The organism is Priestia sp. SB1 (assembly GCF_038898415.1).
On sequence record NZ_JBBJSS010000003.1, the window covers coordinates 154858 to 212528 of the forward strand.

Consider the following 57671-nt stretch of genomic DNA (forward strand, 5'->3'; position numbering starts at 1 on the left):
AACCTACAGATGCAAGCTCAGGCTCAGAGAATACAACTGCTGGAATTCCTAAGTAGTCAATTTCAGCAGGTTCGCCAGCGATTACTTCAGCTGCGATTTTACCTTCGTAAGAAGCTTTGTGTGCAAGTGGTGGTCCAGTTACGATATCACCAATTGCAAAGATGTTGCTTACAGATGTACGAGTTTGGTTATCGATTTCGATAAGACCACGGTCAGTCATTTTAACGCCAACTTGCTCAAGACCAAGCTCATCAGTGTTAGGACGGCGACCTACAGTAACTAATACGTAGTCAGCATCGATTACTTTTGACTCTCCGCCTACTTCAAACGTAACTTGTACGCCGTCAGCAGTTTCTTCAACACCTTTAGCCATTGCTTTTGTATAGATTTCAACGTTTCCTTTTTTCTTAAGGTTACGTTTAACAAGAGAGCTCATTTGTTTTTCAAAACCAGCTAGAATTTCATCAGCAGCTTCTACAAATGTAACTTCTGTACCGAAGTTAGCAAAAGCAGTACCAAGCTCAGTACCGATGTAACCTCCGCCGATTACAACTAATTTTTTAGGAACTTCTTTAAGCGCTAATGCACCTGTAGAGTTGATTACGCGCTCAGAGAATTTGAATCCAGGGATCTCGATTGGACGAGAACCAGTTGCAAGGATTGCATTTTTGAATTTGTACGTTTGTGCTGAATTTTCATCCATTACACGTACAGTTTCGCTGTCAACGAAGTAAGCTTCACCTTTTACGATGTCAACTTTGTTACCTTTAAGAAGGCCTTCAACACCGCCAGTAAGTTTGTTTACAACGCCGTTTTTGAATTCTTGAACTTTAGAGAAATCAACTGTTACGTTCTCAGCGATAATCCCCATGTCTTCAGAATGTTTAGCATGTTCGAAACGGTGACCTGCAGCGATTAATGCTTTTGAAGGAATACAACCAACGTTTAAGCATACGCCTCCAAGATTACCTTTTTCTACGATTGTAACTTTTTGACCTAATTGAGCTGCACGAATTGCTGCAACGTAGCCACCAGGGCCAGCACCAATGACAAGAGTATCAGTTTCGATTGGGAAATCTCCTACTACCATTTATTACGCCTCCATTAATAATAATTCTGGATCATTTAATAAACGCTTGATTTGGTTAAGAGCGTTTTGAGCTGTTGCGCCATCGATAATACGGTGGTCAAAGCTTAGTGATAATGCTAATACTGGAGCAATTACAATTTCACCGTCGCGTACAACTGGTTTTTCAGCGATACGTCCGATACCTAGAATTGCAACTTCTGGGTGGTTGATAACTGGAGTAAACCATTGTCCACCAGCAGAACCGATGTTTGTAATTGTACAAGAAGCGCCTTTCATTTCAGCAGGAGCTAATTTACCATCACGTGCTTTTCCAGCAAGGTCGTTAATTTGATCCGAAATTTCGAATACAGATTTACGATCAGCATTTTTCACAACTGGTACTAAAAGACCTTTTTCAGTGTCAGCAGCGATACCGATGTTGTAGTAATGTTTTTGAATTACTTCATCTGTAGAATCATCAATTGAAGTGTTAAGAGCTGGGAACTTCTTAAGTGCTGAAGTTAACGCTTTTACCACGTAAGGTAAGAATGTTAATTTAATACCTTGATCTGCTGCAACTGTTTTGAATTTTTTACGATGAGCAACAAGAGCTGTTACATCGATTTCATCCATTAATGTTACGTGTGGAGCAGTGTGTTTAGAGTTAACCATAGCTTTTGCGATTGCACGACGGATACCACTCATTTTCTCGCGAGTTTCTGGTAGATCGCCTTCAGGAATAGCTTGTGCTGCTGCTGCTTTTGGTTCAGCTGAAGCAGTTTCCTCTTTAGCTGGAGCTTCAGCAGTTGCTGTAGCTGTAGAGCCACCAGATAAGAAGCTATCGATGTCATCTTTAACAATACGTCCGTTTTTACCTGAACCAGGAACAGCTTTAATGTCTATACCTTTTTCACGAGCATATTTGCGCACTGAAGGCATAGCAATTACTTTACGGTTAGGATCAACATCAGCTTGTGCTGCAGGAGCTGTTGCTTCTTCAGTCACTTCTTCAGTTGAAGCTTCTTCTTTAGCTTCTTCTGCTGGTGCATCATCATGATCGTCACCTTTGAATTTTAAGTCTTCGTATCCAGGAGCATCAAAAGTAACGATAACTTGTCCTACAGTAGCTACTGTACCTTCGTCAACTTTTACTTCTAATACTTTACCTTTTACAGGAGATGGGATTTCAACAACAGCTTTGTCATTTTGTACTTCTGCTAGTACATCATCCTCATCAATTTCATCTCCAGCTTTTACGAACCATTTTACAATTTCACCTTCGTGGATACCTTCACCGATATCCGGCAGTTTAAATTCAAATGCCACGTGTCTTCACCCTCCTAGTTAGTTGCGTTCAATTTGTTAGTGTTTATTTTATCTAAGACAGAAATCAGCACAAAGCTGATTTCTATCACAGTAAAATGCTAATTAAAATTCAAGTACTTTCTTAGCTGTTTCAACGATGTCTTTGTGGTCTGGTAACCATACGCCCTCAGCTTGAGAGAATGGGAACACAGTATCCGGTGCTGTTACACGTAATACTGGTGCTTCTAAGCTTAAGATTGCACGATCGTTAATTTCAGCTACAACGTTAGCTGCGATACCAGCTTGTTTTTGAGCTTCTTGAACTACTACTACGCGACCAGTTTTTTCAACTGATGCAAGAATTGTATCGATATCTAAAGGTTGAACTGTACGTAAGTCCACTACTTCAGCAGAGATACCTTCTTTTTCTAGTTCTTCAGCTGCTTTTAACGATGAGTGTACCATTGCACCGTAAGCGATAAGCGTTACGTCTGTACCTTCACGTTTCACATCAGCTGTACCTAAGTCAATAGTGTATGATTCTTCAGGTACTTCTTGACGGAATGAACGGTAAAGCTTCATGTGCTCTAAGTATACAACCGGATCGTTATCACGGATTGATGAAATTAAAAGACCTTTTGCATCGTATGGAGTTGAAGGAATTACAACTTTTAGACCAGGTTGAGATGCTACGATACCTTCTAAGCTATCAGCGTGAAGTTCTGGTGTATGAACGCCTCCACCAAATGGTGAACGGAATGTGATTGGTGCATTCCAGCGACCGCCAGAACGGTAGCGCATACGTGCAGCTTGACCTGATACAGAATCAAGTACTTCGTATACGAAACCAAAGAATTGAATTTCAGGAACCGGACGGAAACCTTGAGTCGATAGACCCACAGCAAGACCACCGATACCAGATTCAGCTAATGGCGTATCGAATACGCGATCTTCGCCGAATTCTTGTTGAAGACCTTCAGTCGCACGGAATACTCCACCGTTTACGCCAACGTCTTCACCAAAAACTAATACGTTTTCGTCGTTTTTCATTTCTGTGCGTAACGCATCAGTAATCGCTTGAATCATTGTCATTTGCGCCATGGCTTACTTCGACTCCTTCTCTTTGTAGATTTCATATTGCTCTTGTAAGTTTGAAGGCATAGTTTCGTACATAATTTCCATTAAATCTGTAACTTTTTGTTTTGGATAATCGTCAGCCTTCTTAATAGCTTGTTTGATATCTTCTTTAGCTTGCTCGATTACTTTGTTTTCTTCTTCTTCATTCCAGATGCCTTTAGCTTCTAAGAATTTACGGAAGCGAACAAGTGGATCTTTCTTTTCCCACTCAGTGTCAAGCTCAGCTGTACGATAACGAGTTGGATCGTCACCAGCCATTGTATGTGGACCATAACGGTAAGTTAATGTTTCAATTAAAGTTGGACCTTCACCGTTTACTGCACGCTCACGAGCTTCGCTTACTGCAACGTATACTGCTAGTGCATCCATACCGTCTACTTGAACGCCTGGGATACCAACAGCCGCTGCTTTTTGAGCGATTGTACGTGCTGCAGATTGCTTTTCAACTGGTGTTGAAATTGCAAAGCGGTTGTTTTGTACAACAAAGATTGCTGGAGCTTTGAATGCACCTGCGAAGTTCATACCTTCGTAGAAGTCACCTTGTGAAGCTCCACCGTCACCTGTATAAGTGATCGCTACTGCTTTTTTACCGCGCTTTTTAAGACCTAGTGCCACACCAGCAGTTTGCACGATTTGTGCACCGATGATGATTTGTGGAGAAAGTACATCTACACCTTCTGGCGCTTGGTTACCGTGGAAATGACCACGAGAGAATAAGAACGCTTGATATAGTGGAAGACCATGCCAAATTAACTGAGGCACATCACGGTACCCAGGTAAAATGAAGTCTTCTTTTTCTAATGCGAAATGTGAAGCGATTTGAGAAGCTTCTTGCCCAGCAGTTGGTGCATAGAAACCTAAACGACCTTGACGGTTCAATGAAATTGAACGTTGATCAAGAATACGAGTGTATACCATGCGAGTCATTAACTCTTTTAATTTTTCGTCAGATAAATCTGGCAACGCTGATTTATTTACTACTTCGCCCTCTTCATTAAGAATTTGGAACGTTTGGTACTGCTCAGCGATTTTATCAAGTTGCTTTGATACATCAATAATAGCCTTTTTAGTTTTAGCAGCCATCTAAGTCACCTCTTCCTTTCATTTAAGCCGTATAAATTCATTTTACTAATCAAACAAACATACACGCTTTTAGAATGTCCCAAATGGACAAGTAAAAGTCATATTTTGTCGAGTAGCTTTTTGAATTCGCTAATCCTTAACATTTCTATGTATTCCCCAGCGAATTCTGTGCAAACATTTACGTAAAAGGAAAGTTTAAGCGAAACGAGCGTTTCGTTAAACTGTATTAATTATTTTGCAAAAATGATTAATACAACACTTACTACGCTACCTAGTTTACAATACACTAAAACAGTTCGTCAATGCATTTACATCAAGAAATTACGCTTTTTTAGTTTGTGAAATAAAACACATAAAAAAGACATGCTGTACTATTACACAGATACAAACTGTATTATATGTTTTATAATAACCTTCTCTTTTTTTACGTCTGCACATCTCCTATCTTGCCACAAATAAACGATTTTTTAAAACAATAACCTTTTGTAATTTTTACTTGAATCGTGTCGAAACTCTTTCTTTATTTCAGAAAACCTTCCTTTTCAGCCAAAAAAAAAGACCTGTAAACTTCACAGGCCTTCTTATTTATCCTCGCTATTTTTCACCTTTAACTTCGTTTTGTTATAAAAATCTTCTTTGGCTTTGTTATAGTCAGCTGTTAGTGTGTTAAACGTTTCTTTTTTCTTTTCAACTTCTTTATAAGTAGCATTGATCGAAGCGATTTGTGTTTCAAGATTCTCTAATTTCACATTGTCTTTTTCAAAGAGCGTATATAGCTGACGATCTAATTCAATGGAATGAAGATAGGCATCATGTAAGGAATGGTAGGCCTTATAACGCTTCTTCATTAACGAAGATAGTTCAAGCGCCTCTTCTTTTGCTTTGCCGTCCTCTAGCTTTTGGATCTTTGGCTCTGTCGCTTCAAACTGTTTTTGCGAAGCGCTGATGCTTTTTTCTTCTTTTTGTAATTTATTTTCACGCTCATCTAATAACTGCTGCGCTTTTTGTGCTTTATTTTTTATTTTCTTTTTATCTTTAATCCCTAGCTCAATAATTTGGTCGTATATCGCATTTTCTTGCTGTTCTAAATCAGCTAACGGTTTTTGCTGATCAGCAAATTGCTTTTCTTGTGCTACCACTTTTTCTAATCCATTATATACCTCAAGTTCAGGCGATGAGCCCTCTGCACAGCCTGCTAGTGACATAGCAGCAATGCCAATAACTATATATCTTCCGACGCATTTCATATTTGGTAAATCCTCCCTTATTCATGGGTCATTATACAATTTTTGTAGGAAATTAGCAATTTATCTACACCCTTTTTCCACCTTTTAATATATTATACTAACCCAATCGTGAAAAAAAGGGAGTTTATTACTTTTTACCTTGGGATTGATAACTACGGGAGGTTACATTATGTTGGGTTATGGTGGATATGGCTGCGGCGGTTCTAATAAAGGTTTCGTGTTATTAATCGTACTGTTCATTTTATTAGTTATTATCGGCTGCAGCTGTGGCGGCTGGTAATTATACAATAAAAGCGGCTAACTGCCGCTTTTATTTTTTCTTATGCATGTTTTTCCAAATGTTTGATACATATAATTAGTAGAAACATTTATGTGGTCAAGGTCGAGGTAATGACTTTTTTATACGGATTTGGTACACTTTATACCTATAAAATAGCCTAGGGAGATGTGAAAGTTGATTACAATGAACGATATTATCCAAGACGGACACCCAACGCTGCGAGAAGTAGCAAAAGAAGTACCGTTACCTGCTTCTGAAGAAGACAAAAAGATTTTACATAGCTTATTAGAATATGTGAAAAACAGCCAAGACCCTGAAATTGCTGCTAAATATGGACTGCGATCTGGTATCGGACTTGCCGCTCCTCAAATTAATGTATCAAAACGAATGATTGGGGTACACGTTACGGATGAAAAAGGTAAGCTATACAGCTATGCATTATTTAACCCTAAGATCATTAGCCACTCCGTTGAAAAGACATATCTTACAGGCGGCGAAGGCTGCTTGTCTGTCGATCAAGATATCCCAGGATTTGTTCCTCGATATGCACGCATCACAGTAAAAGGCACAACGCTTGAAGGCGAAGAAGTAAAAATTCGTTTGAAAGGCCTTCCTGCTGTCGTATTTCAGCACGAAATTGATCATTTAGACGGAATTATGTTTTATGATTACATTAATAAAGAACATCCATTTCAAGAACCTGAAAATGCTTTTCCATACGAACGCTAAAAAACGCGAGCTAGAGCTCGCGTTTTTTCTTATTTTAATAATCCCACTAGCTCTAATCCGTGGAGAATGCCATCTTCTGCTACATCTTTTGTAACAAGATCAGCCACTTCTTTCACGACTTCTTCCGCATTTCCCATCGCTACGCCATTTCCGACAAATTCAAGCATTTCGATATCGTTTAAGCCGTCTCCGAATGCATATACATCTTTTTTGTCAAAGCCAAGTTTTTCGATCATGGTCTCAATCCCTCGCGCTTTTGATCCACCTTTTGGCAGAATATCAGTTGAAAATTCATGCCAGCGAATAAAATCAAATTTCTTAAATGTTTCTTCATAAGGAGCTTCTTCTCCCGCTGTGCAGAATAAGAGGGATTGATAAATTTCACGCCCTTTGAAATAAGCAGGATCATGGTGAGGGTGGGTAAATCCAATTTTCAGCGTGCTGATGCTGGATTCGATGTAGTCATGAAATTCAATGTTTGATTTCATATCTTCATGATCCATGTATACGACAGGGTGATCATGCTCAACAGCAAAAGCTGTTAAATCCTGAAGCTCTTCTTTATTTAACGGGTTTTTGTAAAGAACTTCTCCATTTAAAACAATGTACTGACCATTAAAGCTAATATATGTTTGAATATCCAACTCTTCACGCAGATCTTTAAACATAAAAGGAGCCCTTCCAGTTGCAATTGCCACTTCATGCCCCTGCTCTTTTAACAGCTGGACAGCTTTTTTTGTAGAAGCAGGCAGTTTTTTATCATGATCCAACAACGTTCCATCAATATCAAAAAAAATAATCTTTCGTTCCACGTTTATCACCTTATTTTTTATAATTTTTTATCTCTTTGTTAAGCCTTTCCAATTATATCAAACAAGTACTGATTTCTCTATAAATGGACGCCCCTATTTACAATTTTTCCATATTTAACCACGAGAAACCTCTCCCTTTTCATCATATAATAAAAGTATAGAGAGAGACAGGCAGGTATTGCAAAAAACAAAGGAGCTGAAAAATCATGTTAAAAGATTTTCGAAAAAGGCTGCTAAAACGCTGGAATGAATTATTGCGTAAAAAAACGATGGCATAATCGATTTTTTTAGGGCTTTCTGTTGTAAAATTTGCAGAGTGTGTGTCTGCATCGTACAATGGAATAGCCCTTATTTTTTATACGCCCGGAAAATATAGTCTTGTATCCGTTTCCTATTAATATTATTCTATAATTAATTGACTTGTTATATTTAGATGACTAAAATGTAGTGAAAGCAAGTTTCTTTAGAAAATACATGAAATACATACACATTTTATAATATAATAAAATAAGTTATTTGAATTTCGGAATTAAGGAGAGATTTTTGTTATGATTTTTAAAGTTTATTTTCAAGAAAAAATGAGTGAAGTAGCTGTACGTGAAAATACAAAAACAGTGTATGTGAACGCAGATTCTGAGCGTGACGTTCGTAAAAAGTTAAAAGCGCGTTCAATTAATATTGAGTTTGTTCAAGCAGTGACTGGAGACTATCTAGAATATGAACAACAGCATGAAGATTTTAAAGTATTGGAGATATGATGAAAATGAAATTTGTAAAAAATAATCAAACGGCAGTTTTCGCCCTGGGTGGACTAGGCGAAATCGGTAAAAATACGTATGCCGTACAGTTTCAAGATGAAATTATTCTTATTGATGCAGGAATTAAATTCCCTGAAGATGAGCTTTTAGGAATTGACTACGTTATTCCTGACTACAGTTATTTGGTAAAAAATGCAGATAAAATCCGTGGCCTTTTCGTTACACATGGTCATGAAGATCACATCGGCGGAATTCCTTACTTATTAAGAGAATTAAACATTCCTATTTATGCAGGGAAATTAGCCCTTGGACTTCTTCGCAACAAATTAGACGAGCACGGGTTGCTTCGTACAGCTCAGCTTCATGAAATTACTGAAGATGACGTAATTAAATTCCGTAAAACATCGGTAACGTTCTTCCGTACAACTCACAGTATTCCTGATTCTTACGGAATTGTGGTAAAAACACCAAACGGACAAATCGTACATACAGGAGATTTCAAGTTTGATTTTACACCAGTGGGCGAACCGGCTAACTTAACAAAAATGGCTGAAATCGGTAAAGAAGGCGTTCTATGCTTGCTTTCAGACAGTACAAACAGTGAAATTCCTAACTTTACGATGTCTGAGCGCCGCGTAGGTGACAGCATTCATGACATTTTCCGTAAAGTAGACGGCCGTATTATTTTTGCAACGTTTGCTTCAAATATTCACCGCTTACAGCAAGTAGTGGAAGCAGCCGTATTGCATAACCGCAAAGTTGCTGTATTCGGACGCAGTATGGAAGCAGCTATTGAGATTGGCCAACAGCTTGGATATATTTCATGTCCAAAAGATACGTTCATTGAGCCTTCTCAAATTAACCGAATTCCAGCTAACCGCGTGACTATTTTATGTACAGGCAGCCAAGGTGAACCGATGGCAGCGCTATCTAGAATTGCAAACGGTACTCACCGCCAAATTCAAATTATCCCTGGAGATACGGTTGTGTTCTCATCTTCACCTATTCCAGGAAATACAGTAAGTGTTAGCAAAACAATTGATATGCTATTCCGTGCAGGAGCAGAGGTTATTCACGGTGCTCTAAACGATATCCATACTTCTGGACACGGCGGACAGGAAGAGCAAAAATTAATGCTTCGTTTGATGAAACCAAAATACTTTATGCCAATTCACGGTGAGTATCGCATGCAGAAGATGCACATCAAACTTGCAACAGACTGTGGAGTTCCTGAAGAAAACTGCTTCATTATGGATAATGGAGAGGTGCTAGCTTTAAGCGACAGTGAAGCTTCAGTAGCTGGAAAAATCCCTTCAGGCTCTGTATATATTGACGGAAGCGGAATTGGTGACATTGGAAATATCGTACTTCGTGACCGCCGCATTTTATCTGAAGAAGGACTTGTTATTGTCGTTGTAAGCATCAATATGAAAGACTTCAAGATCGCTGCTGGTCCAGACATTATCTCTCGTGGTTTTGTTTATATGCGCGAATCTGGCGACTTAATTAATGATGCACAGTCCCTCATTACAAAACACTTGAACAAAGTGATGGAACGTCGTACGTCACAATGGTCTGAGATTAAAAATGAAATCACAGACACATTGGCTCCATTCCTTTACGAAAAAACAAAGCGCCGTCCAATGATTTTACCAATCATTATGGAGGTTTAATAAAAGAAAAAGAGCAGATGCAATTGCATCTGCTCTTTTTTATTAGGAACTGGCAAATTTATTTTCGAAGCGGTTGATATCTGCGTCTGCTCCAATAACAATTAACACGTCTCCTTCTTGTATCGTTTCGGACGCCTGAGGAGAAACGATGATATCTCGATCACGCTTAATGGCTACAATGTTAATACCATATTTCGCACGAATGTCTAACTCAATCAGCGTATTGCCAGCCATTCTTTTGCTTGCTACTAATTCGACAATGCTGTGTTCTTCAGATAGCTCCAAATAATCCAGCACGCTGTTTGAAATCATGTTATTGGCAATTCTTCGTCCCATATCTCGTTCGGGATGCACGATAAAATTGGCGCCAATTTTTGATAATACTTTGGCATGATAATCATTTTGCGCTTTTACCGTTATTTTTTCAACGCCCAGCTCTTTTAGTATAAGGGTCGTCAAAATACTTGCCTGAATATTGTCGCCAATAGCTACGATAACGTGATCAAAATTACGAATTCCTAAACTTTTTAGAACCCCTTCATCCATTGAATCGCCTACTACTGCATGCGAAGCAACGTTAGCATACTCATTTACCTTTTCTTCATCAATGTCAATCGCCAGAACTTCCATTCCTTGATCGCTTAATGTTTTACAAATACTTCCACCAAATCTACCTAATCCGATGACTGCAAATTCTTTTTTCATTTGAATTCCTCCATTATGTACAGGAAAAAATCTGAACTACCGTTATTTTACCACAATTCTTTTGTATCAACCTCATTTTCCCGTTAACAACGCTTATATGTCTTTACTATTTCTCATAGAAAAACAGAAGGATCAGCTCCTTCTGTTTTTTAAGCTGTAGCATGGGTTTGAACAAGGTAATAATATACGCCTTTTTGCTGCATAAGTTCCCCGTGATTGCCTGTTTCAATAATGCTTCCGTGGTCTAACACAATGATGTTATCTGCTTCTCGTATAGTCGATAGCCGATGAGCAATCATGATGGCCGTTCTGTTATTTAACAGCGTTTTAAGCGCTTGTTGAATCTTCACTTCTGTTTCTGTATCGATGCTTGCTGTCGCTTCATCTAAAATGATAATACGAGGATCAGCCAACAGCGTTCGAGCAAATGAAATCAATTGACGCTCTCCCACCGATAAAACGTTTCCTCGCTCTTCTACTTCCGTATCATAGCCTTTTTTCAGACGCTTTATAAAATCTGCAGCCCCTACCGCTTCTGCGGCCTTAATCACTTCATCATCGGTAGCATCCGGTTTTCCAAACCGAATATTCTCCGTGATGGTTCCTGAAAAAATAAAGGTTTCTTGCAGCACAATACTAATTTGTGCTCGTAAACTCGCTAACGTAATATCTTGAATAGGCATATTATCAATTAAAATCTGCCCTTTGTTCACATCATAAAAACGTGTGATTAAATTAGCAATGGACGTTTTTCCAGATCCAGTATGCCCCACTAAAGCAACCGTCTGTCCTTCTTTTATTTCAATTGATACGTTGTTTAGAGCTTTACGCTTCCCATCATAAGAAAATGAGACGTGCTTGAACTCAACTTTCCCCTTCATATTCTCTAAAGACGTAGCGGTTTCCAAATCTGCGACGAGAGGTTTTTCATCTAGAAATTCAAAAATGCGCTCGGATGAAGCCATTCCCATTAATAATTGATTGTACACTTGCCCTAAACGAGAAATCGGTTCCCAAAACATCCCGAGATAAAAAGCAAATGATACAAAAATACCAATTGTTAGCCGCTCATCTTGAATAAGTGCAGCACCGAACCAAATTAAAATGGCCGTTCCGACAGCATTTGTGAGTTCTACAAACGGTCGAAACATGGCATTTTTTCGAGTAGCTTGCCTCCAGCTCTCGTAATTTTCACTGTTTATGCGATCAAAAAACAGCATATTTTCTTGTTCTTGAGCAAATGATTGAGTAACGCGAATGCCTTGAATACTCTCATTTAAATGTGAATTTAATACTGACTGCTTCATACGAACAACTTGCCATGACCGGCGGATTCTTCTTCTCAGCTTTGTAGAAATCAAAAACATAATCGGTAAAATGACTAAAACAGCACATGTCAAAGCAGGACTGAGAGAAAATAATATAACCACAATTCCCACTAACAATAAGAGGTCCATAAATAGGTTAACTACCCCGTTGGTAAATAAATCTTGAAGAGAGTTAATATCATTCATAATCCTTACAAGAATAGAGCCTCCTGAACGCGTATCAAAAAACCGGTGCGACAGCCCTTGAACATGCGTAAATAAATGTTTTCTTAAATCATATATCACGTGCTGCCCGAGTTGATTCATCCATTTAATCCGAAAGACATTCGCAATATAAGATAGGATATACAAGCTAAAAATGATGAAAACTAACTGCATGAGCAGCGTGCTATTCTTATCTTTTACAGCATGATCAAGCGTATAGACACCTATCAAAATAGGAATAGCGAGTCTAATGACCGTCGTGATAATGACCATAAGAAACGAGAAAGGAAGCAAGTTTTTTCGATATGGATGAAGATAACGAAACAAGCGGGCCATTTGCTTCCAGTTAAACGTCTTATCAATGATTTGATCTGTTTGATAATAAAAGCGCTCTCGCACAACTTTATTTTTTTCGCCTGCCATTCTATTCCTCCCTTGTTATACGTTCATCACCGACGTACTGCTTTCATATTGAATGTCGTAAATGTTTTTATAAATCCCTTGCTTTTGAATGAGCGTTTCGTGGCTTCCTCTCTCTTTTATACGACCTTCATGTAAGACCAAGATTTCATCGGCATGTCGCAAAGAAGAAAGGCGGTGCGCGATAATAAACGTCGTACGATTTTTCATCACTTCTTTTAAAGCCAATTGAATTTCTCTTTCTGTTTTCATATCAACGGCACTGGTGGCATCATCTAATACTAGAATACTAGGATTTAAGATAAGCGCTCGTGCAATCGCAATACGCTGCTTTTGCCCGCCTGATAACCCCAGTCCTCTCTCTCCCAGCATCGTATCATATCCATCTGGAAGCTCCATAATAAAATCATGCGCCTGCGCTCGTTTTGCAGCATCAATAATGTCTTCTCTAGAAATACCCGGCACGCCATAAGAGATGTTGGTTCCTATGCTGCTTGAGAACAAAAACGTTTCTTGAAGTACAAAGCTAATTTCTTTCCGAAGAACAGAGAGCGGATACTCTTTAATCGGACGATGGTTAACTAAGATCTGTCCTGAAGTCGGTTCATAAAACCTCGTGAGCAGCTGTGTTAAGCTTGTTTTGCCGGCTCCAGTTGCACCGATTAAACCTACTACTTTCCCTTTAGAAGCAGAAAACGATATGTTCTCAAGCGATTTTTTATCCTCGTTTGGATAGGATAAGCTAACATGCTGAAACTCGACCGTTCCATTAATAGAGAAACTTCCGGCATGCTCATGGACTTTTTCTTCTTCTTCTAAAATTTCTAGCAGCCTTTCACCTGAAGCTTTAGACTGTGAAAACATATTGATAACAAACCCTAGATTCATAATCGGCCACATTAAATAAGAGGTTAAGCTAAAGAAAGCAACAAGCTCTCCAGGACGTACGCTTCCGTTCATAACAAGCGCTCCTCCGTAAGCAAGGAGACCAACAATAGATAAATTCCCTATAAACTCCATTAAGGGGAAATAAGTTGCCCACACATTCGCTGTTTCAATGTTTCGATTTTTATAAACTCCGTTGGAATCGTTAAATTTAGAGGTTTGAAATTTTTCTCTTGATAATGATTTGACCGTCTGTATGCCGCTTATATTTTCTTGAACATTTGTATTAAGTTCTCCAAACGATTGGCGAATTAAGCGAAACGCTGGATGAACGCGTTTATCAAAACGATAAACAGCTACCCCCAAAAAAGGCAGCAGGAAAATTGTGACAAGAGTGAGTGAAATAGAGTAATAGAACATAACGGAAAAGCTGGCAGTAAGTAAAATGACGAAGCGAATTAATTCTGAGAAGCCAAAAGATAGAAAAAAACGAAATCCTTCTACATCAGCTGTCAACCTGGACATCAAGTCCCCTGTTTTAGCATTGTCATAATAAGAAAACGGTAAATACTGAAGTTTGCGGTAAAGTTTATTGCGAAGAGTATACACGGACTTAATTCCAAATAAGTCGCCGTAATATTGCTGAATATATGTAAAGATTCCTTTGATGATCATCAGTCCAATAAAAATAAATGCTACATTATCGACTAGCTGATATTGTTTTCCTAACACGATATGATCAATCGTATATTGCAGCACAATAGGGTAAATCACAGTGATGGAGGTTACAAATAACAAGCAAATAGCAGAATAAAAAAAGTACATTCGGTACGGCAAATAAAAATCTTTTAGTTTTTTAAACGTTCCCATATACCCCGTCCTTTCCCTTAGCTAAGATGTGGCACACATATTTAAATATATCGGTTCCCGAAATAAATTACCATAATTTTTAGATATTTTTTCAAAAAAAGGTAAATAGTCATAAAAAAGAGGTTGGGATATAGCTAAATGAATTCCATCTAAAGACGAAACTATTCACTCAAACAAAAAAACGAACCACTAATCAAACATATTGATCAATGGTTCGTTTTTCACTTCGTCTAAAATACTTTTGTCCCAGCTTCTTTTTTTATTGTTTTTCCACTGCATGTCCGCCGAACTCATTGCGAAGAGCGGCAACTACTTTACCTGTAAACGTATCATCTTCAAGTGAGCGATAGCGCATCATTAAAGATAAAGCAATAACTGGCGTTGGCACTTGTAAATCTAAAGCTGATTCAACCGTCCATTTCCCTTCACCGGAAGAATGCATAACTCCTTTAATACTGTCAAGTTTTGCATCTTTTGAAAATGCACGTTCCATTAATTCGATTAACCATGAGCGAATAACAGAGCCATTGTTCCATACGCGGGCTACAGCTTCGTAGTCATAGTCAAATTCACTTTTCTCTAACACATCAAAACCTTCAGCAATTGCTTGCATCATGCCGTACTCAATTCCGTTATGAACCATTTTCAAGAAGTGACCGCTTCCTGCTGCACCTGAATAGAGGTAGCCATTTTCTACGTTGATGTCGCGGAAAATAGGTTCGATTGTAGCAAATGCTTCTTTATCTCCGCCAATCATCATACAAGCGCCGTTTCGGGCACCTTCCATTCCGCCGCTCGTTCCAACATCGAAGTAGTGAATTCCTTTTTCAGCAGAAGCTGCAGCACGTCGTACGGAATCTTTATACTTAGAATTACCGCCTTCGATAATCATATCTCCTTCTTCAAGTAATTCTTGAAGCTCAGAAATTACTTTTTCTGTGAGCTCTCCGGCTGGAACCATTACCCAAGCAATGCGTGGTTTTTCTAATTTGCTTACTAATTCTTGAATGGAAGAAGCGCCTTCTGCTCCCTTTTCTGATACTTTCTGTACGGCTTCGTTGTTCACATCGAATGCTACCACAGAATGGTTATGATCTAGTAAATTCAATACTAAGTTTGCTCCCATTTTCCCTAAGCCAATCATACCTAATTTCATATGTAAATTACCTCCAATAGTAAGTTTCGTATCATGTTGTTAGTGTTAGTATGGTGTAAACTCACAAGAAAAAATCCACATTTTTATATTTCCTTTATCAGTTACTTCCTACACACAAAAAAGAAAAACATTCGATGCAAGTTCTACTAAGCATCGAATGCTTTTCACCTGTTACAACTGCCTGTATTTATTCGTTCTCGCCTAATACACGATTCACGCGCTTTTCAAGCATTTTCATACCGCTTCCACCAGCTTGGAAGTGGCGTAGCTGACCTGTTTTGTCAAATACATAATATGCCGGTACATATTGATTTTCAAATGCATCCGTTAATTTATGTTCACTGTCTACAAAAATTGGCTGCGTAATATCGTGTTCTGCTGCTACTTCTTTAATTTTTGTTAAGTCTAAATCATCTTCAGAGCGCGGCATATGAACGGCTACTACGTTTAGTTGTTCTTTGTATTGGTCGCGAAATTCATTTACTTGAGGCATTGCTTCTTTACATAGATGACAGCTTACTGACCAAAAATGAATAAGCGTTGGCTTTTCGCCAATTAGCTGCTCTTTTGTAACCTCTCCGTTTAACCATTCTGTAGCGCCCGTTAACTCAGGCATTGGCTGACGTAATTTCATGAATAAAAGCCTCCCTTGTTTTCACTATTATTGACTATATGTTCTTTATTATCCGATGAAAAAAAGGCCTAACGTGGACGTTAGACCTTTTAAACGTTGTGCTTACGCGTTTAAAGTAGCTTGACCTGGTTTCCAGTTAGCTGGGCAAAGTCCGCCAGTTTGTAACGCTTGAAGAACACGTAAAGTTTCATCAACGTCACGGCCAATATTGTTGTGGTTTACAACTGAATATTGTAATTCGCCTTCTGGGCTGATGATGAATAAACCGCGAAGTGCTACACCTTCTTCTTCAATTAAAACGCCGTACTCACGAGAAACAACGTGATTTGTATCAGCTGCTAATGGATATTTAAGATCACCTAAACCATTATCTTTACGATCAGTGTTGATCCAAGCTAAGTGTGTATGGATTGTGTCTGTAGAAACACCGATTACTTCTGCGTCAAGATCTTCAAACTCATCATAACGGTCAGAAAGTGCAGTGATTTCTGTTGGACATACAAATGTAAAGTCCATTGGATAGAAGAATAATACTGTCCATTTGTCATTTTTAATATTTTCTTCTAAGCTAACTTTACCGAATTCTTTGTTTGATAATACAGCTTCCATTTCAAAGCGTGGAGCTTGTTTACCTACCATACGTTCTGGCATACATGATCCCTCCAAATAATTATTAAATGAGAAAATGTATAAAACATTCTCACTTATGTACTGTTATAACGGTTTTCATTATAATGGATATTGTTTTTTTAGTCAATATTAATTAAGAATGAATTTAAACAACATCTTATAATGGTAACATAGTTGTTATGCCCGCCTTTAGGGCAAATTAAACCCTGACTTCAGCAAAAAAATGCTATAAAAGGGTTGCATTTATTTACCTTCTCAGTTTAGCATGTCTAATATCGGGAATAAACAAATGTGCTCATACTCTTACAAAATCTTTTCCACAGAATACATTCCCACTTATTAATATTGAAACAGAACATAGGAAGGATGAACAACGAATGTTTAAGATGCAAGACATCAACTGGGAACAGCTTCTTACCAATGCTGGAGTTATTGTGTTAAAACTTATTGCCATTACCATTGTATTTTTACTTGTACGAGCAATTGGTAAAAAAGTTATTGAGCGTTCCTTTGAAAAAATGAGTGAGCGCGAAAATACTACGCGCGGACGCATGCTCACACTCAAAAGTTTAACCGTTAATGTGTTTTCATATGTACTTATTTTTATTTTTGTCGTCATGCTGCTTGAAGCAGTAAATATCCATGCGACAGCTCTATTAGCCGGTGCCGGAGTTGTGGGTCTAGCAATCGGGTTCGGTGCTCAAGGACTAGTTAGCGACGTTGTAACAGGTTTCTTTTTACTTCTTGAAAAACAGCTGGATGTTGACGACTATGTAACAACCGGAAGTTTTTCAGGAATTGTCGAATCAGTAGGTCTGCGTACTACTCAAATTCGCGGATTTGATGGAACTTTACACTATGTGCCTAACCGTGAAATTACAAGCTTAAGCAATCATTCCCGAGGCAATATGCGCGCGTTGATTGATATTGGCATTTCGTATGATGATGATATTGACAAAGCAATTTCCGTACTAGAAAAAGTATGCGAGCGCGTTGCTGCAACAAATGAAAACATTGTAGAAGGACCAAGCGTGATAGGAGTTCAAGGTCTAGGCGCATCGGACGTTGTGCTTCGTGTAGTTGGCAAAGCTAAAAACGGTGAGCAGTGGGGGGTTGAACGTCAGCTTCGCAAAGAGTTTAAAGAAGCGTTTGACGCAAACGGTATTGATATTCCGTTCCCTCATCAAGTAAATATTGATAAAAAGCAGCCTGAAGATGCCAAGCAGCCTCAGCATGCATAAAAATAGCCGAAGGATTTATTCCTTCGGCTTTCTTTTATCCTTGTACCTTGTTGCCTACTTGCTGACAAATTTCTTCTGCCGTTAATCCGCTAGCTGTAATAACTGAGCCTTGCGTTACTGCATCAGAAATCCCCATTACGTTTGAATCCTGTCCTGTTACAACACAGCAATCGCACCCTTGTGCATCACTTTCGTTGCGTAATTGTACCACTTCATGTCCGAGCTGCTGAAGTGCAGCCTGTACATCTGTTAAACCGTATTCTACACCAATTCGTGCCATCGTTGCCCACCTCCTCATGGTATTAATTTAGCCATAAGGAAAAATGATTATACGATTTATTGATTGCCTTTATGTTCAAAATATTTTGTAATAAGTGAAATCGCCGTATCTATTGCGCCTTCATGAGGCTGCAGCTTTGCATGATGAAGCCCATATTCAGACTGAACGCCAAGCCAAAACATAAATCCAGGAATATCTTTTAGCATATAGCCAAAATCTTCTCCTGTCATTGCTTCTTTGCATTCAATGACATCCACGTCGGTTTGCGCTTTGGCAAATTCCATAAACTCTCGCGTGACTTCATGGTGATTATATACTTGATGATACATACATCCATAATCAATGGCTGTTTCACACTGATACCCTACTTCTACTCCTTTAACAATCGCTTCAATTCGTTCTTTAACACGCGTCATTGATTCAGGAGATAGCGTGCGAATGGTTCCTTCTATGCGAGCTCGCTCCGCAATAATATTTTGAACCGTCCCCCCTTGAATTTTTCCTACTGTAATTACAGCGCTGTCTAGCGGATCAACGTTGCGAGCAACAATCGTTTGAAGCTGTGAAACGAGCTGACATGCAGCGACTACCATATCATTTGTTGTATGTGGATAAGCAGCATGCCCGCCTTTTCCTTTTAAATCAATAAATAGCTCAGACGTGTTAGCAAATAGTAACCCTTCCTTCAGTGCAATCGACCCAACCGGATATTCAGGAGCTACGTGAAGGGCAAAGATGAAATCTGGAAGCCATTCTTTCATGATATCGCTTTGGAGCATTGGCTGTGCTCCTCCTGGACCTTCTTCTGCCGGCTGAAAGATGAACAGTACGTTATCTTTGATTTCATGCTGAGCAAAGTAAGTCAGTACGCCTAGCCCAATGGCCATATGCATATCATGTCCGCAGGCATGCATGAGTCCTTCATGCTGTGATTGAAAAGAATAATTCGTTTCTTCCGTGATAGGAAGACCGTCAATATCTGCTCGGTAGCCTATTGTTTTAGTTGGGTTTGTACCATGTACTTTAACAAAAAGTCCCGTTTTCCACGTCTTTACTTCTAAGCGCTCTTGCGGAAGAGTGTTAATATAATCAAGCAAAAAACGCTGTGTTTTCACCTCTTGAAACCCTAATTCAGGAATTCTATGTAGCTCTCTTCTTATTTTCACAAATTCATTTTCAGCCATGTGTATGTCCTCCTCACGAAATAAAGAAGAAAGCGTGGTTGCCCACGCTTCCAACTTGTCCATATGATACGTTTAAGGATTCAGTATCCCAATCGCTAAAACCTATTAATTCAGCAAAGAAAAAGCGCAAACTGATCGTTTTTCTTATTCTTCGTTTAATTGACGCAATTCTTGCTTGATTTCTGTTTTAGACTTTGTTTTTTCGTCAATTTCTTTAATAACGCGTGCTGGCGTACCTGCTACTACTGTGTAAGGAGCTACATCTTCGACCACAATTGCACCTGCAGCAACTACGGCACCTTTACCTACTGTTACCCCTTCAAGAACAACAGCATTAGCACCGATTACTACATCATCTTCTACTACAACTGGTTTTGCAGAAGGTGGCTCAATAACACCAGCTAATACAGAACCTGCGCCGATATGACAATTTTTACCTACTGTTGCACGACCACCAAGTACTACGTTCATGTCGATCATTGTTCCTTCACCGATTACAGAACCGATGTTAATCGATGCACCCATCATAATAACAGCGTTGTCGCCGATTTCAACTTGATCGCGAATAATAGCGCCTGGCTCGATACGAGCTTTAATTCCTTTCATATCTAATAAAGGAATCGCAGAGTTGCGGCGATCGTTTTCAATTACGTAGTCTTCAATTTTTCCTTCGTTTGCTTCAATAGCAGCTTTGATTTCTTTCCATTCACCAAATACTACACCTGTGTTGCCCGTTACGAATGTTTTAGAAGATGAACCAAAGTCAATTCCTTCTACTTCACCTTTTACGTAAACTTTTACCGGTGTTGATTTTGTACTGTTTTGAATAAATGAGATAATCTCATTAGCATCCATCATTTTCATTATGTATTCCTCCTAAGTAAGCAATGTCTCATTTAATGTAACAAAATGCTTTCACAATGACAAGCATCATTATCGTTTTAATAAAAAGATAACGATTGCAAATAAAAAAAGCGAGCACCTGAGCTCGCTTTAGACCGTTTCTCTTACGTATTCACGTACAATATCAACAAATGCTCGAACTTGCTTCAGTTTAAACGCTGATTCATATCCAACTAAAGAAGTGTCTCGTGTAATTGGCTCGCCATTTGCTTTTAGAAGCGGCGTCCGATGAATATGGCTTCCAGCTTCTTTGATAGCAATCGATGGTAAAATAGCGAAACCAAGACCATTTAAAGCCATTTGTTTACACGTCTCAATCTGATCCACTACAATCGTACGCTTCGGTGTAGTATGAAACTCTCGATGCCACCATTCTAAAATTTCTTGATAATACGTTGAGTCACTTTTAAATTGAATAAATGGTCGATGAGTATTTACTACTTCCGCTGCCCTTTCAATTTCTGAATCAACTAGGTAAAGAGGATCTGTAAACAAATGTTCTTTGACGCCTTTCCAATCGGGATTTCCGCGTATGATTCCAATATGTACCTCATCTTCGTACAGGTAGCGAAGCATTTCACTGCTCCAGCCGGTTACAAGAGAGATTTTAGCATGTGGGTAACGATCCATATAGCGTTTTAACACCGCCGGCAGCCAGTGCTGTCCAATAATCGAAGCCACCGCTAATTTGAGTGTACCATATACTTCATTATCTAAATGATGCAAGTCCTCGCGAACCCGATCTTCTTTTTCTACTACTTCTTTTGCAAATTGAACAATCTTTTCTCCAGCAGGCGTTAATGACAGTCCTTTTTGCGAACGAATGAAGATTTGTGTATCCCATGCTTTTTCAATGGTTTGCAGCCTCTGTGATAAAGCTGGTTGCGATACAAATAATCTCTCTGCAGCTTTTCTCATATTTAATTCTTGAGCTAATACAACGAGCATTCGACATTCTATTAATTGCATTCAGTTATTCCTTTCAAGCCTCTTTTTACTTTCATTTTACCTTTATCATATAAGAAAAAAACGGAGAAAGATAGGCTGAAACACGATTTCTTAAAAAAATTATTGAAATGACTCTTTCGGGAGAATGATGGACTGCCTTCTTAATGACTTTAACAAATTTCTTCGCGTTAAAATCCCTTCAAAAATACCATCTTCATTCTCTACGCACAAAAAAGGATGGTTAATCATGGCATTTATGACTTTTAATACGGATTTTTTCATGGAGACACGAGGAACATTTTGATTCATAACTTCTTCTACTTTCATGGTTTCTAATCTTTCAAATTCAATGCGCTTTAACCCTAAAATCGAATCTAAAATAAGCGTCATGCTCACGAACCCCTGCAGCTGAAACCTTGGATTTAATACGGGAATGGACGTATAGCCAGTCTTTGTTAACACAAGCAAAGCATGTTCTAAATTATTTCCCACTTGAACATGAGCAACTTTATCAGAAGTGACAAGCAAATCTCGAAGTTCAATTTGATTTAACTGATTGTAATCAATATCAATCATTTATACATTCTCCTTCCATTTCTCATAACTTCCACGTGTGTAAAGAGAAAAAGAACAAGCTACAAAATGAAAATAGCTTGCTTACGTAAATGCGAACCTTTAAGAGGGAATAGAAGCAGACACACTCGATGTTCTCCCTTATATGTTAAGTCTAGATTTTTTTAAAACAAGTGTCAACGAAAGTTCATAATTATCTGAATTTTTTATTTTGCTTTTTTTACAGCATTCGACCCTTTCCTTCCATTTATCAGAAAATCCGCTATCACTTTGTCGGTATTTCTCGGGAAAATAGGACAGAAGCCACCGCAAAAACTCCATACGCAGTAACAAAAAAATGCCGCAAAGTATAAAATCCTTTGCGGCATTCGTTTTGCTTTATCCCTTAATGAATAAGTTCAAAAATTTCAATTGCAATCATATCAACGTTATCAAATTGATAAACAGCTGGCTTTTCACCATCTTGATATACTTCAAGTTCGTATGTTTCAGTTTTTGCATGATATTTCACGCTGCAAATTCTTTTTCCCTCTACTTCGAAGAAGCGTTGTGGCGCTTCACTTCCACTTGCTTGCTCACGGAGATTCACAAGACGAGTTAAAATACCTTGTAATTGTGACATATAATCTCTCCTTTCACCTATTACATCATTACGCATTCGACTTTTCTACAATATCAATTCAAATAAGTACTTTATCTAAACTAATACTTAAAAGACACCATTTCACTATATGCCACATACTAAAAAAACACAAGTACTTTACGTGATTTTTCATAAGAAAATGCCTTATTATAGCGATATATGTCGTTTTTTATTATAATAACATAGCGATATACTATGTATCATCCAAAACTTCATTCTACTTTAACACCATTCATTTTGATATAGGGAGGTGCTTTCATTGAGATCTATAGAGCTGTACACACAACCAGCTTGCCCACCTTGCGAAATTGTTAAACAGTTTTTACAGCATCACCACGTTTCCTATAAAGAATTTGACGTATCTAAAGATGCTTCTGCTCGAAAACGAATGACTACTGAGTTAGAGTCTTATTCCACTCCGACTATTCGTGTTGATCAGGAAATTATCAGAGGGTTTGACCTTCAAGCGCTTGAGAAGCTTCTGAACATTGGGTAACAGAAACACTCAAAATAAGCTTTTCTCGGCTATTTTGAGTGTTTCTTACTATATATAAGCTTTTGTACCTTCCATTTCCCCTGTTTTTTTACTAAAGTGATCATTTCATAATGATCTTGGTATTTTACTCGTTCATTATGCACAGCCGGAAAAAATTGATAGACATAAGCTTTGTTTTGGTCGGAATGAAGAGCTACCTTCGTCTGTTCATCGAAAGAAAAGAAAGGGATGTAGTGTGTTAAATATTCAGGTCCCTCTCCGACATATCCTTGAGCTTTTTGTAAGAGAGCCTCATTAAAAAATACGGATGCATACTCATCATCTAAAAATAATTTCAGCTCACGAGCAGCATCTTGATTAGCATGGGCAGACGCAGCTCTTAGCTGAGCCTGATAAGCGTCCTGCAAATTTATAAAGATTTCATGCCTAATCTCTCCTGACACTTCTGCATGAACAGATTTTCCTGAGTACAAGATCATCATCAAAAAGACAAGTAAGCATATTTTCTTCAAATTAACTCAGCTCCTTCGCTTCTTTTTTATTAGAATTCCGAAATTTCCCCTGCCTATGCATATCTCTATAACCGACTGTCGTTCCCCTCTAAAAAAACATAAAAAACCGGCAACCACTTTTGCTGGTTGCCGGTTTAACTTCAACTTATATATTCTCTACAAAACGTCTCTTTCATATAAAAAAGAATATGAAATATCAAGGAATATATAGTGCATATTATCAATCGGATACGAAAAAGTCCGGATATTCTCACCTGTTTCAATATCATTATACAAATCTGATAATATGCCTTTTTTTTCATAGCTCATTCGAATAATATTCTCAAGAAAATATGGGCGCCAGCTCCAATTTTTCTTTACATATTCAGGCTCAAGAATCCAATCCTCGTTTTTCTTTACATAGTTAGAAGACTTTTGAAATCCATTTTCATCGCAGATGTAAAGGCGAAAACACACGTTGGATAGTTCTTCTGCAATAACAGGCAGCATATCGTCATACGTTTCTAGCTTTCTGCACTTTGTCATTACCTGCTGCATTTTATCTTGAAAGCGTTCTGTCAGCTGGTAAACAGCAAGCAGCTTTTTCTTTTCATGAGCGATATACATTTCGAAACGTTCCTTTAGTTTATCCTTTAAGATGTTCGGATCGACAAGTTCAGCAGCCGGCTTATGTAAATAATAACCTTGAAAATATCTGCCTCCGTTTCTCCATGCATACTGCAGCTGATAGGAGGCTTCTATATCTTCATATAGAAGCGTAGCACCCATTTTTCTTGCTAAAAGAGATAAAGAATACAATACGTCTTGATACGACTGCGCCATGTCCGTTTGTCTTAGAATATGTAAATCTACTTTTAAGATATCTGGTGACAGCAACCCAATTCTGTCTAGATTACTACTTTCTTTTCCTATATTATCAATTGCAATCTTAATACCATATGTTTGATAATACTTTAGTAAGTGTTGAAGCGATTCCAAATCTCCACTAAAATTGTGTTCTGTAATTTCGAGAACAATTCGATCAAGCGATAATCCTTTATTTTCGAAAAGTTGCAATAATTCTAGCAAGGATTCTCCATGATCGTTCATTAATAAATTAGGGTTCTGATTAATAAAAATTAAAAATTGTTCTTCCTGGGTCAACATATGCTCGAGCGCTTGTGTTAAAACAGCATAATCAACTTCTATGCGATATTCATCCGGAATCGCATCATCATGAAAGAATGGGCCGAGACTTTCAATTTCCCCTTCATTTTGAAACCTCGCCAACACTTCATAGCCAATTACTCTATGTCCATCTGCACTAAAAATTGCTTGATAATACGGAAGAGTTTTCTCTATGTTTGTTAATACATCTAACGGGTCCACTCAACTCTCCCCTCTCCTTGTTCACTTTACGTTAGTATAATACGAATAGCATAATTTTGCTAGTCCTTCTAGGTTTGCTTTGTACTTTTTAGTGCGTATCCAACCTTAAAAAGGATGCTGATTTAGCCACTGTCCCCCGTCCATTGTGATGCATTCCCCATTGATATAAGATGCTTCATCGGAGAATAAGAAACTAGCTAATCCTGCTATTTCCTCAGGAGTTCCAAGGCGTCCTAATGGTACAGAATTCAATGTACACGCTTTCATTTTTTCTGACTCAAATAACTTATCGGCTCCTCCTGTTCGCTCGATCGGCCCCGGCGCAATCGCATTCACCCGTATACCGTATTTCTTTCCCCACTCTACTGCGAGCGTGCGCGTCATGGTTAAAACTCCTGACTTGGCACAAGCTGAATGAATAACACCTGCTCCTGCGTTCCACGCATATGTAGCCACAATGTTTGTAATGGCTCCTTTTGTACCTTTATCGATCCAATATTTCCCTACTGCGGAACTGCAATAAAATGTACCATTTAATACAATATTAATTACGCTGTTCCATCCGTTAACGGATAAGTCTTCAGCTGCACATATAAAATTTCCTGCAGCATTATTAACTAAAAAATCAATTTGTCCAAATGCCTTGTCTGTTTCTTGAACCATTCGTTCCACATCTTCTGGATTGCGTACATCCATCACCACGGAAAGTACCTGTCCATCAAACGTTTTAATTTCCTTTTCTGTCTCTTGTAATCGATCGGCTGACCTACCTGTGATTACCACATGAGCACCTTGTTCTGCAAATCGCTTCGCCATATGTTTTCCCATTCCGCTTGAACCGCCAGTAACAATTACGACCTTGTTCTTCAATTTATCTTCCTCCCCAAAACATAAGTGTTTTACAACTATTATTTTACTATTTTTTCTGAATAAAGTGAAACTTTTATCTATTTAACTTAAAAGCAGACTTCTCGTTGTGATGATAAAAAAAACAATGCTATAATGAAAACTTGAAAACTATAAGGAATAGGTTGATTTTGCATGAAAAAGACGTATACAAGACGATCTTTTTTGAAAGGACTAGCGTCTATTTCGTTAGGGTCTTTGCTCACCACGTCTTTTGGGTATACATATGCCAAATATATTGAGCCTAGACGTCTGCAAATTGTTCGTCATACAATTACTTCTAAAAACATTCCGAAAAGCTTTAACGGAATAAAAATTTTACAATTTAGTGATATTCACCTTGGACTCTCTTATGATTTATTACAACTAGAACAGCTTATGGTAACCATAAATAATTTGAAGCCTACTATTATATTATTTACTGGAGATTTAATGGATGTACCTAATGAATACCCGCATCCAGAAAGAATTCCCCCGATTTTACAGAGGCTTCAGGCTCCTCTTGGAAAATACGCAATATATGGAAACCATGATCATGGAGGGTATGGAACAAATATCTACAAACAAGCCATTGAAGACGCAGGATTTAGACTTCTAGTAAATGAAGTTGACACGGTTTCCATGCCCGATAAAAGCTACATTCATATTTGTGGACTCGATGATATTATGCTTGGGAATCCACAATATGAGGGAACGCTAGGACAATTACAGCCGGATATCTTTTCTATTGCTATGATTCATGAACCTGACGTTGCTGTCAAAGCAGCTCCTTTTCCAGTGGATCTTCAGCTCTCCGGCCACAGTCATGGAGGCCAAATTCAAATTCCTTTTTACGGTCCTTTGATTACACCGCCCTTTGGGACGGTTTACCCTGAAGGAATGTACGAAGTTGGAGATTCTAAAATGAAGCTTTATGTGAATAGAGGCTTAGGAACCACGCGCATTCCTTTTCGTTTTTTAGCTACGCCTGAAATTACGCTTTTCACCTTGCAATCAACATAAAAACGCCCTTACAGGGCGTTTTTATGTTTTTTTGTCTTTTTTTAGCTAATCATGACCGCCTAATTCTAGTCTTAAAGAAATAAACCAGGCTCAAAAACTTCCGTTCAGCCATACACTACAAAGACAACTGACAAGGAGGTTAAATTATGTACTATCAATATCCCTATACAGGATATCGTAATATTCCAAATGGTGACGAGCGCTTTTTTGGATTTCCTTTTGTTGCTGGCTTAGCTGGTGGGCTGCTTGGCGGACTAGCTGTTGGCGGCTTTGGAGGCAGACCTGGGTGCTGTCCACCACCTTATCCTTATCCCGTTCCGTTTTATGGCGGTGGATTTCCTGGAGGAGGCTACCCTGGTGCCGGCTTTGGAGGCGTTGGATTTTCTGGAGGAGGCTACCCTGGTGCCGGTTATGGAGGCGGTGCTCCTGTTTATAACACATACTACGGACCTGGATACGGTCCTGGTGGTCCCATTCCTAGATAATAACATGACTAAAAAGCCGAGCACTCGGCTTTTTTTATGTTATTCTTGATCGTCGCAAAGAGCGTATTGACAAAAGATCTCTTGACTATTGATAGAGAGCTCATTTTCTTTTTTTATGACGTAATGATAATTCCCTTCTTGATCTTGTTCTCGTGCTTTTACATTATCAGCAAGCATAACTTCAAGCCACTTCCACACTTTTTTTTTCAAATGTGTATCCAAGACAGGAAATAAAATTTCTACTCGTTTCACCATATTTCTTGTCATCATATCTGCAGATGAAAAGAAAAACTTTTCCTGTTTATTATGATGAAAATAATAGATTCGGCTATGCTCTAAAAATCGTCCGACAATGCTTCTTACTCTGATATTCTCGCTAACGCCTTGAATTTGAGGGCGCAAGCAGCACGCTCCTCTAACAATGAGTTCGATTGTCACACCCGCTATAGAAGCTTCATATAGCTTCATAATTAAAATTTTATCCGTCAATGAGTTCATTTTCCCAATGATTCTTCCATTGCCATACCGTCTGTGATACTGTATTTCCTGATCAATGAGATGCAAAAAATCGTTTCTTATATCAAATGGTGCAACGGATAAATGATGATATACTGGTTTTTGCGTATAGCCACTTAAGTAATTAAAAAAATTGGCCGCATCTATCCCGATGTTTTGGTTGACAGTAAAAAGACTTATATCCGTATAGATCTTTGCCGTCGCATCGTTGTAATTCCCAGTACCAAGATGAACAAATCGCTTAATATGCTCTCCTTCTCTTCTCACCACGAGCGTAATTTTACCATGCGTTTTTAAATGCGTCATTCCATATATCACGTGGCATCCTGCCCGCTCTAACTCTTTAGCCCATTGCACATTATTCTCTTCATCAAACCTTGCTTTTAGTTCAACTAGTACCGTCACTTGTTTACCTTTTGCAGCCGCTCGTTTTAATGCTTTAATAACGGGAGAATCTCCGCTTACCCTATATAACGTTTGCTTAATAGCAAGCACATTTTCATCGTCTGCTGCACAGTTAACAAAGTCAAGCACCGGCTTAAACGATTCATAAGGATGGTGAAGCAAAATGTCTCTTTGAATCATTTGGTCGAAAACATTTTGATCCGGGTGTAACTGTGTTGTAACCTTAGGAATAAAGGCTTTTTCAGCCAGCTCTTCATGGGTAGATTTAAGTAATCTATAAAACGAAAATAAACTGGTTAAATCCAACTGTTCTTTGATCTCATACACATCTTCATCGTCAATTTCAAGGACTGACTTTAAATACGCTAGTACACCCTGATCGTATGGACTCTTAATCTCAAGCCGAACAGCCGCTCCCCATTTTCGCTTCTGCAACTCTTCTTCAATCCCTTTTAATAAATCTTGAGCGTCTTCTTCGTGAATAGTCATATCTGCGTTCCGGGTAATTCGAAATTGAGAAACGGAAGAAACGCAGTATCCCTTAAACAACTTTTTAATAAAATAGGCAATCACATCCTCTAGCAATACAAATAGACGGGTAGAATCTGACGTAGCTATTTCAATATAGCGCGTTAGCATCGAAGGTACTTGAACGATAGCTAGTCTTCCTTTTATCTCGGCAATTTGCTGCTCATCATTTAACTTTTCTGAAAGGACAACTGCTAAGTTCAAGCTTTTATTCATCAACATAGGAAACGGCCGGTATGTATCAATAGCCATAGGAGTTAATACGGGAAAGATTTGCTCGTCAAAATACTGTTCAAGCTTATCTAGATTTGATTTCTCCAGCTTTTCAACCGAAATGATTTCCACACCGTATTTCTGTAATTCGGGCAGAAGTGTGTGAATATACGTATCATACTGCTGCTTGACTAGGTCGTGGTTTTGTTTGGAGATAGAGAATAGCTGCTGTGTAGGAGTTAAGCCTGCTTTGTTTTCGGGTTTGTTAAATCCAGCCTTCACCTGATCTTTTAACCCCGCTACCCGAATCATAAAAAACTCATCCAGATTCGAACTGAAAATCCCTAGAAATTTAAATCGCTCAAGCAAAGGGTTTTTCGTATCTACAGCTTCTTCCAGCACCCGCTTGTTAAAGGCCAGCCAGCTCAATTCACGATTATTGTAATAAGCTGAATCAGCCACTTGTATGGTTTGCTTATAAGCGCGATTACTTTCTAACATTAGCCTCACCTTCCAGGATAATGAATTTAATCTAGTTAGCTATACTGAATATTCTAACCGATCCAGCGTTATTCTAAAGCTTAGTAAATTCAAGAACAATATTTTTTTTTACTACTTTTTCTAGATGCTTTTTCTGTTTTTCAGCCTGATATTGTTCAGGAAGAAAGGTTTTTGTACATAATAGTTTAATCGTCACTGTGTTTTCATCGCTTTTCACATCAATATGTTGAACAACATTTCGCTTTGTTGCATGTAAGCCATCAGCTATTTTTAAAAGTGCACCGAGCAGCTGAACTTTTTTTTGTTCGTCTTTTGTTAACCACTTTTTAAAAGGAGCAACATATTGCCTAAAAGAAGACTTCCCTTTATATGAAGAAACAAGTGCCAGCTTTAAACGTTCTCTATGTGAAATTCCATCTATTGTACGATTAGCAAGCACATAAAACGTATGCTGGCTGCTTGATTCTGCATCAATATACTTTCCTATATCATACACTTGCGCAGCTTTTATAAGAAGCGCTAAGTCATCCTCTTTTAACTCAACCGGTCCCTGCTCCCTAAGATGCTGAAACATCATACTAGCTGTGCGCGTAAGCTGTTTGACGTAATCTTTACTTACTTCAAACTCTTCCATTATTTCTTGAAAACTTTGCTGTATGACATCGGGGTACATTGGCTGGATATTAGCATCAGATGCTTCTTTAAATAACACCCCTTCTCTCAAGCCTTTGCGGCTTAGGATGAAGCGAGTCGCGTTCACTGTTTCATATATTGATTGAAATACTTCAATCGCTGGCAAAATTGTATCTGCACGATCGTTTGACAAGCGGTCTAGCTTTTGAAGATTGTGATAAGACAATGAGCCTATAGCAGATTTCACATGCAATATATCAGCTAAATTCATTTCATATTGATGCAGCCCCGCGAGAGGATAGTGGATAAAACCTTGATGCAGTTGCACCATACTTCTTGCACTTCCTCCAATTGCTACAATCGGCACATGACGATTTAAAAGCCAAGGGACAGCATGGAAATGCCGGATCACGAAATGCCGGATTTTCGCTTTTTCTTCTGCAGTGGGAATATTGCCTTTGACGAACTGCAGACGTAGAGATAAGGCACCGAATGGAAAGCTGTGGTACTGCACTAACTCTCGATTGCGAAAATACGTAACTTCCGTACTCCCCCCGCCAATGTCAATTGTAATGGCTTCTTCGATCGAAGTGGAATGAATAACTGCAACAAAGCCGTAATACGCTTCTTCATATTCAGACAATAGTTGAATAGAAAAGCCCGTTTCTTTTTTTACAAGGGCTAGAACTTCTTTTGCATTAGTCGCTTGACGGATGGTAGCTGTGGCCACACAGGTAACGCGCAGCAGCTGATAATGCTTGGTAATAACTCCAAACGTTTTAAGCGTATCAAGCAAGGTATGTATTCCTTTAGCCGTTAACACGCCTTCTTTATCTAAATAATTTCGAATCCGTGCAGCTACTTTCACGTTTTCAATTTGCTTAAACCCTCTGCCTTTTTTGTATTCATAAATAACAAGGCGTATTGTATTTGAACCTATATCAATCAGTCCATGCTTATAAGTCAATGTAATTTCAACACCTTTTTCAAAATAACTTTAAAAAGTCACTTTTACTTTTTTCAATCGTATACTGTTACAGCATAGTCATATATCAAAGGAGCGAAGTTAATGAGATATATAGTAAAGCGCGGTGAAACCTGGCAAAGCGTTTCAGGTGACTACCGGATTCCGGTTGAAGACCTGTGGATGGCTAATCCTTTTGTAAGCCATCATGCGCTGAAGCCTGGGCAAGTAATCATCATTCCAAACCTCCCCGATAAAGAGCTCATTCCTTACACGATCCACGTGTTTATTGCTGAAAAACAGCTTGAATTACGAAGAAATAATATCATACAAAAAGTCTATCCCATTGCAGCAGGAAAAATGCTGAGCGCAACGCCTACTGGAGACTTTGTTATCGTTAACCGGGAACCAAACCCCGGGGGGCCTTTTGGTACAATGTGGCTAAGCTTGTCTAAAAAGTCATATGGCATTCACGGAACAAATGATCCAAGTTCTATTGGAAAAGCCGTATCCAAAGGATGCATTCGTATGTATAATGCCCAAGTAAATGAGCTAGCTCAAATTTTGCCAAATGGTACTGGTGTTTATATTCGACCCTCTCGACGAATGGCTCAATAGTTCGGGATTTACTAATCAATGATTGTTTAACTGTGCGAGCAGCATTTTTTAAAAATAGAAAGTATGGCGTGCTGTTCCACTTTACTTGTATAAGGAAGCGTAACAAAACAAACCCTATACATAGGAAATTTCATTAATTACCAAAATACTTCTTCGTGTAATTATTTTCAAATGGGACAAGACACGCTATAATGAACGTATCAGCTTTCACCTTATAGGTTGAACAGCTGATATGATAGAAAGGGAGTGAACGTATGTCTCAAGCAAATGGACAAGGCTCTTTGACCCCGTCTGTATCTGAGATTGCACAAGCTATTTTCACTGTAAATCGTCACGCAAAAGCTGCTCCTGATCCTAAGCAGTTATATACGTTAAAGAAAATTGCATTAGATCAACTAATTTTAGAAGGAAAAGCAAAAAAAGAAGGACTTCACTTTTCGCCAAACCCTGGTAAAAGTCAGCAAAAATCAGATGTACTTGTATCAGTTGGAGACTACTTTTTCCATATGCCTCCAAAGAAAGAAGACTTCAAAGAGTTATCACACCTCGGCCATTTAAACCATCAGTATCGAAATCCCAAAACGACTATGTCATTATCTTATGCGAAGCGCTTATTATCTAAATATACGGGTCATCTCGTACAGCCGGCTAAAAGCCCTGTTTCGACTCCAAGAAAACGGCAAGCACCTGTGTTTAAACCGCTGGGTAAAAGTTATTTTTAAAAAAGTGCCTGAAGTGGAGCAATCTGCTTTCAGGCACTTTTTTGTCTTCCTACAAAATATAGAGATCAATCAACTCAACAAGCTCTCCGATTTCCGGCTTACTTACTTGTCCTTCCGCTCCTACCATTTTTCCCTTGTGACGTAAATCTTCTGTGATAAGAGAAGAGAAAATAATAACTGGAAGGATAGAAAGCTGAGGATTTTCTTTCACTTTTTTAGTTAAATGATGGCCATCCATTTGCGGCATTTCTATATCTGTAATAAGCAGCTGGACTTGATCACTGATTTCCACTCCTTCATCGATCACTGAGCTTAGATAGTTCCATGCTTCCTCACCGTTCTCGAAAAATTCCGTGTTCTCATAACCTGCTTGTGCAAGAGTATCTTCAATCATTCGGCGCAACAGCGGCGAGTCTTCAGCCACGACAATCTTTTTATTAGAACGTTCTCTAGCCCCTAGCTTTTTTATTTTCGACTGATTAATACCCGCATCAGGGTTCACAACAGAAATCAACTTTTCGAAGTCTAACAGCAGAAGCATTTGCCCGTTTAATTTTACCACTCCAGTAATCTGCGTTTCCAAACCTTGATACAAATCTGAAGGCTTCTCAATTTCTTTCCAAGAAATACGGTGAATTTGCGTTACTGCGTGTGTGTGAAAGACTATTTTTTGCTGATTGAACTCTGTGACGATTAACTTATCTTTTTCCGGCGTATTTGAAGGTTCCATTTTTAACGCTTTTGCTATGTCAACGACAGGAAGAACTTCTCCTCTTAGCTCTATAATACCTTCTATGTAAGAATGCGCATTTGGAACAGGTGTAATAGATACAGGATTAATAATCTCTCTAACTTTTACTACATTGATGCCAAATAAAACATTTCCTATCTCAAATTCGACAATTTCCAGTTCGTTTGTACCACTTTCTAACAGTATTCCTTTATCTTGATTCATATCACTTACTCCTCTCATCTCACCCGCTTATCTAATAGTCCATATTTCCTATTATAGTGACCGCCTCTTATATCCGTAAAGAAAAATTTTCTTATTTTATTATCCTTTTTCCCTAAAACATATACATAAAATATTGTTTTACGAATTAACAGAATATTATATACTATATAAAAACATGAGCGTTGATCCCTTTCGCCTTATCCTCTGCTCAGTTTTTTACTTGCTCTACTTTACTTCTCTATACTAGCTTATGAACTTGAGTCAAACGACCACTCCTATTCAAATGAGGTGTAATTTATGAACAGAGGATTACAAAAAGAAGAAACAAAAAAACGCATTCAAAAAGCAGCTATCTCTTTATTCCAACAGCAGGGATATCAAAAAACGACTGTGTCTCAAATTACGCATGAAGCGGGTGTAGCAAAGGGAACATTTTTTAATTACTTCAAAACAAAAGAAGAAGTTCTTCACTACCTTGGAATTAATTTCACAAACCGTATCTCCTATAAATTAGAACAGCTCCTTCAAACCGAAGAATCAACTGCTGCCATTGTTAAACAACTGTTTTTATTACTAGCACAATCAAACGAAGAAGCGAACCCTCACCTAATCCGTTCTTGGTTTCATATTGCTATTACCAACAGTTCCTTTCAACAATCTGAAATTCTTCAAATTGAAAAAATGCGCGCTCATTTTACAAAAGTTTTTCAAACAGGACAAGACCGAGGTGAACTTATAGTCGATATCCCTGCCGAAGAAATGGCTTCTATTGCTATACTTAATTTTTTTGGCACCCTTCTCTACTGGTGTACTAACCAACCCGACTCTGCTACCCTTCAAGAAAGAATAGACAAGTCGGTTACTCTTCTATTTAGAGGGTTTCTTATTCATTCCTAAAAGCCTGTTCACAAATTTTTAACAAGAAATCGAAGATAGCTGTGGACTCTACAGCCAAAACGGTTTATACTACACAAAGTGAATGAATAATCTTAAAAGAAGGTGTTCGTAATATGAAAGGCTCCGTCATTCTTTTTAATGACGATAATGAAATGACCATTATTGAAAACGTAGAAGAAGCTGTATATCAAGATATTAAAGAACAAGAAGGCTCTGATCACTGCGTTGTCACATTGGACGATCATGAAGTTGATTTTGGCTACGTTTCCCCCGTTTATTGGCGTGAAGGCCAAATACACACTGACTAATATACAAGACCTGCATATATATGCAGGTCTTTTTATGCACTTATTTTTTTGAATCTAGAATTGAACGTGAAGCAAGGAACCTCTGATTTCCTAACACATACCTTAGCACATTCGCAGTTAAAAACAGGGTTAACAACTATATAGAAAGGGTACATTTCAAGTAATAGAAGCTGCGTTTTATTTTAAAAAAGGAGGTTTATGTTATGAGTTCTTATCGAAAAAATATGAATCACTATCCTCACTCATCTCAGTACACACCTTACCAACACTATTACGCAAAAGAAGCTGATCGCATTTTAACGGCTATGAGTACAAACTTTAATAAACAGCATTTGAAATCTCTTATCGACGATGCGTTAGATAACAGAGATGAAGAACAATTTTATGAACTAACAACTGCTTATAATAAGCTATATAACACCTAACTTAAAACCACTATTTGCAAAATGCGCAAATAGTGGTTTTTTACCTATTTTCATTGTGATAAAATGAGTTGAAAATACGCGGAAGGATTTGAAACCATGGAGCACTTAATCAATAAACGTGTCAAAGAAATTGAACTATCAGGAATACGTACATTTTATAATATGGTCTCACAATACCAAGATGTTTTATCCCTCACAATTGGACAACCTGACTTCTTAACACCACAGCATGTAAAAGAAGCGGCAAAATCTGCAATTGATGGTAACCAAACTTCTTATACCCACAATGCTGGAACAATCGAACTGCGCGAGGCAGCAGCTCAATTTGTCAAAGAAAAATATGACTTGCACTATAACCCAGCGGATGAAGTGATTGTGACCATTGGAGCTAGTCAAGCAATTGATATTGCTCTTCGCACCATTTTAGAAGAAGATTCCGAAGTTATCTTACCTGGACCTGTTTATCCAGGATACGAACCGCTTATCCGGTTAAACGGCGCTAAACCTGTACATATTGATACAACCGAAACAGGATTTCGACTAACTGCGGATTTAATCGAACAACATTTGACCTCTAAAACAAGATGCGTCATCTTACCTTATCCGTCTAACCCTACAGGCGTGACGTTGTCACAGCAAGAATTAGAAGAAATTTCCGCTCTTTTAAGCGATAAAAATATTTTTGTACTATCTGATGAAATATACAGCGAGCTCGTTTTTGATAAAAAACATCAGTCCATTGCCTCCATTTCATCTATGAGAGAGAAAACAATTGTTATTAACGGAGTATCAAAGTCTCACTCCATGACGGGCTGGCGAATTGGTCTTTTATTTGCTCCTTCTTATTTAGCCAAACATATTTTAAAAGTTCATCAATACAACGTGAGCTGTGCTTCTTCTGTCTCTCAAGCAGCTGCACTCGAGGCACTGACAGCAGGTAAAAACGATGCGGTGGATATGAAAAAAGAATACGAACAAAGACTGAATTATGTGTATGACCGACTAGTAAACATGGGATTTGACGTAGAAAAGCCGACTGGTGCTTTTTATATCTTCCCTTCTATCCAGAACTTCCACAGTAATTCATTTGATTTTGCCCTGGAGTTAGTCAAAGAAGCGGGTGTTGCACTAGTACCCGGCAGCGCTTTTTCTTCCCACGGTGAAGGATATGTACGCCTGTCGTATGCGTATTCCATGAACACGTTGCGTGAAGCCTGTGATCGAATTGAAGCTTATCTTATTACATCTCGTCAATCACGTTAAACCAGTGGTAAGAAGTGTATGCATTTTTTTGTGAGTGATAGCACATAAGAGCGGGTATACTAGAAGCATATAAATTGACTTCAATAGTGTATCATTATAAAATGTGCATCGATTCACTAAAGAAATACATACTTTTAACGGAGGTTTTTATTATGACAAAAGATTTTTTTGATGTGGTAAATGAACGTACATCGATTCGAGAATATGACTCTTCAGCTAAATTAAGCAAAGAAGAATTAACGGAACTTTTAGAAGCAACAGTGAAGTCACCATCAGCTTGGAACTTACAGCACTGGCATTTCGTTGTTATTACAGACCAAGATGCGAAAGAACGTCTACTTCCAATTGCTTACAACCAAAAACAAATTACAGAAGCAGGCGCTGTAGTAGCTGTGTTAGGTGATTTAGAAGCCAATAAAAATGTAGATGACGTGTACAACCCACTAGTCGAAGCAGGTCACATGACAGAAGACGTAAAAAACATTTTGTCAGGACAAATTAACGGCGCTTATAAAAACGTTGCTTTCGCCCGCGATGCCGCGTTTACAAATGCTTCGCTTGCATCTATGACATTCATGCTTGCAGCAAAAGCAAAAGGATATGACACATGTTCAATGGGCGGATTTAACGCACAAAAATTTGTAGAAGAGTTTAAAATTGAGGATCGATACATTCCAGTTATGCTTATTTCAGTTGGAAAAGCAGCTAAAGAAGCACATGCTAGCGATCGTTTACCATTAGATCAAGTTACAACTTGGATTTAACAAAAAACCCTGCAGCTGCAGGGTTTTTCTATGTAACTAAATGGATTTCACCATGCCTCCGTCGATTAGAAACGACTGGCCTGTCATATATGAATTCGCTCCCGAAACAAAGAAAGCAACGGCTTTAGCAAACTCTTCAGGCTGACCGTAGCGCTTAAGAGGAATTTGGTTTCTCATCTCTTCTTCAACTTCTAAAACGTCTACTCCCATTTTTTCAGCACGAATGGTATCTAGCTCTTTCACTCGGTCTGTTGCAATTCTTCCTGGCGCAACCGTGTTAATTAAGATACCGTCCTCTGCTAGTTCTGAAGCAAGTGTTTTCGTAAGTCCCACGATTCCTGTACGGAAGGTATTTGACAGAATAAGTCCAGCAATTGGCTCTTTAATGGAAGAAGAAGCAATATTGACAATACGTCCTCCGCTCTTTTTCATAAAGGGCACTACCTCACGAATAATACGAATATAGCTGAGGAGATTTAACTCAAATGCCTGCTTCCAATCATCATCTGTTAACGAAAGGAAATTCCCAGCTTTAGGACCTCCTGTATTATTAATTAAAATATCAATAGTTGCAAACGTATCTACTGTATATTGAATAACATCTTGAATGTCCTCTGTTTTTGTAACGTCTGCCGTTTTATGTAACACTTGTCCGCTTCCAAGGTATGAAATCTCTTCTGCTACTTGGGCTAGTTTCTCTTCTGAACGACTTGCAATCATAACGTTTGCGCCTTCTTCTGCGAGTCTAGCAGCAATCGCTTTGCCAAGCCCTTGGCTGGCTGCAAATACAAGCGCTGTTTTTCCTTTTAATTCAACATCCATTTCTTTCACCTCATCTAATAGTTCGAATCTTTTTAACTTTATCACGTTCTCGTCAAATTCTTCAATAAATATGAAATAATTTCTTTTTTCCATATGGTATAATTATCTGAAAATTATTTCTTAAAGGAGGCAAAAAAGCAGTGTATAAAAAGCAATGCTTTGTCTTTCATCAAAATAAGCCTGTAATATGTACGGTACGATCATATACATCGAATGATTTTGATGAGTTGATTCGGATTCAAGAAGAAAGTTTTCCCCCTCCTTTCCCTTCTGAATTATTATGGAGTAAAGATCAGTTAAATAACCATGTTTCCCTTTTTCCGGATGGAGCGCTATGTGTGGAGATAGACGGGACAATATGCGGATCTATCACAAGCGCGATTGTTTCAGTGGAAGGAAATGCGGCTCACACATGGGATGAAGTAACAGGAAGCGGATATATTCATACGCACGACCCTTCTGGTAATACGCTTTATGTAGTGGACGTGTGCGTCACTCCTTCGCATCGATCAATGGGGCTTGGGAAGCTGCTGTTGCAGTCTTTATATGAAGTGGTGATTCATTACAAGTTAGAAAGGCTGCTCGGCGGGTGCCGCATCCCTGGATACGCACCAGTGTCTTCCTTGTACACGCCCGTTGAATATATGAACCTTGTATCAGCCGGAACTCTCTACGACCCCGTTATGACCTTTTTGATGCGCTGTGGCAGAACGCCTATTGGCCTCGCAGCAAACTATATTGAAGATGAAGATTCACACAACTACGCCGTACTAATGGAATGGAAAAATCCATTTTATACGTCTATTCAAAAAGAGGCTGGGACAAAAGCATTTTAGCCCAAGTGAAAAACGAACCATTAATCAACATGTTTGATTAGTGGTTCGTTTTTTTGTGATGGTGAATATAGTTTTATCTGTCTCGTTCCTTCTAGCAGTTGATTGGATTCATTACGTTATGTCTCAACTTCTTTTTAGATTATTGAACTTCTTCAATGCTCCACTCCAGTTCTTTATGAGTCAGAACAAGATGCGCCTGCAATTTACTCATCTCTTTGTGCTCAAACCGATCATTATACATTTCATTCATATCGTCAAAATCACCGATTGTATACAAAGGAATTTTAATATCTTTACGGGATTGAACCATATGTTCAAAATCAATAAACAAACCGTCATTCGTTAAAGTAAGAAGCGTATTTGCTAACACGAGCGGCAAAATCGGATATTCTAACTTCTTCCTTCTAAATACAAATCTTTTTTGCTTAATTGCTGACATTTTTAACGGAATGATTCGACTTAAAATGTGCTTCATATCATACACGTCTCGAAAATAGATTTTGTTATAAAATCCATCATCGTGAGCTAAATAAACAAATTGATTACCGAGTTTATTATTAAATGGCGAATTGAGCGGTTTTTTTAAATGACCTAAATACAGCAGCGCTGCAATATCTTGAGGTTCTAACAAATCCAACGAAGATATATCCTCAAAATCAATCCAACAAAAATCGCCATAATTATAAACATCATCCTCTGCTAAAAGATGAATTTGTTCTTCTTCTACATAGTCCATATGGGTTTGGTAATGGTAATCACTGTCTTCAAAACCGTGCTTTAACAATAATATATTTGCAAGCGGCGTAGGAAGGGAATGATAAAACTCTTTAAATTCAATTCCATATGTAATAAAGCATTTTTTATTTACATGGCCATTAATATAAACGATATCTCTTATTTCATCTGCTTTACTCAACCGTTCTAACCACCTTATTGATTGATTCTGTGATCGATATGTAACCGTTCTACTGATTTATATATTATACTTCTAAAATAAACAATGTGTAAATATATATTGTTAGCAATTTCTTTTGTATTCACTCCCCCTTCTACTGATCATTTTATTGGATAGAACAGAAAGGTATAGAGCTGATCGTGAATGTGGTAGAATGTGTGTATCTTATTAATTAGCATGTATGAACACGGAGGTATACAAAATGGATGTTCGCCATTTGCATTACTTAACAGAAGTGGCTAAACATAAAAATTTCACAAGAGCTTCTGAAGCGCTGCATATTTCTCAACCTTCTCTCAGTAAAATGGTTAAATCATTAGAAGAAGAGCTCGGCACACCTTTGTTTGATCGCGCTGGCAAACAAGTGCAGCTTACCGATGCAGGAATAATTGTGTACGAGCAAGCTGAAAGCATTTTATCTTCTCTCCGAGATTTGTCGGATTCCCTCTATGATTTAATGCATTTAAAAAGAGGAACCATCAAAATAGGCATTCCCCCTATTATTGGTACATTGTTTTTTCCTACTATTATTAAAGCATTTCGAGAGCAATACCCTGAGATTGATATTCAATTAGTGGAATATGGCGCTAAAAGAATGCAAAAGTTTGTGGAACAAGGAGAAGTGGACGTAGGGGTAGTTTTACTTCCAGTTGATGAAAATATGTTCTTTACGACTCCTTTAGCTCGAGAAACGCTGCAGCTTGTTGTGCATAAATCTCATCCGTTGGCTCAGCATTCTACGATTTCATTAAAAGAGTTAAAAGACGAAACGCTTATTTCCTTTCATGAAGACTTCACCATGCATGAAATGGTCTATAACGAATGTTTAAAAAATGGATTTACGCCTAATATTGCTTTTAAAAGCTCTCAGTGGGACTTCATTGGAGAGCTGGTAGCTGCTAATCTCGGCATTGCTCTTTTCCCTTATTCATTATGTGAAAAGCTTGATTTGGAGCATATGAAAGTAATTAATCTCGAGAATGCTATTCCATGGGAAATTGCTTTAATCGTTAAAAAAGATCGATATATCTCTTATGCTACACAGGCTTTTATTGATTATATTAAAAGTACAGTTTAACAAAGCTGAGACAAAAGTAGTTTAATTAAAAATCCGAACGAGCCTGATTCTCCATCAAGAATCAAACTCGTTCGGATTTTTTTCATGGCAGTGTAACAAGTCATTCATACTAAATCATTTATCCCATTGGTTCGTCTTTAGATTGAATGGATGTAGGCATGTCACAATTTCTTTTTTTGATTGCCTTTTATTAAATAATTACACCTTATATTTCACAAACGTTTTTTTGAAAAGGTTACCAACGCATTTGTAAAGAGATTTCTTGCGACTATAACTAAAAAGAATAGTTATCATAGTTATTATATATTTCATATTATAGTCGTTTTTTTGTAAGATAAGTGTGTAGCATTCGTTTACTTAAGTTGTATCCCCATTTGCAAAATCCAAATAGTTTCTCTTTTCCCATGATGGAGTCGTCTTTTCAGCATAGACGACTCCATTATTGTCTCAACAAACTAGGAATGAATGAATAAAAACATAAATAAAGGAGGCTAATCATGAAACTGATTATGGTGATTTTACAGATTTTATTACTAACGGCTCTGTTTTTAATAGGAGAAAGTATTTCACAGTGGTTTGACCTCCCAGTGCCAGGTAGTATCATCGGATTTTTCTTACTGTTTTTCTTACTGTACTTTAAAGTAATTAAATTAAGCTGGGTTGAACAAGGTGGAACACTGTTAGTGGGAGAACTATTATTATTTTTCATACCAGCCGTCGTTGGACTCATCAATTATGGAGATGTATTGATGCATTTTGGAATCCAGATTGTGATTATTATCACAATCAGTACGATCATTGTGATGTCTGTAACGGGAATCATTGCAGAACATATTTCAAGAAGAAAGGAAGGTTCGCTAAAATGACATTACTCACATGGATTGCTCTTCCGCTTACACTGCTCGTTTATGTCGGCACAAAAGTGCTCTATAAAAAATATAAGTCTATGCTAGTTTCCCCTATTTTACTAGCCCCCATTCTTTTAATTGGCATCTTATTAGTAACGAATGGCTCTTATGATCATTATAAGCAAGGTGCCAGTGCTATTAGCTTTATGCTTGGACCAGCAACTGTTGCTTTTGCTGTTCCTATGTTTAAATACTTTGATTTACTCAAAAAACATCGTGTTGAAATCAGCTTAAGCGTAGGGCTCGGAACGTTTGCTGCCATGATTTCTTCCATGCTGTTAGCATTAGTGTTTCATTTACAATCAACGCTGGTTCATAGCTTGATTCCAAGATCGGTTACGATTCCTATTGCCGTTAATGTGTCTCAGACGCTAGGAGGAGATCCGAATATTACCATTATGTTTGTGATTATAACCGGTGTAGTAGGATGTATGGTCGCTCCAAAACTGATTAAGCTCCTCGCACTGCACTCTTCTCTAGCAAGAGGTCTTCTTTTAGGAGTAGCTTCCCATGGGACAGGTACAGCAAGAGCTTTTGAATTTGGAAAAATTGAAGGCACTTTTTCTAGCCTTGGCATGATCGTAGCAGCACTTCTTACAATGCTGTTTGCAAATATGCTTTTGCCTACTATTTTCTCTTAAAAGATAAAAAAGGTGTGATCATATATGATCACACCTTTTTATTATCCAATATGAAAAGTTGATTTTACGAACTCAATAACTTCTTCCGTAGAAGACATTGATAGAATTGTATTTAAATGAGGTTCGATATCAGCTTTTGATAATTGACGGATTTGAGAACGAGCTTTCAGAATAGACGTTGCACTCATTGAGAATTCATCTAAGCCTAAGCCTAAAAGAATTGGAATGGCAATCTCATCTCCTGCCATCTCTCCGCACATGCCTACCCACTTACCTTCTTTGTGAGCCGCTTTGATTACCATATTCACTAAGCGAAGAATCGCTGGGTTATACGGTTGGTATAAATAAGACACGCGCTCATTCATGCGGTCAGCAGCAAGCGTGTATTGAATTAAATCGTTTGTTCCGATAGAGAAGAAATCTACTTCTTTAGCAAATAAATCTGCGATTACCGCTGAAGAAGGAATCTCTACCATCATCCCTACTTCGATGTCTTCCGAAACTTGTACGCCTTCTTGTTGAAGTTTTGCTTTTTCTTCTAAAAGAATAGCTTTTGCTTGACGGAACTCATCAACAGTAGCAATCATAGGAAACATAATTTTCAGATTACCGTATACGCTTGCACGTAGAAGCGCACGAAGCTGTGTACGGAACATGTCTTGCATCTCTAGACATAAGCGGATAGCACGGAATCCTAAGAATGGGTTCATTTCTTTTGGTAGATTTAAATAAGGAAGCTCTTTGTCTCCACCGATGTCAAGAGTACGAACAACCACTGGTTTGCCTTCCATACGTTCAAGAACTGTTTTATAAGAAGTAAACTGCTCTTCTTCCGTCGGAAGATCTTCGCGGCCCATATATAAGAATTCTGTACGATAAAGGCCAACGCCTTCGCCGCCGTTTTCTAATACGCCTTTTACATCTTCTGGTGTACCAATGTTAGCTGCAAGTTCAACGTGATGATCATCAGCTGAAACGGTTTTTTCATTTACAAGCTTAGCCCACTCAGCTTTTTGTTCTGCATACTCAGCGGCTTTTTTCTCGTAAGCTTTTACTGTTTCTTCGCTTGGATCAACGATAACTTCGCCATCTAAACCATCAACAATTACTAATACGCCGTTTTGAATATCTTCCATAACTGTTTTTGTACCTACAACAGCTGGGATCTCCATTGAACGCGCCATAATTGCTGAGTGAGAAGTACGTCCGCCAATATCTGTTGTAAATCCTTTTACGAACTTACGATTTAACTGTGCTGTATCAGACGGCGTTAAATCTTCTGCGATAATGACAACTTCTTCTGAGATTAAGCTTGGATTTGAAACGTTTACACCTAAAAGATGAGCTAATACACGTTTTGTTACGTCACGGATATCAGCAGCACGTTCTTTCATATATTCATTGTCCATTGACTCAAACATATTAATAAACATTGCCGCTACTTCATCAAGTGCATGTTCAGCGTTTACATTTTCATTCGTAATTTTATCTTTAATTGGATTAATAAGTTCAGGATCGCTTAGAACTAATAAGTGAGCTTCAAAGATTTCTGCTTTGTCATCTCCAAGTTCTTTACGAGCGTGCTCTCTAATAATTTCAAGTTCTGATTTTGATTTTTCTAGCGCAGCTTCTAGACGTGCTACTTCTGCTTCAACTTCAGTTACTGATTTTTTTTCAACGGTTAATTCTGGATTTTCTAGACGAAATGCTTTAGCAATAGCAATGCCGCTAGAAGCGGCAATGCCTTGAATTTCCTTTGTCATTATTCGCCTAATCCTTCTTTGCTCATTGTATCTTCAAGAGCAGCAAGTGCATCTGCTTCGTCAGAACCTTCTGCAGAGATAGTGATTGTAGCGCCTTTTTGAATACCTAAAGACATAACGCCCATGATTGATTTTAAGTTTACAGTTTTACCGTTGAATTCTAAGTTGATGTCAGAATCAAATTTGCTTGCTGCTTGTACTAAAGTTGTTGCTGGACGTGCGTGAATTCCTGAGTCTGCTGTTACTGTAAATGTTTTTTGTGACATGTTAAATCAATCTCCTTTTTACTTTGAAATGTTAATAATATTTGCTTCTTGTTGAGAAACTTGGCCCTGCTTTAAGATATCAATTTTTTCATCAGCTTGTAAATTCGTGAAAATGATCGGCGTAATCGTCGATGGCGCATTTTCTTTTACAAAGTCTAAATCAATTTTCAATAGAGGCTGTCCTTTTTTCACTTCATCGCCTTGGGCAACTAAAGCTTCAAAACCTTCGCCTTTTAAATTAACTGTATCAATACCAACGTGAATTAAAATTTCACGTCCAGTCGTTGATTCAATACCTAAAGCATGTTTCGTCGGGAATAAGTTTACTATTTTTCCGTCCACTGGCGCAACTACTGTGCCTGTTTTCGGAATAATCGCAAAACCATCACCCATTAATTTTTGTGAAAATACCTGATCTGGTACTTCCGATAAAGGTACCAATTCTCCCTCAATCGGTGAAACAATATCATTACCATTATCGCTTCCTACTTCAGATGTTGCAACAGGTTTTTCAATTGTTTTTGTCTCTTCTTTTGTGACAACCGGCGTTTTGCCATTCATAATGTCTTGAATTTGACCTTTTAACGTGTCAGATTTCGGACCGAAAATAGCTTGAATATTGTTACCAACTTCAAGAACACCAGCTGCTCCAAGTTTTTTCAAGCGGTCTTTATCAACGTGACCCACATCATCTACTGAAACACGTAAACGCGTAATACAAGCATCTAAATGTGTAATATTTTCTCTACCGCCAAGTGCAGCTAAAACATTTGTTGGAAGCTCTGCTGCTTCTACTTTCTCATCATCTGCACCTTCTTCTTTATCTTCGCGTCCCGGTGTTTTTAAGTTAAATTTACGGATTGCAAAGCGGAAACCGAAGTAGTAGATAACTGCTAGAACTAAACCTACTGGAATAACTAGCCACCATGCTGTACGGTTTTGTAGAACCCCGAATAGAATGTAGTCAATGACTCCCCCAGAGAACGTCATACCGATTTTAACATTTAATAATTGCATAACCATAAACGACAAACCAGCAAATACTGCGTGGATTGCAAATAGGATTGGCGCTACGAATAAGAATGAGAACTCAAGCGGCTCTGTAATACCCGTTAAGAAAGATGTTAAAGCAGCTGAACCCATGATACCAGCTACATATTTTTTGTTTTCAGGACGAGCTTCGTGATAAATTGCAAGAGCTGCTGCTGGTAATCCGAACATCATGAACGGGAATTTACCAACTTGGAATGTTCCTGCTGTTAAAGGCACGCCATCTTTTAATTGTGCAAAGAAAATACGTTGATCCCCGTGAACCACATTACCTGCTTTATCTACATATTGCCCAAATTCAAACCAGAAAGGTGAATAGAAAATATGATGTAGCCCAAATGGAATTAATGAACGTTCAATTAACCCAAAGATAAATGCTGATAAGGTTAAGTTTGAATCAATCATATTTGTTGAGAAAGTGTTCAAACCACTTTGAATTACTGGCCATACTACTACCATAATTAACCCTACGATAATAGCTGAAACTCCAGTTACAATTGGAACAAAACGTTTTCCAGCAAAGAAACCTAAATATGCTGGTAAATCAATATTAAAGAATCGATTATACATTGAAGCTGCAAGTACCCCGATGATAATACCACCGAATACTCCCGTTTGCAGTGTATGAATACCTAGTACACTTGCATATGCTGGGCTTTCCTTCAATAACTTGCTAAATTCTACTGCGTCTAATGTATCTAACCCTTTTACTGTACCCATTGTTACGTTCATAATTAAATAACCAACAATGGCCGCAATTCCTGCTACTCCATCACCGCCAGCTAATCCAACGGCTACCCCAACGGCAAACAATAGCGGTAAATTACCAAAAATAATGTCGCCGGCATTAGCCATTACGTGAGCAATGAGCTGGAACCAATCTGCATTTAAGGCTGGTAATAAGTCTAATAATGTTTCATTTTGAAACGCTGTACCGAAGCCTAATAAAATACCTGCTGCCGGTAAAATCGCAACCGGTAGCATAAGTGCTTTACCAACTTTTTGTAAGACGCCAAAAAGCTTTTTGAACATGGCGTTTACCCCCTTTTATATACTTAGTGTGCAACAAGCTATTTATTTGATACGTGAATCATTAACGCGCTTTCATAAAACGCTTTCTTTAACTAGAAAACTTATTACATCTCCTGGTGTCCTGAAGCCTAAGTTTTAAATGATTGCGCTTTCTTATAACAAAAAAAGGCATGAGGAAAAAGAAACGATAAATGGATACACTCATCCAATTACACATCGCTTCATTTCTCACTCATGCCTGATCGTATCAGTAACACGTATTGAAATGATTTTATAAATCCGTTTTTGTTATAAGTCGCTGCAGATGCATCGTTAAGTAAACTGCTTCTGCTTCATACACAGGTAAATGTAACGCTTGCTGCATTACTTTTATCACTTTCCAAGACACATTGTAACACAGAGGATATTCTTCTTTCAATAGCAAAGCAATTTTTTTTGGCTCTTCTATTTTTTCCCCTGTTTTTACTCGATCAATGGCAAAATGCAAATGACGAATCAATCTCATATAGTGTACAGATTCTTTGTCTACCTGCAGATGAAGCGATTCTTCAATCACATTAATGATCGTTTGAATAAGCTGCGAGTCTTGATTCACTTCTAACAGGTTTTTTTCAGTCAGCGCACTATGGATATGAAGCGCGATAAAACCAATCTCTCCTACCGGAAGCTGCACGCCTATTTTACGACTAATGATCTCTACCACTTCAGATGCGATCGTATATTCCTCTGGATATAAGGCTTTTGTTTCAAGTAAAAATGGATTTTTAAGACCCATCCCCTGCTGAAAACGTTTTATCGCAAAGGCGATATGATCTGTCAATGAAATGTGTATATGCTCATTCAAAGGGATATTAACGCGTTTTTGAATATGCGTTACAATATCATTCATCATTTCAATTACATCTTCATCCACCTGAGCTAAAAGCTGCTTGTACTGTTCTTGCTCTTCTTCACTCTTTAACAAAAACATTTTTTCCACGGCTTTTGCATCGATTTCATCGCCTTTTTTCTTGTTGAACCCTATTCCTTTCCCAATTAGCACAACTTCATCATAGGTAAGGTGTTTAGCAATTAATACATTATTATTAAGTACCTTTTCTACAAAAAAGGACTCTTTCACGAATCCTTCACTCCCCTGTTTCGGCTTTCTATTATTTGCTTTCCTATCTTACAAATAATACGCATAACCGTCAATTCATTTTTCTTTGTTTCAAATATTATTGAACTAAACTATTTGAGTTACGTATTATCTTAGTAGTTCTTCGCTGGAAACGCAACGTCTTTTTTACTCGTCCCATAACAATTTTTCATAATAAAATGTTGAAGCATAACGCTCAGAATGAATATCCCCGCTTGTAAAAGCGTAAAAAGAACAAGTGAAGTGGTAATAGATACCAGTAAAATCCCATAGTGAATTAGTAAAATATCTACTATACGCAGCCCCGCTATAATGATCCCAGCTCCAATAAAAAATTCTTTGACTACACTCCAAACGAGGAGAATCGTAACAATACAAACATAAATCATCGTTGCATTTACGGAATCATGAGTAACCGACGCAAACCATCCCGTATAAAACCAATTATTATGAAAGTATGCTAACAGCAGAAACATAATAGTAGAAGTAATGGCGAGCATTCCCAGAAAAAATGTAGCGTAATGCACAAATGTCATATACCGTTCTGTTAGCCATACATACCAAATCTTTGAAATACTAAAGCCTATAGTCATTAAAACGCCTGTATAAATTGTTTTCCACCAGTGATGTGTATAAATATCCCAGTGTAAAAATAATTCTTCAATCCCCATAAACATAGCCGAAATGATTAAAATATAGCGAAATTTCAATTGATAAGCAGCTACCACCATAGCCATGATTGGAAAAGCAAACGTTTGAGAAGTTAAGGACCCAAACAAATTATCAAAATATTCATTGGTCATAAAATCAGGATCGTACTCGTAACTTTCAAACAACACAAATACAACATACTCTAGTACATAAGCCATTCCAATGATAAAAAAAAGCAAAACGACTAGCTTTTTATCTTTTTTACGTATGAATACTGTAAGCAAAACGGCTGTGCTGATAATAATCAATGCAAAAAAAGCAGTATAATGAGGCATAGACGTCTCCCTTTTACGACCTAATTATTACTTAGAGTAAGACGTTTTAGCTAAATTATACATAGCTAGCTGCTATTCAAAAGAGATTGAGACATACTACATCAATCCAATCTAAAGGCGAACAAATCGGATACATGAGATAGTATGGATCGCTTGCTGCACTGCAGGTGATTTCCCTGCAAGGCTGCGCTTTCCCTACAGGAGCCTTCGCCCTGCTCTCCACTCAACAGTTAGAAGCCTACATACAGGAAACCTACGTTGTAATGTAACCCTAACCATGAAAAAATCCGAACGATTCATCGTTCGGATCTTCTTTCAACTACCATATTTTTGTTTCAGCCTCTTTTAACTCACAAAAACTGGAACGTCCTCTATTATCCTTCAATCATTTTTGAAAGGTTAGCCATTTCGATAGCTGATGCTGCAGCTTCCCATCCTTTGTTTCCTGCTTTTGTTCCTGCACGTTCAATTGCTTGCTCAATTGTTTCAGTTGTTAATACACCAAAGATAATTGGTACGCCTGTTTGTAAGCTTTGAGATGCAACGCCTTTTGCTACTTCATTACATACAAAATCAAAGTGGGGAGTAGCTCCTCGAATAACCGTTCCTAGAGTAATAACCGCGTCATATTTTTTAGATTCAGCTAATTTTTTAGCGATTAATGGAATTTCATAAGCGCCCGGTACCCAAGCCACGTCTACATCTTCATCAGCTACGCCGTGACGTTTAAGCGCATCTTCTGCTCCACTAAGTAAACGCCCTGTAATAAATTCATTAAAACGCCCTACCACGATTCCGATTTTTAATCCTGTGCCAACTAAATTTCCTTCATATAAATGATTCATCTCTTGTTCCTCCTGCTAGTAGTAATATATAGTTATTTACATTTCTTTTCATGAATTAGCTTCATTTGTTAAAACGAAAAAAAGTGTAAACTTATAAATGTAATAAATGACCTAGTTTTTTAGCTTTGGTATCTAAGTATTTTTTATTGGCATCCACTGCCGGCATTTGAAGAGGCACTCTCTCTACCACTTCAAGGTCGTAGCCTTTTAGCCCAGTAATTTTGCGAGGATTGTTCGTTAAAAGCTTCATTTGTTTGACTCCAAGGTCCTTTAAGATTTGAGCACCGATTCCATACTCTCGTAAATCCGCAGCAAACCCGAGTTTTTCATTCGCTTCTACGGTATCGTATCCTTCTTCCTGCAGCTTATATGCTCTTAGCTTATTTAATAAGCCAATACCTCTGCCCTCTTGACGCATATACAGCAGAATGCCGCGTTCTTCTTCTTCAATTTGCGTAAGAGCCGCGTGAAGCTGAGGACCGCAGTCACAGCGCTCAGAGCCAAACACATCTCCAGTCAAGCACTCGGAGTGAACACGCACGAGAACGGGGCTATTATGATCGATATCACCCTTGATAAGAGCCACATGTTCTTTATTATCAAGTTTGTTTGTATATCCTACAGCCTTAAAATCACCAAATGCCGTAGGTAAGCTTACTTCTACTTCACGGCTAATCAGCTGGTCATGTTTGCGGCGGTAGGCAATCAAATCTTTTATTGTAATCATTTTTAAATCAAATTGCTCTGCAATCTTTGTTAAATCCGGTACGCGTGCCATTGTTCCATCTTCATTCATGATTTCACAAATAACACCCGCAGGCTTTCCTCCTGCTAACACGGCTAAATCAACAGCGGCCTCTGTATGACCCGCACGCTGCAGAACGCCCCCGTCTTTTGCAATCAACGGAAAAATGTGTCCTGGTCGTTGGAAATCACTTGCTACCGTTGCTTCATTTACAAGAGCCATAACGGTAGCAGAACGTTCGTATGCACTGATACCTGTTGTACTTGAAATATGATCAATACTTACTGTAAATGCTGTTCCATGGACATCCGTATTGTTCGCTACCATCGGGTGAAGATTCAATTTATGCGCAATTTCTTCATTAACAGGTGTACAAATTAATCCTCTTCCATGAGTAGCCATAAAGTTAATAACCTCAGGCGTCGTTTTTTCAGCTAATGCAATAAAATCTCCTTCATTTTCTCGATCTTCATCATCGCATACAATAACCACTTTTCCCTTTTTCAACTCTTCAATGGCTTCTTCTACTTTATGAAACATCTCTTTCACCTCACTGTTAATTTGTAAAACCATGCTGCTGCAATAAATCCTTCATATTACCTGAACGATTCGAGGCGCCAGGAGTTGACTTGTTAGCCATCATCTGATGCATATATTTAGCTAACATATCGCATTCAATATTCACCTTGTCTCCTCGCTGTTTGTCTCCCACGACTGTGTGAAGTACCGTATGAGGAATAAGAGAAATAGTAAATGATTGGTTGCTGACATCAAAAATAGTAAGACTTGTTCCGTCTACAGAAACAGATCCTTTTAACATCATAAATTCACGAAGTTCAGGATCCACTTGAATTTCATAATAAAAGGCATTTCCTTTACGTGTTTTGCTTACAATGGTTCCAATTCCATCAACGTGTCCGCTGACGAAATGCCCTCCAAACCGGCCATTTGCAGCCATCGCCCGTTCTAAGTTAACACGTGATCCAACGGTTAGAAGCTGCAGGGTACTTGCTTTAATCGTCTCCGGCATGACGTCGACCGTAAATTCATTTTGAGAGTAAGCCGTTACGGTTAAACAAACGCCGTTAACTGAAATACTGTCCCCTAAGTTCACATCTTCTAACACGGTCTTCGCATCAATCGTAAGAACAATTGCTTCTGTAGCCTTTTGAATCCGTTTTATTTTTCCAATTTCTTCAATAATACCTGTGAACATTTTCTTCACCTGCTTTGGCGCTATTCCAACTTCTTATGCCGTTTTGAAATAGCAGCTGCTTTTTTTTCATATTTATCTTTCCCCCAACCACTGAAAATAAAAAAGCCCCTTGAACAAATGTCCAAGGGGTCGGCTGAGCTGAATCAGTTTTATCTATGCAAAATTCCGCTAATTGTATACGAAATAAACAGTTATGTTTTGTGTACAAAAACAAGGGTAGCTTTAAAAAAGGCAAACCTGTCCCTTATTAATACAACACAAAAAAACAACTGTGCTTCCTGATCCTTCTCCCATCCAGACTTTTACTGTCGGCTCTAGATTTTAACTAGATCCACCGCTAACATACATCGTATGAAAACGGGTCACGGGCTTAAAAGCATATGCTTTATCACCGCCGGTTGGGACTTACACCCGACCCCGAAGGATAATATATTCGACTGCTAGAGTCTTATTTGTTTTACATTATAGCAAAGTAAAATCGACTTGTCACATCATTTAACTTCGTTTTTTCACATCTGTTCTTTAAAATCTATCTTTTAGCTTATTTTTTCTTTTTTAATACATAGCATCCATACAAAAGCTAGTCCAATATAGCCAAATATCGGATACAAAAACTCAAGAAGCTGAGCATATCCAAATTGCCCGATAATAAAGCATGCCAAGATAATAAACGCAAAAGCTTGTTTGTCATTCAGGGGAAGAAATGATTGAAGCTGTTTAGCGATTCCAAATACATTTCCAATCAATGTAGTAAAAATCTCGCCTAACACAACTACCGTAAATAAAACATTCACCCACACTGAGATATTTTTAACAACGGCACTCATAGGAATATCAAGTTGAAATGAATAAGGCAAATTGGAAAGGGCAAGATGAGTAGAAACAAGCATAAACGTAAGTACACATCCTCCTATTACGGCCCCTTTTTTGATCACGCTCTTATCTTTCACGGAGCTTCCTAATGGAACTAAAACGGCCTGAGCCAAAGCTAGATTTAGGGAAATATATAAAAAGGGACTAACCGCCCACTTCCACTGTGTGACGAGCGTTAAGTCTGGCTTCGTTTGAATCAGTGAGAAATAGCTGACATTTGGCACAAAGATGATAAAAGCAAATGAAAGCATCATCGGCACAACAAGAGAATTAACCATTAAAATACCGTTAATTCCTCTTGCGATAAATATATAAGTTAAAACAATTGTACAAATCATCCCAACAGGAGGCCACAGCCCGAACTGTTCTTTTCCTATTGCCCCCGTACTCGCTAGCATGACTGAAGTTACTCCAAATAAAATGACGATCATTACACCGTTTACCGCTTTTCCAAGTACATCACCAAATAAATATGTATTAAGCTGCTGATAAGAAGAAGCCCCAATTGCGTGCGAAAGCAGCATCATTTTCGAACCTAGCCAAATAAAAAACAAGCCGCTGACCAAAATTCCAACCATTCCAAGTTCGCCGTACTGTGTAAAAAATTGAACAATTTCCTTGCCTGTTGCAAAACCGGCTCCTACAACGGTGCCTACATACGTAGCAGCAACCTGCAGCGTGAGTTTCCACCTTTTCATGCCCATCACCCTTCTACCCTTCATAGTTCACTATATGTAGAAACGGTTAAAAAAAGACGAGCCTTTTATATGTAAATCCTCGCCTCACCCGGTGCTATTCCTTTTTCGTTTTTTTATTTCCTTCTTGTTTTTTTCATGAAAACCCTTTATCCCTTAACATAACGGCAGTTTTCAAACAAAATATACGGATATTTTCCCTTTAGCTTTTAAATTTTCCTCAATATTTGCTGGAAATTCACAATTTACTGTTGTATAATTTCTAAAAATCAGATAAATTATTAAATAAGTATTCTTTCTATTTAAAAAAATATGTTTCAATTATATACAATTGATTCTTATCATGAGAGGTGGAGGGACTGGCCCTTTGAAACCTCAGCAACCAGTCGTTAGAGACATGGTGCTAAATCCAGCAAGCAATTAATTTATTGCTTGGAAGATAAGAAGGCGAAAAAAGTCTTCTTCTTAAGAAGACTTTTTCTATTTTATCGGCATATTGCATAAAACGAATCACTCGTGAAATAGAAGCGGAACAATTTAAGGAGGTTTTGACATGGGGTTACTTGAAGATTTAAAGTCTAAAATTTTAATTGGGGATGGTGCCACTGGTACCCTCCTTTACTCACACGGTATTGACAGCTGTTTTGAAGAACTAAACATCACCAAACCAGAAGAGGTTTCTCGTATTCACAGAGCCTATGTAGAAGCTGGTGCAAACGTTATTCAAACAAATACGTACGCTGCTAATTATCAAAAACTTGCCCGTTATGGATTAGAAGATTCAGTCAAAGACATCAATGTTGCTGGTGTAAAATTAGCGAAACAAGCTGCAAACGATCAGGCTTACGTGGTTGGTACACTCGGCGGAATTCGTTCTTTCCAAAAAAATGCTATTAGCTTAGAAGAGGTTAAGCGAAGCATTCGTGAACAAATGTTTTGGCTTTTAAATGAAGGCGTGGATGGCCTTTTATTTGAAACATACTATGATTTCGAAGAATTAAAGACCGTTCTTACACTAGCAAGAAAAGAAACGGATAAGCCTATTATTACCCACGTTTCCCTGCATGATATTGGCGTACTGCAAGATGGGCGTCCTTTAGCAGATGCATTAAAAGAATTAGAAGACTTGGGAGCAGATGTTGTCGGGCTAAACTGCCGTTTAGGTCCTTATCATATGATTCAGTCTCTTGAAGAAGTACCGCTTCCTGATCGTGCTTTCTTATCTGCTTACCCTAATGCCAGCCTTCCGGCGTATGTGGAAGGCAAGCTGGAATATGAAACGAATGAAGACTACTTTGTAGAAAGCGCGCGTTTATTCCGCGAACAAGGGGTTCGCTTAATTGGAGGATGCTGCGGTACAACACCAGCTCACGTACGCGCCATGTCGTCTGCCTTAAAAGACCTGCCGCCGATTACAAGCAAAATCGTTAAAATGAGACCAGCCGTTACGGTTCAAGAGCGTGAGCAGCAGGATAAACCTCATATGCACGAAATTGTGAAGAAGCGCCGCTCGGTTATCGTTGAGCTGGATCCGCCTAAACAGCTTGGTCCGACGAAATTTTTAGAAGGCGCAAAAGCACTTGATAAAGTCGGCGTAGATGCTATTACATTAGCTGATAATTCTCTTGCCTCACCTCGCATCAGCAACTTGGCAATGGCAACACTGATGCAACAAGAAACAAAAGCACGACCGCTTATTCATATTACCTGTCGCGACCGAAATTTAATTGGACTTCAATCTCATTTAATGGGACTTCATACGCTAGGAATGAATCAAGTGCTTGCAATTACCGGTGATCCGTCAAAAGTTGGCGATTTCCCTGGCGCCACTTCGGTCTATGATTTATCTTCATTTGACTTGATTAGTTTAATTGCTCAGTTTAATGAAGGACTATCTTATTCCGGCAAACCGCTTGGTCAAAAAACCAATTTTTCCATTGCAGCTGCCTTTAACCCAAACGTGCGTCACTTAGACCGAGCCGTTCAGCGCTTGGAAAAGAAAATCGACTGCGGGGCTCACTATTTCATTACTCAGCCTCTCTATTCAACTAAGCAAATTGAAGAGGTATATGAAGCAACCAAACATTTAACAACACCGGTATACATCGGGATCATGCCGTTAACAAGCGCAAGAAATGCTCGATTTATTCACCATGAAGTACCTGGAATTAAATTATCAGAAGATATTCTAGAACGTATGGACGCAACGGGAAATGACCGGATTCGCGGTGAAGTCGAAGGCCTTGCGATTGCAAAAAACTTAATTGATACAGCATATGAACTATTTGACGGTATTTACTTAATTACGCCGTTTATGCGCTATGAAATGACCGAAATTCTAACACGCTATATTCATGACAAGCAACTCGTTACATCAGAAAGGAAGATATAAATGAGCTCACTTATCGAACAACAACTAAAGAAGCGAATACTCGTCATCGATGGAGCAATGGGAACGATGATTCAAGATGCTGATTTAAGCGCTGAAGATTTTGGCGGCGAAGAATATGAAGGCTGCAACGAATATTTGACCCGAACAGCGCCTCATGTGATTCAGCGCATTCATGAAGAGTACTTTGCAGCGGGTGCTGACATCATTGAAACCAATACGTTTGGCTCAACATCTACCGTACTTGATGAATACGATTTAGGCCACTTGGCGTATGAATTGAATATCGAAGCTGTGAAGCTTGCTTGTGCAGCCCGCGATAAATATTCAACTCCCGAATGGCCTAGGTTCGTAGCTGGAGCTATCGGTCCTACCACTAAAACTCTCTCTGTTACGGGAGGTATTACATTCCCTGAGTTAGTAGAATCGTACGAAGAGCAAGCTCGGGGTTTGTTAGACGGCGGCGTTGACTTACTTCTAGTCGAAACCTGTCAAGACATGCTGAACGTAAAAGCTGCGTTTTTAGGCATTACAGCGGCGTTTGAAAAACTGAAAATAGAAGTTCCAATTATGATTTCAGGAACGATTGAGCCAATGGGAACAACTCTCGCTGGTCAAGATATCGAATCTTTTTACTTATCACTGGAACACATGAAGCCTCTTTCAGTCGGACTTAACTGCGCGACAGGTCCTGAATTTATGACGGATCATATTCGCTCTCTTTCAGACCTAGCCACTTCAGCTGTTAGCTGTTATCCAAACGCTGGACTTCCGGATGAAGAAGGCAATTATCATGAATCCCCTGAGCTGCTGGCTCAAAAAATTAAAGGATTTGCTGATAAAGGCTGGTTGAACTTTGTAGGCGGATGCTGTGGTACAACGCCTGCTCATATTAAAGCACTTGCTGAAGCGGTAAAAGAGGTTGCTCCTCGTTCGCTTGATCGCTCCGAGCATAATCATGCTGTAACCGGTATTGAACCGCTTGTATATGACGATTCTATGCGCCCTCTTTTTGTGGGAGAACGTACGAATGTAATCGGTTCTCGCAAGTTCAAGCGTCTGATTGCGGAAGGGAAAATTGAAGAAGCATCTGAAATTGCGCGTGCTCAAGTTAAAAATGGTGCTCACGTTATTGATATTTGCTTAGCAGATCCAGACCGTGAAGAAATGGAAGACATGGAGGAATTTATTCAAGAAGTTGTAAAAAAAGTGAAGGTTCCTCTTGTAATCGATTCAACTGACGAGAAAGTTATTGAAAAAGCTTTAACGTACTCGCAAGGTAAGGTCATTATCAACTCCATTAACTTAGAAGATGGTGAAGAGCGTTTTGATGCAATCTTGCCGCTAGTAAAAAAATTCGGTGCAGCTCTGGTTGTCGGTACAATCGATGAAACAGGCATGGCGGTTACTGCAGAAAGAAAAGTAGAGATTGCTAAACGCTCACATGATTTGCTTGTTGAAAAACATGGCTTTAATCCAAAAGATATTATTTTTGACCCTCTTGTGTTTCCTGTAGGGACTGGTGATGAACAATATATTGGTTCTGCTGAAGAAACAGTTAAGGGAATTAAAATGATTAAAGAAGCCCTGCCTGATTGCCTGACCATTCTTGGCGTAAGTAACGTGTCATTCGGTCTTCCTCCAGTCGGACGTGAAGTACTAAATGCGGTTTACCTTTATCACTGTACGCAGGCTGGACTCGATTATGCCATTGTTAATACAGAAAAATTAGAGCGCTATGCTTCTATTCCAGAAGCTGAAATTGAGCTTGCTAATGCGTTATTATTTAACACAACTGATGAAACGCTAAGCACGTTTACGGACTTTTATCGTGATAAAAAGAAAGAAGCAAAAGTAGAAATTTCTACGTTAACACTTGAAGAACGATTGGCAATGTATATTGTCGAAGGTACAAAAGAAGGATTGCTTCCTGATTTAGAACAGGCTTTAGCTCAATATGATGATCCGTTAGATATTATTAACGGACCGCTTATGAAGGGGATGGCGGAAGTCGGACGTTTGTTTAATGACAACCAGCTGATTGTAGCAGAAGTGCTTCAAAGTGCGGAAGTTATGAAAGCATCCGTTGCCTTTTTAGAACCTCATATGGAAGCAACTGAAAATGATTCTGGAAAAGGAAAAGTGATTCTTGCAACGGTTAAAGGCGACGTGCACGATATCGGTAAAAACTTAGTAGACATCATTTTAAGCAACAATGGTTTTAAAGTCATTGATTTAGGAATTAAAGTAACGCC

Annotated in this window: 56 protein-coding genes and 2 riboswitches (2 of these 58 only partly in view); of the genes, 21 read left to right on the forward strand and 35 right to left on the reverse strand. The window is 38.4% G+C overall.

The annotated features are described in order from the left end of the window. The 5 genes from lpdA to WKH56_RS11435 form a co-directional block, all read right to left on the reverse strand. Positions 1 to 1090, reverse strand: partial view of a dihydrolipoyl dehydrogenase gene (gene lpdA, locus WKH56_RS11415; RefSeq protein WP_013082295.1) — the 5' portion only. It extends 323 nt beyond the left edge of the window; 1090 of the gene's 1413 nt are visible here — the first part of the coding sequence; its start codon is at positions 1088 to 1090; the stop codon falls past the left edge of the window. A gap of 3 nt (positions 1091 to 1093) precedes the next feature. After that, a complete protein-coding gene (locus tag WKH56_RS11420) occupies positions 1094 to 2395 on the reverse strand; it encodes a dihydrolipoamide acetyltransferase family protein (protein WP_028414110.1) in 1302 nt (433 codons plus the stop codon). A gap of 102 nt (positions 2396 to 2497) precedes the next feature. Further along, positions 2498 to 3475: an alpha-ketoacid dehydrogenase subunit beta gene (locus WKH56_RS11425; protein ID WP_013056055.1), complete on the reverse strand. Its 978-nt coding sequence runs from the start codon at positions 3473 to 3475 to the stop codon at positions 2498 to 2500. Between the two features lie 3 nt (positions 3476 to 3478). Further along, on the reverse strand, positions 3479 to 4594 hold the full coding sequence (gene pdhA, locus WKH56_RS11430; RefSeq protein WP_013056054.1) for a pyruvate dehydrogenase (acetyl-transferring) E1 component subunit alpha: 1116 nt from the start codon (positions 4592 to 4594) through the stop codon (positions 3479 to 3481). Between the two features lie 581 nt (positions 4595 to 5175). Then, positions 5176 to 5841 (reverse strand): YkyA family protein, encoded by a 666-nt coding sequence (locus tag WKH56_RS11435; protein WP_310884267.1) that lies wholly within the window; start codon positions 5839 to 5841, stop codon positions 5176 to 5178. A 169-nt stretch (positions 5842 to 6010) separates the two neighbouring features. Here WKH56_RS11435 and WKH56_RS11440 point away from each other — a divergent pair, with 169 nt between their 5' ends. Next, entirely contained in the window at positions 6011 to 6121 is a 111-nt protein-coding gene (locus tag WKH56_RS11440) for a YjcZ family sporulation protein (protein WP_016763434.1), read from the forward strand. Positions 6122 to 6295: 174 nt separating this feature from the next. Then, positions 6296 to 6850, forward strand: coding sequence for a peptide deformylase (def, locus tag WKH56_RS11445; RefSeq protein ID WP_028414111.1), 555 nt, complete (start codon positions 6296 to 6298; stop codon positions 6848 to 6850). A 29-nt stretch (positions 6851 to 6879) separates the two neighbouring features. On the opposite strand, the gene WKH56_RS11450 is transcribed toward def, so the two are convergent. Continuing rightward, the gene (locus tag WKH56_RS11450; RefSeq protein ID WP_048020014.1) at positions 6880 to 7662 is read right to left on the reverse strand and encodes a Cof-type HAD-IIB family hydrolase; all 783 of its coding nucleotides are present in this window, start codon (positions 7660 to 7662) and stop codon (positions 6880 to 6882) included. Positions 7663 to 8210: 548 nt separating this feature from the next. Here WKH56_RS11450 and WKH56_RS11455 point away from each other — a divergent pair. Beyond that, a complete protein-coding gene (locus tag WKH56_RS11455) occupies positions 8211 to 8420 on the forward strand; it encodes a DNA-dependent RNA polymerase subunit epsilon (RefSeq protein ID WP_013056049.1) in 210 nt (69 codons plus the stop codon). A 5-nt stretch (positions 8421 to 8425) separates the two neighbouring features. After that, a complete protein-coding gene (gene rnjA, locus WKH56_RS11460; RefSeq protein WP_013056048.1) occupies positions 8426 to 10093 on the forward strand; it encodes a ribonuclease J1 in 1668 nt (555 codons plus the stop codon). 42 nt (positions 10094 to 10135) lie between these two features. Here the strand turns inward: rnjA and WKH56_RS11465 are convergent, their stop codons facing one another. From WKH56_RS11465 to WKH56_RS11490, 6 genes are all read right to left on the reverse strand, one after another. Further along, positions 10136 to 10798, reverse strand: a complete 663-nt coding sequence (locus tag WKH56_RS11465) for a potassium channel family protein (RefSeq protein ID WP_028414113.1) — start codon at positions 10796 to 10798, stop codon at positions 10136 to 10138. Between the two features lie 149 nt (positions 10799 to 10947). Then, positions 10948 to 12753, reverse strand: a complete 1806-nt coding sequence (locus WKH56_RS11470; RefSeq protein ID WP_028414114.1) for an ABC transporter ATP-binding protein — start codon at positions 12751 to 12753, stop codon at positions 10948 to 10950. A gap of 15 nt (positions 12754 to 12768) precedes the next feature. Beyond that, positions 12769 to 14505 carry an ABC transporter ATP-binding protein gene (locus WKH56_RS11475; protein ID WP_182029832.1) on the reverse strand — a complete coding sequence of 579 codons (1737 nt, stop codon included), beginning with the start codon at positions 14503 to 14505 and terminating at the stop codon, positions 12769 to 12771. Between the two features lie 259 nt (positions 14506 to 14764). After that, complete coding sequence (gnd, locus tag WKH56_RS11480; protein ID WP_025749395.1) at positions 14765 to 15661, reverse strand: phosphogluconate dehydrogenase (NAD(+)-dependent, decarboxylating); 897 nt, start codon at positions 15659 to 15661, stop codon at positions 14765 to 14767. Between the two features lie 187 nt (positions 15662 to 15848). Beyond that, positions 15849 to 16295, reverse strand: a complete 447-nt coding sequence (locus WKH56_RS11485) for a TlpA family protein disulfide reductase (protein ID WP_028414116.1) — start codon at positions 16293 to 16295, stop codon at positions 15849 to 15851. A gap of 102 nt (positions 16296 to 16397) precedes the next feature. Then, positions 16398 to 16946 carry a peroxiredoxin gene (locus WKH56_RS11490; RefSeq protein ID WP_014461006.1) on the reverse strand — a complete coding sequence of 183 codons (549 nt, stop codon included), beginning with the start codon at positions 16944 to 16946 and terminating at the stop codon, positions 16398 to 16400. 356 nt (positions 16947 to 17302) lie between these two features. Between WKH56_RS11490 and WKH56_RS11495 the strand changes: the two genes are divergently transcribed. Then, on the forward strand, positions 17303 to 18166 hold the full coding sequence (locus tag WKH56_RS11495; RefSeq protein ID WP_014461007.1) for a mechanosensitive ion channel family protein: 864 nt from the start codon (positions 17303 to 17305) through the stop codon (positions 18164 to 18166). A 34-nt stretch (positions 18167 to 18200) separates the two neighbouring features. Here WKH56_RS11495 and WKH56_RS11500 read toward each other — a convergent pair whose 3' ends face one another. From WKH56_RS11500 to WKH56_RS11525, 6 genes are all read right to left on the reverse strand, one after another. Next, positions 18201 to 18446 carry a YkuS family protein gene (locus tag WKH56_RS11500; protein WP_013056040.1) on the reverse strand — a complete coding sequence of 82 codons (246 nt, stop codon included), beginning with the start codon at positions 18444 to 18446 and terminating at the stop codon, positions 18201 to 18203. A gap of 56 nt (positions 18447 to 18502) precedes the next feature. Continuing rightward, complete coding sequence (locus WKH56_RS11505; RefSeq protein ID WP_243495638.1) at positions 18503 to 19630, reverse strand: N-acetyldiaminopimelate deacetylase; 1128 nt, start codon at positions 19628 to 19630, stop codon at positions 18503 to 18505. 144 nt (positions 19631 to 19774) lie between these two features. Next, positions 19775 to 20494 (reverse strand): 2,3,4,5-tetrahydropyridine-2,6-dicarboxylate N-acetyltransferase, encoded by a 720-nt coding sequence (dapD, locus tag WKH56_RS11510; RefSeq protein WP_013082280.1) that lies wholly within the window; start codon positions 20492 to 20494, stop codon positions 19775 to 19777. A gap of 129 nt (positions 20495 to 20623) precedes the next feature. Continuing rightward, positions 20624 to 21502 (reverse strand): LysR family transcriptional regulator, encoded by an 879-nt coding sequence (locus WKH56_RS11515; RefSeq protein WP_013056037.1) that lies wholly within the window; start codon positions 21500 to 21502, stop codon positions 20624 to 20626. A gap of 99 nt (positions 21503 to 21601) precedes the next feature. Then, a complete protein-coding gene (cbpB, locus tag WKH56_RS11520) occupies positions 21602 to 22057 on the reverse strand; it encodes a cyclic-di-AMP-binding protein CbpB (protein WP_243495637.1) in 456 nt (151 codons plus the stop codon). Between the two features lie 382 nt (positions 22058 to 22439). After that, positions 22440 to 22676 carry a YkuJ family protein gene (locus tag WKH56_RS11525; protein ID WP_013056035.1) on the reverse strand — a complete coding sequence of 79 codons (237 nt, stop codon included), beginning with the start codon at positions 22674 to 22676 and terminating at the stop codon, positions 22440 to 22442. Between the two features lie 280 nt (positions 22677 to 22956). On the opposite strand from WKH56_RS11525, the gene WKH56_RS11530 reads away from it, so the two are divergent. Then, positions 22957 to 23193: a glutaredoxin domain-containing protein gene (locus WKH56_RS11530; protein ID WP_013056034.1), complete on the forward strand. Its 237-nt coding sequence runs from the start codon at positions 22957 to 22959 to the stop codon at positions 23191 to 23193. 29 nt (positions 23194 to 23222) lie between these two features. Here the strand turns inward: WKH56_RS11530 and WKH56_RS11535 are convergent, their stop codons facing one another. The 3 genes from WKH56_RS11535 to fadH all read right to left on the reverse strand — a co-directional run bounded on the left by WKH56_RS11535 (position 23223) and on the right by fadH (position 25943). Then, complete coding sequence (locus WKH56_RS11535; RefSeq protein ID WP_033578404.1) at positions 23223 to 23705, reverse strand: DUF3993 domain-containing protein; 483 nt, start codon at positions 23703 to 23705, stop codon at positions 23223 to 23225. 156 nt (positions 23706 to 23861) lie between these two features. Further along, positions 23862 to 25073, reverse strand: coding sequence for an EAL domain-containing protein (locus WKH56_RS11540; protein ID WP_013056032.1), 1212 nt, complete (start codon positions 25071 to 25073; stop codon positions 23862 to 23864). Between the two features lie 105 nt (positions 25074 to 25178). Beyond that, a complete protein-coding gene (gene fadH / locus WKH56_RS11545; RefSeq protein WP_310884266.1) occupies positions 25179 to 25943 on the reverse strand; it encodes a 2,4-dienoyl-CoA reductase in 765 nt (254 codons plus the stop codon). A gap of 171 nt (positions 25944 to 26114) precedes the next feature. Between fadH and WKH56_RS11550 the strand changes: the two genes are divergently transcribed. Beyond that, complete coding sequence (locus WKH56_RS11550; protein WP_013082275.1) at positions 26115 to 26981, forward strand: metallophosphoesterase; 867 nt, start codon at positions 26115 to 26117, stop codon at positions 26979 to 26981. Between the two features lie 146 nt (positions 26982 to 27127). Beyond that, positions 27128 to 27466, forward strand: a complete 339-nt coding sequence (locus WKH56_RS11555) for a hypothetical protein (protein ID WP_014461015.1) — start codon at positions 27128 to 27130, stop codon at positions 27464 to 27466. Positions 27467 to 27505: 39 nt separating this feature from the next. Here the strand turns inward: WKH56_RS11555 and WKH56_RS11560 are convergent, their stop codons facing one another. Then, positions 27506 to 29629 (reverse strand): RNA degradosome polyphosphate kinase, encoded by a 2124-nt coding sequence (locus WKH56_RS11560; RefSeq protein WP_310884265.1) that lies wholly within the window; start codon positions 29627 to 29629, stop codon positions 27506 to 27508. A 73-nt stretch (positions 29630 to 29702) separates the two neighbouring features. Continuing rightward, positions 29703 to 31229: a Ppx/GppA family phosphatase gene (locus WKH56_RS11565; protein WP_328179946.1), complete on the reverse strand. Its 1527-nt coding sequence runs from the start codon at positions 31227 to 31229 to the stop codon at positions 29703 to 29705. A gap of 102 nt (positions 31230 to 31331) precedes the next feature. Between WKH56_RS11565 and WKH56_RS11570 the strand changes: the two genes are divergently transcribed. Beyond that, complete coding sequence (locus WKH56_RS11570; RefSeq protein ID WP_063247558.1) at positions 31332 to 31844, forward strand: L,D-transpeptidase family protein; 513 nt, start codon at positions 31332 to 31334, stop codon at positions 31842 to 31844. A 254-nt stretch (positions 31845 to 32098) separates the two neighbouring features. Beyond that, a complete protein-coding gene (locus WKH56_RS11575) occupies positions 32099 to 32566 on the forward strand; it encodes a YkyB family protein (RefSeq protein ID WP_013056025.1) in 468 nt (155 codons plus the stop codon). Between the two features lie 49 nt (positions 32567 to 32615). Here the strand turns inward: WKH56_RS11575 and WKH56_RS11580 are convergent, their stop codons facing one another. Further along, a complete protein-coding gene (locus WKH56_RS11580; RefSeq protein WP_342835645.1) occupies positions 32616 to 33521 on the reverse strand; it encodes a chemotaxis protein in 906 nt (301 codons plus the stop codon). A 297-nt stretch (positions 33522 to 33818) separates the two neighbouring features. Here WKH56_RS11580 and WKH56_RS11585 point away from each other — a divergent pair, with 297 nt between their 5' ends. The 5 genes from WKH56_RS11585 (at position 33819) to WKH56_RS11605 (ending at position 37178) form a co-directional block, all read left to right on the forward strand. After that, positions 33819 to 34418: a TetR/AcrR family transcriptional regulator gene (locus tag WKH56_RS11585; RefSeq protein ID WP_013082269.1), complete on the forward strand. Its 600-nt coding sequence runs from the start codon at positions 33819 to 33821 to the stop codon at positions 34416 to 34418. 113 nt (positions 34419 to 34531) lie between these two features. Then, positions 34532 to 34726, forward strand: coding sequence for a hypothetical protein (locus WKH56_RS11590; protein ID WP_013056022.1), 195 nt, complete (start codon positions 34532 to 34534; stop codon positions 34724 to 34726). A 203-nt stretch (positions 34727 to 34929) separates the two neighbouring features. Further along, on the forward strand, positions 34930 to 35151 hold the full coding sequence (locus WKH56_RS11595; RefSeq protein ID WP_028414125.1) for an IDEAL domain-containing protein: 222 nt from the start codon (positions 34930 to 34932) through the stop codon (positions 35149 to 35151). 96 nt (positions 35152 to 35247) lie between these two features. Beyond that, a complete protein-coding gene (locus WKH56_RS11600; RefSeq protein WP_063247559.1) occupies positions 35248 to 36414 on the forward strand; it encodes an aminotransferase A in 1167 nt (388 codons plus the stop codon). 152 nt (positions 36415 to 36566) lie between these two features. Next, on the forward strand, positions 36567 to 37178 hold the full coding sequence (locus tag WKH56_RS11605) for a nitroreductase family protein (protein WP_310884263.1): 612 nt from the start codon (positions 36567 to 36569) through the stop codon (positions 37176 to 37178). Between the two features lie 36 nt (positions 37179 to 37214). On the opposite strand, the gene WKH56_RS11610 is transcribed toward WKH56_RS11605, so the two are convergent. Beyond that, positions 37215 to 38000 (reverse strand): SDR family oxidoreductase, encoded by a 786-nt coding sequence (locus WKH56_RS11610; RefSeq protein ID WP_048020023.1) that lies wholly within the window; start codon positions 37998 to 38000, stop codon positions 37215 to 37217. Between the two features lie 140 nt (positions 38001 to 38140). Here WKH56_RS11610 and WKH56_RS11615 point away from each other — a divergent pair, with 140 nt between their 5' ends. Then, complete coding sequence (locus WKH56_RS11615) at positions 38141 to 38836, forward strand: GNAT family N-acetyltransferase (RefSeq protein WP_033578397.1); 696 nt, start codon at positions 38141 to 38143, stop codon at positions 38834 to 38836. A gap of 139 nt (positions 38837 to 38975) precedes the next feature. Here WKH56_RS11615 and WKH56_RS11620 read toward each other — a convergent pair whose 3' ends face one another. Beyond that, positions 38976 to 39752 (reverse strand): hypothetical protein, encoded by a 777-nt coding sequence (locus WKH56_RS11620; protein WP_033578396.1) that lies wholly within the window; start codon positions 39750 to 39752, stop codon positions 38976 to 38978. Positions 39753 to 39993: 241 nt separating this feature from the next. Between WKH56_RS11620 and WKH56_RS11625 the strand changes: the two genes are divergently transcribed. The 3 genes from WKH56_RS11625 to WKH56_RS11635 all read left to right on the forward strand — a co-directional run bounded on the left by WKH56_RS11625 (position 39994) and on the right by WKH56_RS11635 (position 42418). Further along, positions 39994 to 40869 carry a LysR family transcriptional regulator gene (locus WKH56_RS11625; RefSeq protein ID WP_033578395.1) on the forward strand — a complete coding sequence of 292 codons (876 nt, stop codon included), beginning with the start codon at positions 39994 to 39996 and terminating at the stop codon, positions 40867 to 40869. 497 nt (positions 40870 to 41366) lie between these two features. Beyond that, on the forward strand, positions 41367 to 41735 hold the full coding sequence (locus tag WKH56_RS11630) for a CidA/LrgA family holin-like protein (RefSeq protein WP_014461029.1): 369 nt from the start codon (positions 41367 to 41369) through the stop codon (positions 41733 to 41735). After that, positions 41732 to 42418, forward strand: coding sequence for an LrgB family protein (locus WKH56_RS11635; RefSeq protein WP_033578394.1), 687 nt, complete (start codon positions 41732 to 41734; stop codon positions 42416 to 42418). Before WKH56_RS11630 ends, WKH56_RS11635 begins: the two co-directional genes overlap by 4 nt. Before the next feature lie 41 nt (positions 42419 to 42459). Here WKH56_RS11635 and ptsP read toward each other — a convergent pair whose 3' ends face one another. From ptsP to WKH56_RS11680, 9 genes are all read right to left on the reverse strand, one after another. After that, on the reverse strand, positions 42460 to 44181 hold the full coding sequence (gene ptsP, locus WKH56_RS11640; protein ID WP_310884262.1) for a phosphoenolpyruvate--protein phosphotransferase: 1722 nt from the start codon (positions 44179 to 44181) through the stop codon (positions 42460 to 42462). Further along, on the reverse strand, positions 44181 to 44447 hold the full coding sequence (locus tag WKH56_RS11645) for a phosphocarrier protein HPr (RefSeq protein ID WP_342835646.1): 267 nt from the start codon (positions 44445 to 44447) through the stop codon (positions 44181 to 44183). Before WKH56_RS11645 ends, ptsP begins: the two co-directional genes overlap by 1 nt. An 18-nt stretch (positions 44448 to 44465) precedes the next feature. Continuing rightward, positions 44466 to 46529, reverse strand: a complete 2064-nt coding sequence (gene ptsG / locus WKH56_RS11650) for a glucose-specific PTS transporter subunit IIBC (protein WP_025749413.1) — start codon at positions 46527 to 46529, stop codon at positions 44466 to 44468. Between the two features lie 271 nt (positions 46530 to 46800). Further along, positions 46801 to 47649 carry a glucose PTS transporter transcription antiterminator GlcT gene (glcT, locus tag WKH56_RS11655; RefSeq protein ID WP_013056009.1) on the reverse strand — a complete coding sequence of 283 codons (849 nt, stop codon included), beginning with the start codon at positions 47647 to 47649 and terminating at the stop codon, positions 46801 to 46803. A gap of 131 nt (positions 47650 to 47780) precedes the next feature. Continuing rightward, positions 47781 to 48653: a hypothetical protein gene (locus WKH56_RS11660; protein ID WP_033578393.1), complete on the reverse strand. Its 873-nt coding sequence runs from the start codon at positions 48651 to 48653 to the stop codon at positions 47781 to 47783. 374 nt (positions 48654 to 49027) lie between these two features. Beyond that, the gene (gene ribH / locus WKH56_RS11665; protein WP_013056007.1) at positions 49028 to 49498 is read right to left on the reverse strand and encodes a 6,7-dimethyl-8-ribityllumazine synthase; all 471 of its coding nucleotides are present in this window, start codon (positions 49496 to 49498) and stop codon (positions 49028 to 49030) included. Between the two features lie 91 nt (positions 49499 to 49589). Then, complete coding sequence (locus tag WKH56_RS11670) at positions 49590 to 50783, reverse strand: bifunctional 3,4-dihydroxy-2-butanone-4-phosphate synthase/GTP cyclohydrolase II (protein ID WP_243495633.1); 1194 nt, start codon at positions 50781 to 50783, stop codon at positions 49590 to 49592. Positions 50784 to 50799: 16 nt separating this feature from the next. Further along, complete coding sequence (gene ribE / locus WKH56_RS11675) at positions 50800 to 51459, reverse strand: riboflavin synthase (RefSeq protein WP_028414136.1); 660 nt, start codon at positions 51457 to 51459, stop codon at positions 50800 to 50802. Positions 51460 to 51737: 278 nt separating this feature from the next. After that, positions 51738 to 51888, reverse strand: a riboswitch (FMN riboswitch). A 107-nt stretch (positions 51889 to 51995) separates the two neighbouring features. Beyond that, positions 51996 to 53030, reverse strand: a complete 1035-nt coding sequence (locus tag WKH56_RS11680) for a YkvI family membrane protein (RefSeq protein ID WP_231099212.1) — start codon at positions 53028 to 53030, stop codon at positions 51996 to 51998. Between the two features lie 332 nt (positions 53031 to 53362). Continuing rightward, positions 53363 to 53473, forward strand: a riboswitch (SAM riboswitch). A gap of 107 nt (positions 53474 to 53580) precedes the next feature. On the opposite strand from WKH56_RS11680, the gene WKH56_RS11685 reads away from it, so the two are divergent. Then, entirely contained in the window at positions 53581 to 55419 is a 1839-nt protein-coding gene (locus WKH56_RS11685) for a bifunctional homocysteine S-methyltransferase/methylenetetrahydrofolate reductase (protein WP_243495631.1), read from the forward strand. Beyond that, positions 55420 to 57671, forward strand: partial view of a methionine synthase gene (metH, locus tag WKH56_RS11690; protein ID WP_028414139.1) — the 5' portion only. It continues 1192 nt past the right edge of the window; only the first 2252 of its 3444 coding nucleotides appear in the window; its start codon is at positions 55420 to 55422; its stop codon lies off the right edge, out of view.

Bases quoted from the DNA above. Each gene is read 5' to 3' on its own strand.
- WKH56_RS11425 (WP_013056055.1), bottom strand. From the start codon at position 3,475: ATGGCGCAAATGACAATGATTCAAGCGATTACTGATGCGTTACGCACA.
- pdhA (WP_013056054.1), bottom strand. From the start codon at position 4,594: ATGGCTGCTAAAACTAAAAAGGCTATTATTGATGTATCAAAGCAACTT.
- WKH56_RS11435 (WP_310884267.1), bottom strand. From the start codon at position 5,841: ATGAAATGCGTCGGAAGATATATAGTTATTGGCATTGCTGCTATGTCA.
- WKH56_RS11440 (WP_016763434.1), top strand. From the start codon at position 6,011: ATGTTGGGTTATGGTGGATATGGCTGCGGCGGTTCTAATAAAGGTTTC.
- WKH56_RS11455 (WP_013056049.1), top strand. From the start codon at position 8,211: ATGATTTTTAAAGTTTATTTTCAAGAAAAAATGAGTGAAGTAGCTGTA.
- rnjA (WP_013056048.1), top strand. From the start codon at position 8,426: ATGAAATTTGTAAAAAATAATCAAACGGCAGTTTTCGCCCTGGGTGGA.
- WKH56_RS11465 (WP_028414113.1), bottom strand. From the start codon at position 10,798: ATGAAAAAAGAATTTGCAGTCATCGGATTAGGTAGATTTGGTGGAAGT.
- WKH56_RS11470 (WP_028414114.1), bottom strand. From the start codon at position 12,753: ATGGCAGGCGAAAAAAATAAAGTTGTGCGAGAGCGCTTTTATTATCAA.
- WKH56_RS11475 (WP_182029832.1), bottom strand. From the start codon at position 14,505: ATGGGAACGTTTAAAAAACTAAAAGATTTTTATTTGCCGTACCGAATG.
- gnd (WP_025749395.1), bottom strand. From the start codon at position 15,661: ATGAAATTAGGTATGATTGGCTTAGGGAAAATGGGAGCAAACTTAGTA.
- WKH56_RS11485 (WP_028414116.1), bottom strand. From the start codon at position 16,295: ATGAAATTACGTCAGCCAATGCCTGAGTTAACGGGCGCTACAGAATGG.
- WKH56_RS11490 (WP_014461006.1), bottom strand. From the start codon at position 16,946: ATGCCAGAACGTATGGTAGGTAAACAAGCTCCACGCTTTGAAATGGAA.
- WKH56_RS11495 (WP_014461007.1), top strand. From the start codon at position 17,303: ATGTTTAAGATGCAAGACATCAACTGGGAACAGCTTCTTACCAATGCT.
- WKH56_RS11500 (WP_013056040.1), bottom strand. From the start codon at position 18,446: ATGGCACGAATTGGTGTAGAATACGGTTTAACAGATGTACAGGCTGCA.
- WKH56_RS11505 (WP_243495638.1), bottom strand. From the start codon at position 19,630: ATGGCTGAAAATGAATTTGTGAAAATAAGAAGAGAGCTACATAGAATT.
- dapD (WP_013082280.1), bottom strand. From the start codon at position 20,494: ATGAAAATGATGGATGCTAATGAGATTATCTCATTTATTCAAAACAGT.
- WKH56_RS11515 (WP_013056037.1), bottom strand. From the start codon at position 21,502: ATGCAATTAATAGAATGTCGAATGCTCGTTGTATTAGCTCAAGAATTA.
- cbpB (WP_243495637.1), bottom strand. From the start codon at position 22,057: ATGATTGATATTGATTACAATCAGTTAAATCAAATTGAACTTCGAGAT.
- WKH56_RS11525 (WP_013056035.1), bottom strand. From the start codon at position 22,676: ATGTCACAATTACAAGGTATTTTAACTCGTCTTGTGAATCTCCGTGAG.
- WKH56_RS11550 (WP_013082275.1), top strand. From the start codon at position 26,115: ATGAAAAAGACGTATACAAGACGATCTTTTTTGAAAGGACTAGCGTCT.
- WKH56_RS11555 (WP_014461015.1), top strand. From the start codon at position 27,128: ATGTACTATCAATATCCCTATACAGGATATCGTAATATTCCAAATGGT.
- WKH56_RS11560 (WP_310884265.1), bottom strand. From the start codon at position 29,629: ATGTTAGAAAGTAATCGCGCTTATAAGCAAACCATACAAGTGGCTGAT.
- WKH56_RS11570 (WP_063247558.1), top strand. From the start codon at position 31,332: ATGAGATATATAGTAAAGCGCGGTGAAACCTGGCAAAGCGTTTCAGGT.
- WKH56_RS11575 (WP_013056025.1), top strand. From the start codon at position 32,099: ATGTCTCAAGCAAATGGACAAGGCTCTTTGACCCCGTCTGTATCTGAG.
- WKH56_RS11580 (WP_342835645.1), bottom strand. From the start codon at position 33,521: ATGAATCAAGATAAAGGAATACTGTTAGAAAGTGGTACAAACGAACTG.
- WKH56_RS11585 (WP_013082269.1), top strand. From the start codon at position 33,819: ATGAACAGAGGATTACAAAAAGAAGAAACAAAAAAACGCATTCAAAAA.
- WKH56_RS11590 (WP_013056022.1), top strand. From the start codon at position 34,532: ATGAAAGGCTCCGTCATTCTTTTTAATGACGATAATGAAATGACCATT.
- WKH56_RS11595 (WP_028414125.1), top strand. From the start codon at position 34,930: ATGAGTTCTTATCGAAAAAATATGAATCACTATCCTCACTCATCTCAG.
- WKH56_RS11600 (WP_063247559.1), top strand. From the start codon at position 35,248: ATGGAGCACTTAATCAATAAACGTGTCAAAGAAATTGAACTATCAGGA.
- WKH56_RS11605 (WP_310884263.1), top strand. From the start codon at position 36,567: ATGACAAAAGATTTTTTTGATGTGGTAAATGAACGTACATCGATTCGA.
- WKH56_RS11610 (WP_048020023.1), bottom strand. From the start codon at position 38,000: ATGGATGTTGAATTAAAAGGAAAAACAGCGCTTGTATTTGCAGCCAGC.
- WKH56_RS11625 (WP_033578395.1), top strand. From the start codon at position 39,994: ATGGATGTTCGCCATTTGCATTACTTAACAGAAGTGGCTAAACATAAA.
- WKH56_RS11630 (WP_014461029.1), top strand. From the start codon at position 41,367: ATGAAACTGATTATGGTGATTTTACAGATTTTATTACTAACGGCTCTG.
- WKH56_RS11635 (WP_033578394.1), top strand. From the start codon at position 41,732: ATGACATTACTCACATGGATTGCTCTTCCGCTTACACTGCTCGTTTAT.
- ptsP (WP_310884262.1), bottom strand. From the start codon at position 44,181: ATGACAAAGGAAATTCAAGGCATTGCCGCTTCTAGCGGCATTGCTATT.
- WKH56_RS11645 (WP_342835646.1), bottom strand. From the start codon at position 44,447: ATGTCACAAAAAACATTTACAGTAACAGCAGACTCAGGAATTCACGCA.
- ptsG (WP_025749413.1), bottom strand. From the start codon at position 46,529: ATGTTCAAAAAGCTTTTTGGCGTCTTACAAAAAGTTGGTAAAGCACTT.
- WKH56_RS11660 (WP_033578393.1), bottom strand. From the start codon at position 48,653: ATGCCTCATTATACTGCTTTTTTTGCATTGATTATTATCAGCACAGCC.
- ribH (WP_013056007.1), bottom strand. From the start codon at position 49,498: ATGAATCATTTATATGAAGGAAATTTAGTTGGCACAGGATTAAAAATC.
- WKH56_RS11670 (WP_243495633.1), bottom strand. From the start codon at position 50,783: ATGTTTCATAAAGTAGAAGAAGCCATTGAAGAGTTGAAAAAGGGAAAA.
- ribE (WP_028414136.1), bottom strand. From the start codon at position 51,459: ATGTTCACAGGTATTATTGAAGAAATTGGAAAAATAAAACGGATTCAA.
- WKH56_RS11680 (WP_231099212.1), bottom strand. From the start codon at position 53,030: ATGAAAAGGTGGAAACTCACGCTGCAGGTTGCTGCTACGTATGTAGGC.
- WKH56_RS11685 (WP_243495631.1), top strand. From the start codon at position 53,581: ATGGGGTTACTTGAAGATTTAAAGTCTAAAATTTTAATTGGGGATGGT.